The organism is Mesorhizobium sp. WSM3860 (assembly GCF_002294995.1).
GTDB lineage: Bacteria > Pseudomonadota > Alphaproteobacteria > Rhizobiales > Rhizobiaceae > Mesorhizobium.
The window spans coordinates 279,675-334,543 of sequence record NZ_NSGF01000003.1 but is presented as its reverse complement, the minus strand read 5'-3'; the positions used below and the strand labels follow the sequence as shown (position 1 = coordinate 334,543).

Annotated in this window: 58 protein-coding genes (2 of these 58 cut by a window edge); 30 read left to right on the top strand and 28 right to left on the bottom strand. The window is 63.6% G+C overall.

All coding sequences use genetic code 11. The features are described 5' to 3' along the window. The 4 genes from rpsD to CK220_RS08145 all read left to right on the top strand — a co-directional run. Positions 1 to 82, top strand: partial view of a 30S ribosomal protein S4 gene (gene rpsD, locus CK220_RS08160; RefSeq protein ID WP_095811030.1) — the 3' end only. Its footprint begins 536 nt before the window's first position; the window shows 82 of its 618 coding nt (coding positions 537-618); its start codon lies off the left edge, out of view; it ends in the stop codon at positions 80 to 82. A gap of 187 nt (positions 83 to 269) precedes the next feature. Beyond that, entirely contained in the window at positions 270 to 1,166 is an 897-nt protein-coding gene (ttcA, locus tag CK220_RS08155) for a tRNA 2-thiocytidine(32) synthetase TtcA (protein ID WP_095811174.1), read from the top strand. Continuing rightward, a complete protein-coding gene (locus tag CK220_RS08150; RefSeq protein WP_095811029.1) occupies positions 1,156 to 1,983 on the top strand; it encodes an inositol monophosphatase family protein in 828 nt (275 codons plus the stop codon). Before ttcA ends, CK220_RS08150 begins: the two co-directional genes overlap by 11 nt. Positions 1,984 to 2,059: 76 nt before the next feature. Continuing rightward, positions 2,060 to 2,470, top strand: a complete 411-nt coding sequence (locus CK220_RS08145; RefSeq protein WP_095811028.1) for a hypothetical protein — start codon at positions 2,060 to 2,062, stop codon at positions 2,468 to 2,470. A gap of 21 nt (positions 2,471 to 2,491) precedes the next feature. On the opposite strand, the gene CK220_RS08140 is transcribed toward CK220_RS08145, so the two are convergent. Both CK220_RS08140 and grxD read right to left on the bottom strand, forming a co-directional pair. Next, positions 2,492 to 3,691, bottom strand: coding sequence for a multidrug effflux MFS transporter (locus tag CK220_RS08140; RefSeq protein WP_176479029.1), 1,200 nt, complete (start codon positions 3,689 to 3,691; stop codon positions 2,492 to 2,494). Between the two features lie 192 nt (positions 3,692 to 3,883). Further along, positions 3,884 to 4,219 (bottom strand): Grx4 family monothiol glutaredoxin, encoded by a 336-nt coding sequence (grxD, locus tag CK220_RS08135; protein ID WP_095811027.1) that lies wholly within the window; start codon positions 4,217 to 4,219, stop codon positions 3,884 to 3,886. A 291-nt stretch (positions 4,220 to 4,510) separates the two neighbouring features. On the opposite strand from grxD, the gene CK220_RS08130 reads away from it, so the two are divergent. Both CK220_RS08130 and CK220_RS08125 read left to right on the top strand, forming a co-directional pair. Beyond that, positions 4,511 to 5,632 carry a multicopper oxidase domain-containing protein gene (locus CK220_RS08130; protein WP_095811026.1) on the top strand — a complete coding sequence of 374 codons (1,122 nt, stop codon included), beginning with the start codon at positions 4,511 to 4,513 and terminating at the stop codon, positions 5,630 to 5,632. Continuing rightward, positions 5,629 to 6,828, top strand: coding sequence for a ZIP family metal transporter (locus CK220_RS08125; protein WP_095811025.1), 1,200 nt, complete (start codon positions 5,629 to 5,631; stop codon positions 6,826 to 6,828). The genes CK220_RS08130 and CK220_RS08125 overlap by 4 nt, the downstream gene beginning before the upstream one ends. 19 nt (positions 6,829 to 6,847) lie before the next feature. Here the strand turns inward: CK220_RS08125 and CK220_RS08120 are convergent, their stop codons facing one another. The 4 genes from CK220_RS08120 to CK220_RS08105 form a co-directional block, all read right to left on the bottom strand. After that, a complete protein-coding gene (locus CK220_RS08120) occupies positions 6,848 to 7,081 on the bottom strand; it encodes a BolA family transcriptional regulator (RefSeq protein ID WP_023674714.1) in 234 nt (77 codons plus the stop codon). Between the two features lie 106 nt (positions 7,082 to 7,187). Beyond that, positions 7,188 to 7,712 carry a hypothetical protein gene (locus tag CK220_RS08115; protein ID WP_095811024.1) on the bottom strand — a complete coding sequence of 175 codons (525 nt, stop codon included), beginning with the start codon at positions 7,710 to 7,712 and terminating at the stop codon, positions 7,188 to 7,190. After that, on the bottom strand, positions 7,709 to 9,940 hold the full coding sequence (gene purL, locus CK220_RS08110) for a phosphoribosylformylglycinamidine synthase subunit PurL (protein ID WP_095811023.1): 2,232 nt from the start codon (positions 9,938 to 9,940) through the stop codon (positions 7,709 to 7,711). The genes CK220_RS08115 and purL overlap by 4 nt, the downstream gene beginning before the upstream one ends. A gap of 155 nt (positions 9,941 to 10,095) precedes the next feature. Continuing rightward, entirely contained in the window at positions 10,096 to 11,505 is a 1,410-nt protein-coding gene (locus tag CK220_RS08105) for a PLP-dependent aminotransferase family protein (RefSeq protein WP_095811022.1), read from the bottom strand. Between the two features lie 96 nt (positions 11,506 to 11,601). On the opposite strand from CK220_RS08105, the gene CK220_RS08100 reads away from it, so the two are divergent. Further along, positions 11,602 to 11,844 carry a DUF1127 domain-containing protein gene (locus CK220_RS08100; protein ID WP_095811021.1) on the top strand — a complete coding sequence of 81 codons (243 nt, stop codon included), beginning with the start codon at positions 11,602 to 11,604 and terminating at the stop codon, positions 11,842 to 11,844. Positions 11,845 to 12,036: 192 nt separating this feature from the next. Here the strand turns inward: CK220_RS08100 and CK220_RS08095 are convergent, their stop codons facing one another. From CK220_RS08095 to purC, 4 genes are all read right to left on the bottom strand, one after another. Continuing rightward, on the bottom strand, positions 12,037 to 12,447 hold the full coding sequence (locus tag CK220_RS08095) for a hypothetical protein (protein ID WP_095811020.1): 411 nt from the start codon (positions 12,445 to 12,447) through the stop codon (positions 12,037 to 12,039). 55 nt (positions 12,448 to 12,502) lie between these two features. Continuing rightward, complete coding sequence (purQ, locus tag CK220_RS08090; RefSeq protein ID WP_095811019.1) at positions 12,503 to 13,171, bottom strand: phosphoribosylformylglycinamidine synthase subunit PurQ; 669 nt, start codon at positions 13,169 to 13,171, stop codon at positions 12,503 to 12,505. 110 nt (positions 13,172 to 13,281) lie between these two features. Beyond that, on the bottom strand, positions 13,282 to 13,521 hold the full coding sequence (gene purS, locus CK220_RS08085) for a phosphoribosylformylglycinamidine synthase subunit PurS (protein WP_095811018.1): 240 nt from the start codon (positions 13,519 to 13,521) through the stop codon (positions 13,282 to 13,284). Between the two features lie 63 nt (positions 13,522 to 13,584). Further along, positions 13,585 to 14,379: a phosphoribosylaminoimidazolesuccinocarboxamide synthase gene (purC, locus tag CK220_RS08080; RefSeq protein ID WP_040969563.1), complete on the bottom strand. Its 795-nt coding sequence runs from the start codon at positions 14,377 to 14,379 to the stop codon at positions 13,585 to 13,587. Positions 14,380 to 14,655: 276 nt separating this feature from the next. Between purC and CK220_RS08075 the strand changes: the two genes are divergently transcribed. Then, a complete protein-coding gene (locus tag CK220_RS08075) occupies positions 14,656 to 14,976 on the top strand; it encodes a DUF1476 domain-containing protein (RefSeq protein ID WP_095811017.1) in 321 nt (106 codons plus the stop codon). Positions 14,977 to 15,077: 101 nt separating this feature from the next. Then, entirely contained in the window at positions 15,078 to 15,851 is a 774-nt protein-coding gene (locus tag CK220_RS08070) for an HpcH/HpaI aldolase/citrate lyase family protein (protein ID WP_095811016.1), read from the top strand. Positions 15,852 to 15,863: 12 nt separating this feature from the next. Here the strand turns inward: CK220_RS08070 and CK220_RS08065 are convergent, their stop codons facing one another. Next, positions 15,864 to 16,421, bottom strand: a complete 558-nt coding sequence (locus CK220_RS08065; protein ID WP_095811015.1) for an alpha/beta hydrolase — start codon at positions 16,419 to 16,421, stop codon at positions 15,864 to 15,866. Positions 16,422 to 16,618: 197 nt separating this feature from the next. Here CK220_RS08065 and CK220_RS08060 point away from each other — a divergent pair, with 197 nt between their 5' ends. Next, positions 16,619 to 17,431, top strand: coding sequence for a VOC family protein (locus tag CK220_RS08060; RefSeq protein ID WP_095811014.1), 813 nt, complete (start codon positions 16,619 to 16,621; stop codon positions 17,429 to 17,431). A 40-nt stretch (positions 17,432 to 17,471) separates the two neighbouring features. Here CK220_RS08060 and purB read toward each other — a convergent pair whose 3' ends face one another. Continuing rightward, positions 17,472 to 18,779, bottom strand: a complete 1,308-nt coding sequence (gene purB, locus CK220_RS08055; RefSeq protein WP_095811013.1) for an adenylosuccinate lyase — start codon at positions 18,777 to 18,779, stop codon at positions 17,472 to 17,474. A gap of 196 nt (positions 18,780 to 18,975) precedes the next feature. Beyond that, on the bottom strand, positions 18,976 to 19,362 hold the full coding sequence (locus CK220_RS08050) for a hypothetical protein (RefSeq protein WP_348629655.1): 387 nt from the start codon (positions 19,360 to 19,362) through the stop codon (positions 18,976 to 18,978). A gap of 184 nt (positions 19,363 to 19,546) precedes the next feature. Here CK220_RS08050 and CK220_RS08045 point away from each other — a divergent pair, with 184 nt between their 5' ends. Then, positions 19,547 to 19,804, top strand: a complete 258-nt coding sequence (locus CK220_RS08045; protein ID WP_095811012.1) for a DUF2171 domain-containing protein — start codon at positions 19,547 to 19,549, stop codon at positions 19,802 to 19,804. A 15-nt stretch (positions 19,805 to 19,819) separates the two neighbouring features. Here CK220_RS08045 and CK220_RS08040 read toward each other — a convergent pair whose 3' ends face one another. Together CK220_RS08040 and CK220_RS08035 are read right to left on the bottom strand one after the other, a co-directional pair. Continuing rightward, entirely contained in the window at positions 19,820 to 20,836 is a 1,017-nt protein-coding gene (locus tag CK220_RS08040) for a P1 family peptidase (protein ID WP_095811011.1), read from the bottom strand. Further along, positions 20,836 to 21,900: a branched-chain amino acid ABC transporter substrate-binding protein gene (locus CK220_RS08035; RefSeq protein WP_095811010.1), complete on the bottom strand. Its 1,065-nt coding sequence runs from the start codon at positions 21,898 to 21,900 to the stop codon at positions 20,836 to 20,838. The genes CK220_RS08040 and CK220_RS08035 overlap by 1 nt, the downstream gene beginning before the upstream one ends. Before the next feature lie 179 nt (positions 21,901 to 22,079). On the opposite strand from CK220_RS08035, the gene CK220_RS08030 reads away from it, so the two are divergent. The 7 genes from CK220_RS08030 (at position 22,080) to CK220_RS08000 (ending at position 28,441) form a co-directional block, all read left to right on the top strand. After that, a complete protein-coding gene (locus tag CK220_RS08030) occupies positions 22,080 to 22,574 on the top strand; it encodes a flavin reductase (protein WP_095811009.1) in 495 nt (164 codons plus the stop codon). Between the two features lie 29 nt (positions 22,575 to 22,603). Continuing rightward, positions 22,604 to 23,527: a MoxR family ATPase gene (locus CK220_RS08025; RefSeq protein ID WP_095811172.1), complete on the top strand. Its 924-nt coding sequence runs from the start codon at positions 22,604 to 22,606 to the stop codon at positions 23,525 to 23,527. A 4-nt stretch (positions 23,528 to 23,531) separates the two neighbouring features. Further along, complete coding sequence (locus tag CK220_RS08020; protein ID WP_095811008.1) at positions 23,532 to 24,782, top strand: VWA domain-containing protein; 1,251 nt, start codon at positions 23,532 to 23,534, stop codon at positions 24,780 to 24,782. Between the two features lie 70 nt (positions 24,783 to 24,852). Then, entirely contained in the window at positions 24,853 to 25,191 is a 339-nt protein-coding gene (locus tag CK220_RS08015; RefSeq protein ID WP_095811007.1) for an XdhC family protein, read from the top strand. Positions 25,192 to 25,197: 6 nt separating this feature from the next. After that, on the top strand, positions 25,198 to 25,902 hold the full coding sequence (locus CK220_RS08010; protein ID WP_095811006.1) for an XdhC family protein: 705 nt from the start codon (positions 25,198 to 25,200) through the stop codon (positions 25,900 to 25,902). Further along, positions 25,899 to 27,518, top strand: coding sequence for a molybdopterin-binding/glycosyltransferase family 2 protein (locus tag CK220_RS08005; RefSeq protein ID WP_095811005.1), 1,620 nt, complete (start codon positions 25,899 to 25,901; stop codon positions 27,516 to 27,518). Before CK220_RS08010 ends, CK220_RS08005 begins: the two co-directional genes overlap by 4 nt. A gap of 32 nt (positions 27,519 to 27,550) precedes the next feature. Beyond that, positions 27,551 to 28,441, top strand: a complete 891-nt coding sequence (locus tag CK220_RS08000; RefSeq protein ID WP_095811004.1) for an alpha/beta hydrolase — start codon at positions 27,551 to 27,553, stop codon at positions 28,439 to 28,441. Here the strand turns inward: CK220_RS08000 and CK220_RS07995 are convergent, their stop codons facing one another. Beyond that, positions 28,442 to 29,491, bottom strand: coding sequence for a DUF1176 domain-containing protein (locus CK220_RS07995; RefSeq protein ID WP_095811003.1), 1,050 nt, complete (start codon positions 29,489 to 29,491; stop codon positions 28,442 to 28,444). A 142-nt stretch (positions 29,492 to 29,633) separates the two neighbouring features. Between CK220_RS07995 and CK220_RS07990 the strand changes: the two genes are divergently transcribed. After that, entirely contained in the window at positions 29,634 to 30,137 is a 504-nt protein-coding gene (locus CK220_RS07990) for a DUF1993 family protein (RefSeq protein ID WP_095811002.1), read from the top strand. Positions 30,138 to 30,187: 50 nt separating this feature from the next. On the opposite strand, the gene CK220_RS07985 is transcribed toward CK220_RS07990, so the two are convergent. Continuing rightward, positions 30,188 to 30,352: a DUF1127 domain-containing protein gene (locus CK220_RS07985; protein ID WP_082954041.1), complete on the bottom strand. Its 165-nt coding sequence runs from the start codon at positions 30,350 to 30,352 to the stop codon at positions 30,188 to 30,190. A 393-nt stretch (positions 30,353 to 30,745) separates the two neighbouring features. Between CK220_RS07985 and CK220_RS07980 the strand changes: the two genes are divergently transcribed. The 3 genes from CK220_RS07980 (at position 30,746) to CK220_RS07970 (ending at position 33,692) form a co-directional block, all read left to right on the top strand. Beyond that, complete coding sequence (locus CK220_RS07980) at positions 30,746 to 31,204, top strand: hypothetical protein (protein WP_095811001.1); 459 nt, start codon at positions 30,746 to 30,748, stop codon at positions 31,202 to 31,204. Between the two features lie 116 nt (positions 31,205 to 31,320). Beyond that, positions 31,321 to 32,388 carry an aldo/keto reductase gene (locus CK220_RS07975; protein ID WP_095811171.1) on the top strand — a complete coding sequence of 356 codons (1,068 nt, stop codon included), beginning with the start codon at positions 31,321 to 31,323 and terminating at the stop codon, positions 32,386 to 32,388. Between the two features lie 35 nt (positions 32,389 to 32,423). Continuing rightward, on the top strand, positions 32,424 to 33,692 hold the full coding sequence (locus CK220_RS07970) for a cysteine desulfurase-like protein (RefSeq protein WP_095811000.1): 1,269 nt from the start codon (positions 32,424 to 32,426) through the stop codon (positions 33,690 to 33,692). Position 33,693: 1 nt separating this feature from the next. Here the strand turns inward: CK220_RS07970 and CK220_RS07965 are convergent, their stop codons facing one another. The 4 genes from CK220_RS07965 to CK220_RS07945 all read right to left on the bottom strand — a co-directional run bounded on the left by CK220_RS07965 (position 33,694) and on the right by CK220_RS07945 (position 38,454). Next, positions 33,694 to 34,722, bottom strand: a complete 1,029-nt coding sequence (locus CK220_RS07965; protein WP_095810999.1) for a histone deacetylase family protein — start codon at positions 34,720 to 34,722, stop codon at positions 33,694 to 33,696. After that, a complete protein-coding gene (locus CK220_RS07960) occupies positions 34,719 to 35,216 on the bottom strand; it encodes a GNAT family N-acetyltransferase (protein WP_176479022.1) in 498 nt (165 codons plus the stop codon). Before CK220_RS07960 ends, CK220_RS07965 begins: the two co-directional genes overlap by 4 nt. A 213-nt stretch (positions 35,217 to 35,429) precedes the next feature. Next, the gene (locus CK220_RS07950) at positions 35,430 to 36,812 is read right to left on the bottom strand and encodes an aspartate aminotransferase family protein (protein WP_095810996.1); all 1,383 of its coding nucleotides are present in this window, start codon (positions 36,810 to 36,812) and stop codon (positions 35,430 to 35,432) included. A gap of 1 nt (position 36,813) precedes the next feature. Beyond that, positions 36,814 to 38,454 carry a N,N-dimethylformamidase beta subunit family domain-containing protein gene (locus tag CK220_RS07945; protein ID WP_095810995.1) on the bottom strand — a complete coding sequence of 547 codons (1,641 nt, stop codon included), beginning with the start codon at positions 38,452 to 38,454 and terminating at the stop codon, positions 36,814 to 36,816. 150 nt (positions 38,455 to 38,604) lie between these two features. On the opposite strand from CK220_RS07945, the gene CK220_RS07940 reads away from it, so the two are divergent. The 3 genes from CK220_RS07940 to CK220_RS07930 all read left to right on the top strand — a co-directional run bounded on the left by CK220_RS07940 (position 38,605) and on the right by CK220_RS07930 (position 39,719). Continuing rightward, positions 38,605 to 38,853 (top strand): ParB N-terminal domain-containing protein, encoded by a 249-nt coding sequence (locus CK220_RS07940; RefSeq protein WP_095810994.1) that lies wholly within the window; start codon positions 38,605 to 38,607, stop codon positions 38,851 to 38,853. 130 nt (positions 38,854 to 38,983) lie between these two features. Next, the gene (locus CK220_RS07935; RefSeq protein ID WP_095810993.1) at positions 38,984 to 39,379 is read left to right on the top strand and encodes a GFA family protein; all 396 of its coding nucleotides are present in this window, start codon (positions 38,984 to 38,986) and stop codon (positions 39,377 to 39,379) included. Between the two features lie 127 nt (positions 39,380 to 39,506). After that, positions 39,507 to 39,719: a hypothetical protein gene (locus CK220_RS07930; protein ID WP_095810992.1), complete on the top strand. Its 213-nt coding sequence runs from the start codon at positions 39,507 to 39,509 to the stop codon at positions 39,717 to 39,719. A 24-nt stretch (positions 39,720 to 39,743) separates the two neighbouring features. Here CK220_RS07930 and CK220_RS07925 read toward each other — a convergent pair whose 3' ends face one another. Beyond that, positions 39,744 to 40,655, bottom strand: coding sequence for a hypothetical protein (locus tag CK220_RS07925; RefSeq protein WP_095810991.1), 912 nt, complete (start codon positions 40,653 to 40,655; stop codon positions 39,744 to 39,746). A gap of 187 nt (positions 40,656 to 40,842) precedes the next feature. Between CK220_RS07925 and CK220_RS07920 the strand changes: the two genes are divergently transcribed. Both CK220_RS07920 and CK220_RS07915 read left to right on the top strand, forming a co-directional pair. Further along, the gene (locus CK220_RS07920; protein WP_095810990.1) at positions 40,843 to 41,715 is read left to right on the top strand and encodes an undecaprenyl-diphosphate phosphatase; all 873 of its coding nucleotides are present in this window, start codon (positions 40,843 to 40,845) and stop codon (positions 41,713 to 41,715) included. 58 nt (positions 41,716 to 41,773) lie between these two features. After that, positions 41,774 to 42,565 carry a phosphodiester glycosidase family protein gene (locus CK220_RS07915; RefSeq protein WP_095810989.1) on the top strand — a complete coding sequence of 264 codons (792 nt, stop codon included), beginning with the start codon at positions 41,774 to 41,776 and terminating at the stop codon, positions 42,563 to 42,565. A 78-nt stretch (positions 42,566 to 42,643) separates the two neighbouring features. Here CK220_RS07915 and CK220_RS07910 read toward each other — a convergent pair whose 3' ends face one another. Continuing rightward, the gene (locus CK220_RS07910; protein WP_245429042.1) at positions 42,644 to 43,522 is read right to left on the bottom strand and encodes a TIM44-like domain-containing protein; all 879 of its coding nucleotides are present in this window, start codon (positions 43,520 to 43,522) and stop codon (positions 42,644 to 42,646) included. A gap of 389 nt (positions 43,523 to 43,911) precedes the next feature. Here CK220_RS07910 and CK220_RS07905 point away from each other — a divergent pair, with 389 nt between their 5' ends. After that, positions 43,912 to 45,051 carry a GH25 family lysozyme gene (locus tag CK220_RS07905; protein WP_095810987.1) on the top strand — a complete coding sequence of 380 codons (1,140 nt, stop codon included), beginning with the start codon at positions 43,912 to 43,914 and terminating at the stop codon, positions 45,049 to 45,051. Between the two features lie 141 nt (positions 45,052 to 45,192). After that, on the top strand, positions 45,193 to 45,675 hold the full coding sequence (locus CK220_RS07900; protein ID WP_095810986.1) for a DUF2314 domain-containing protein: 483 nt from the start codon (positions 45,193 to 45,195) through the stop codon (positions 45,673 to 45,675). A gap of 223 nt (positions 45,676 to 45,898) precedes the next feature. Here the strand turns inward: CK220_RS07900 and CK220_RS07895 are convergent, their stop codons facing one another. The 3 genes from CK220_RS07895 to CK220_RS07880 form a co-directional block, all read right to left on the bottom strand. Beyond that, positions 45,899 to 46,270 carry a VOC family protein gene (locus CK220_RS07895; protein ID WP_095810985.1) on the bottom strand — a complete coding sequence of 124 codons (372 nt, stop codon included), beginning with the start codon at positions 46,268 to 46,270 and terminating at the stop codon, positions 45,899 to 45,901. A 23-nt stretch (positions 46,271 to 46,293) separates the two neighbouring features. Next, positions 46,294 to 46,689, bottom strand: a complete 396-nt coding sequence (locus tag CK220_RS07890; RefSeq protein ID WP_141245101.1) for a hypothetical protein — start codon at positions 46,687 to 46,689, stop codon at positions 46,294 to 46,296. A gap of 331 nt (positions 46,690 to 47,020) precedes the next feature. Then, positions 47,021 to 50,812 carry a vitamin B12-dependent ribonucleotide reductase gene (locus tag CK220_RS07880; RefSeq protein WP_095810982.1) on the bottom strand — a complete coding sequence of 1,264 codons (3,792 nt, stop codon included), beginning with the start codon at positions 50,810 to 50,812 and terminating at the stop codon, positions 47,021 to 47,023. A 720-nt stretch (positions 50,813 to 51,532) separates the two neighbouring features. Between CK220_RS07880 and gltX the strand changes: the two genes are divergently transcribed. Further along, a complete protein-coding gene (gene gltX / locus CK220_RS07875; RefSeq protein WP_095810981.1) occupies positions 51,533 to 52,906 on the top strand; it encodes a glutamate--tRNA ligase in 1,374 nt (457 codons plus the stop codon). Here the strand turns inward: gltX and CK220_RS07870 are convergent. Continuing rightward, a complete protein-coding gene (locus CK220_RS07870) occupies positions 52,824 to 54,038 on the bottom strand; it encodes a DUF2865 domain-containing protein (protein ID WP_095810980.1) in 1,215 nt (404 codons plus the stop codon). The genes gltX and CK220_RS07870 overlap by 83 nt on opposite strands. 113 nt (positions 54,039 to 54,151) lie before the next feature. Beyond that, positions 54,152 to 54,869, bottom strand: the end of a protein-coding gene (locus CK220_RS07865) for an NADP-dependent malic enzyme (RefSeq protein WP_095810979.1). Its footprint extends 1,604 nt past the window's final position; only the last 718 of its 2,322 coding nucleotides appear in the window; its start codon lies beyond the right edge, outside the window; the stop codon is at positions 54,152 to 54,154.

The following is a 54,869-nucleotide window of genomic DNA, read 5'->3' as shown; positions in this document are numbered from 1 at the left end:
CAGCCGCGTTCCCGGCCTGGCGGATGTTCCGTTCGCCGTCCAGATGGAACCGAACCTGGTCGTCGAATTCTATTCGCGCTGATCCGACCAATCAGCGACAGCCATCCAAGGCCGCCTTCGAGGCGGCCTTTTCTTTGTCTGTCGCGTCGGCCAGGGCCGGAATTCCACCCTGGCCATTTTTTTAGCCGCATTTCCGCGACGCCAAGTGATTCCACTTGGCTGCAAAATGCTCTAAGCGAAGCGGCAACAGAACCGTGGGCACCTGCGCCATGAATATGCTGCCAGACGTCAAATCGCTTGAGCCGATCACCGACGAGCCGGAGGGCGGATTTCATCCGCTGTTCCGTGACGTGCCATCCTCGGTCGAGTTCAACAAGCTGCGCAAGCGGCTCTTGCGGCTTACGCGCCAGGCGATCGAAGACTTCGCCATGGTCAAGCCCGGCGAGCGCTGGCTGGTGGCGCTCTCCGGCGGCAAGGATTCTTATGGCCTGCTCGCCTTGCTGCTCGATCTCAAATGGCGCGGGCTGCTGTCCGTCGAGCTGCTTGCGTGCAATCTCGACCAAGGTCAGCCAAACTTTCCAAAGCACATCCTGCCGGACTATCTCAGCGCCAACGGCATTCCGCATCGCATCGAGTACCAGGACACCTATTCGGTGGTCACCGACAAGCTGGCCGAGGGCAGCACCTATTGCTCGCTCTGCTCGCGGCTGAGGCGCGGCCATCTCTATCGCATCGCGCGCGAGGAGGGCTGCGCCGCCCTGGTGCTCGGCCACCACCGCGAGGACATCCTCGAAACATTCTTCATGAACCTGTTCCATGGCGGGCGTCTCGCCGCCATGCCGCCGAAGCTTCTCAATGACGAGGGCGATGTCATGGTTCTGCGCCCGCTCGCCTATTGCGCCGAGGCGGATCTGGAAAGGTTCGCGAACGCCATGAAGTTCCCGATCATACCATGCGATCTCTGCGGCAGCCAGGAAGGGCTGCAGCGCAACGCCATGAAGGCGATGCTCGACGATATCGAGAAGCGCATGCCTGGTCGCAAGGACACGATGATCCGCGCGATGACCAATGTGCGGCCCTCGCATTTGCTCGACCGAAAACTGTTCGACTTCGCCGCGCTCGATGCGCGTCTTACCACGGGAAAAGACATTTCCGATGACGTTTGACATGCAAGCGATCGACTGGCTGGCCGACCTTCTAGCCGATGCAGCCAGGGCCGAAATCATGCCGCGCTTCCGCCGGCTGGGCGAGGGCGAGGTTCGCCAGAAGACGTCCGCCGCCGATCTGGTGACGGAGGCGGACGTCAACGCCGAAAGGCTGATCACTGCCAGGCTGCGCGAGCGTTACCCCTCAGCGATGATCGTCGGCGAGGAGGCCTGCTCCGACAATCCGGCCTTGCTCAAAGGGCTGGGCGATGCCGCGCTCGCCTTCGTCATCGATCCGGTCGACGGCACCTTCAACTTCGCCTCCGGCGTGCCACTGTTCGGCGTCATGCTGGGCGCCGTGGTCAATGGCGAGACGGTTGCCGGCATCATCCACGATCCGGTCGGCAAGGACTGGCTGATCGGCGCCAAGGCGGCGGGTAGCCATATCCGCCACGCACATGGCGCGCTGGAGAGGGTGCGGGTCGCCGAGCCGGTGCCGATCTCCGAGATGACCGGCGCGGTCTCGTGGCAGTATCTGAAGGAACCGGAGCGCTCGCGGCTCGCGCGCAACCAGACCAAGGCGCTGTCGCAGTTCGGCTATCGTTGCGCGGCGCACGAATACCGGCTGCTGGCGAGCGGCCATGCGCATTTCGTCGTCTACAACAAGCTGATGCCGTGGGACCATCTGGCCGGCGTGCTGATTCATCAGGAAGCCGGTGGTTATGCGGCGCGGATCGACGGCGATGCCTATCTGCCATCGCATGTCGACGGCGGGTTGTTGGTCGCGCCAGACCAGGACAGCTGGAACGAACTGCGCCGCGAGCTCTGGGCGGAATAGGATCGTTGCGTCGGCGAGCGCCAGCCGGTCGGCTGGAAGGATCGATCTACAACCTCACGCAAATCCGGAGATGTGAATGAGCACCCGGTTAGCGATGGTCGCTCTGGCTCTCGCTATCGCCGTGACGATCACCGATCCTGACGAAGCGACGGCCCGGGAGCGCGCCTGCGGCAGTCGCGATCCCGTAAACTCAATAGCGGAAATGTCGGCTGCCATTTACGCCTGCTGGCAGCCGCCGCGCGGAACTGCCGGTTTGTCCTTGACCCTGCGGTTCTCGTTTCGCCGAGACGGAACGCTCATTGGCAGGCCGCGCGCGACCTTCTCCGCACTCGGACCGGACGACGGATTGAACAGAGCCTTTGTTGCCTCCGTCCTCGAGGCTCTCGATAAGGCCCTGCCGATCCCCTTTACCGAGAGCATGGGCGAGGCGATCGCAGGGCGCATACTTTCGCCTCGCTTCACGGCCGCGCTTGAGCGAAAATCCTGAGCGCATGCGTAGGCGATGGCCTCACACCGGCGGATTGTGGGGCTGGAACAACCGCCCGCGCTCGGCGATCAGGATCATCAGCAGGGCGGCGACGGAAACGCTGCAGAAGCCGGCGGCCAATGGCGTGACCGTGCCGTTATAGGCCTGACCTATCAGCGTGCCGAGGAGACCGCCGAGAAAGGTCTGCATGAAGCCGAGGATCGAGGACGCGGTGCCGGCGAGCTCGCCGAGCGGCTCCATTGCAAGCGCGTTGAAATTTGCGCCGAGACAGCCGAATGGAACCATCGCGCCGGCAAAGAAGACGATGAACAGCCAGAGCGGCATCTGCAATTCGAGCGAGACGACGAGCCAGGCCAGGCTGATGGCGAGGAAGAGCAGCAGCGCGCTCTGCGACAGGCGGCGCATGCCGACCTTGCCGACGAGCCGCGCGTTGAGGAAGTTCGAGAAGGCGAGCACGCCCGCGACGCCGGCGAAGATCAGCGGAAACAGCTCGCCGACATGGAAGACTTCGAGATAGATCTGCTGCGCGGAATTGATGAAGCCGAACATCGCGCCGAAGATGAAGGTGCTGGCAAAGGCATAGCAAAGCGCGATGCGGTTGGTGAGCACGATGCGGAAGCCGCCGACGACGGCATTGACGGTTAAGGGCCGTCGGTATTCCGGGTGCAGCGTCTCCGGCAAACGCAACAGCGACCATGCCGACACGATCAGCGCGCCGACGGCCATGGTGACGAAGATCCAGTGCCAGGTGGCGAAAAGCATGATGAACTGGCCGATGCCGGGCGCGACGACCGGTATCGCCATGAACACCATGAAGATCAGCGACATGACCTCGGCCATGCGGCGGCCCTCGAATGTGTCGCGCACGATGGAGACGGCGATCACGCGGGTTGCCGCCGCGCCGATGCCTTGCACGACACGGCAGGTGAGCAGGATGGCAAAGGTCGGAGCAACGGCAGCGGCGGCTACCGCCGCCACATAGATGATCAGGCCGGCGACCAGCGGCGCACGGCGGCCGAAACGATCGGAAACCGGGCCAAAGAAGAGCTGACCAGTGCCGAAGCCAAGGATGTAGGCTGTGATCACATACTGGCGGTGGTTTTCATTCTCGACGCCAAGCGAGGCGCCGATCTGCTGCAGCGCCGGCAGCATGATGTCGATGGCGAGCGAATTGAGCGCCATCAGCGCGGCGCAGAGCGCAATGAATTCCCAGCGCGGAATGGGCAAGCTCTTTGCCGATTGCTGCGCTAGTGCCTGATTGTCCACGGCAAAATCCGATCAATCGAACGAACATGCGCCGGTCGAGCGGCGCATCAATTCGTCTCGTTCTCGAGTTCGAAACCCAAAGTGCCGAGGTGGCGTGGCCCCGGATGTCACAGCGCAGCCGGTGGGGCCGGCCAGCGCGAACTCAAATCAGGCGGCGCCTTCGACGCTGACGCCTTTTTCGACCAGGAAATCCTGCAGTTCGCCGGCCTGGAACATCTCGCGCACGATGTCGCAACCGCCTACGAACTCGCCCTTGACATAGAGCTGCGGGATGGTCGGCCAGTTGGAATAGTCCTTGATGCCCTGGCGCAGCTCGGCCGAGGTCAGCACGTTCACGCCTTTGTAGTCGACGCCGACATAGTCGAGGATCTGCACCACCTGGCCGGAGAACCCGCACTGCGGGAAGCCGGGGGTGCCCTTCATGAAGAGCACGACGTCGTTGCTCTTCACTTCGCTGTCGATGTAGTCGTTGATGCCACTCATGGGGAATCCTTTCACGCCTGTGGGAGTCAGGCTCGAAGCATGTCCATCAAATAAACCCATAGGTTGGCTGAAACAAGACGTTAGCCGCAACGCATCCGAAATGGCGCAAAGCTTTGGTCCGCCATTGGGCCAAATCCGCCAGCCGGAACTCTTCCGGCAAGCGGGCCGGCAGGCCGGTTCTCTTGTTCCTGTGCCAGTGCCCGGTTGCCATTCGCGCGCCACCAGAATTATAGCTATAGCTAAATCTTGAAGCATGCACTATTCTTCCCGGTGCCTTGGAGGAACGCGGATATGCGCGAAACGAAATCCTTATTGGAACAAAAGCTCGATCGAAGGCTACTTCTGGCCGGCGGCCTGGCGGCGGGCGGCACGGCGGTGATGGCGACGGCGGCGCGCGGGCAGACCGGCCACGCTGGTCACGGAACGCCAGCGGCGGCTGACCCGCAGCCGGCGCACCTGTCCGCGCATGGGGCGATGATCACCGTCGGCGAAGTCGAGGATAGCCGCAACGGTTTCGATCCAGTGAAGCTGCTCGGCGACTGGGAGACCGGGACGGTGTCGACGCTGCCGGGCGGGCGGACGCTGCGCAGCTTCGAGGTCACGGCCGAGGACAAGGAGATCGAGATCGCGCCCGGCATCCTGTTCCCGGCCTGGACCTATAATGGCCGCGTGCCGGGGCCGTCGCTGCGGGCGACAGAAGGCGATCGCTTGAAGATCGTCTTTCGCAACAACGGCTCGCATCCGCATTCCATGCATTTCCACGGCATTCACGCAGCTCGAATGGACGGCGTTCCCGGCGCCGGTCTGATCGGGCCGGGCGAGGAGTTCGTCTACGAGTTCGATGCCAGGCCGTTCGGCTGCCATCTCTATCATTGCCATGCGCTGCCGCTGAAGCGGCACATCCAGAAAGGTATGTACGGCGCCTTCATCATCGACCCCGATCCCGCCCGGCATCCGGAGCATGAGGCGGTCGCCCGCTCGCGCCTGCTCGGCACGCCCGAGAATGCCGGCTGGCAGGAATTCGTGATGGTGATGAACGCCTTCGACACCAATTTCGACAACGAGAACGAGGTCTATGCCGTCAACACCGTCGCCCATGCCTACGCGAAGAAGCCGATACGGGTGCTGAAGGACAAGCCTGTCCGGATCTACCTCGTCAACGTGGTCGAGTTCGACCCGATCAACTCCTTCCATTTGCATGCCAATTTCTTCGACTACTACAATCAGGGCACGACGCTGACGCCGACACTCAGGACCGTCGATCTGATCACCCAGTGCCAGGCCGAGCGCGGTATCCTCGAGTTCCATTTCAAGGAGCACGAGCCAGGCCTCTACATGTTCCATCCCCACCAGTCGGAGTTTACCGAACTTGGCTGGTCGGGCATGTTCGACGTGGTGGAGGCCGTGTCGTGACCGATGTCAGTCGCACCTCCCGGGATACACAGGCCGGTTGGCCGCGCTGGCTCTCTCTGCTCTGGATCGTATTGCCGCTCGCCGTGCTCGGGCTCGCGGTTGCGTGGATGGTCTCTTCCGACCCGTTGGCGAGCTTTCGCAACGGCGCGCCGCCGGTCGAGAACCTCACCTTCGAGCGGACGATTATTGGAAACGACGGCATTCGAATCCTCGTGCGGGCCGGCGGGTCGGAACCGATGACGATCGCGCAGGTCCAGGTCGACGACGCTTACTGGCAGTTCACGCAGGATCCACCGGGGCCGATCGCGCGCGGCGCAACAGCATGGATCAGCCTGCCATACCCCTGGGTGCTGGGGGAGGCGCATGCGGTCAATGTCGTGACCAGCACCGGGACAACATTCGGGCACGATATCGCCGTCGCCGTACCCACACCGACGCGCAATTCACCTAGCTTTGCCGCGCAAGCGGTGCTCGGCGGCTTTGTCGGCATCCTGCCCGTGGCGATCGGCCTGATGTTCTATCCGGCACTACGCGGGGTCGGGCGGAACGGCATGGATTTTCTCCTGTCGATGACCGTCGGTCTGCTCGCCTTCCTTTTCGTCGACACGCTCGAGGACGCGTTCGAACTGGCCGGCGAAGCAGCCGCCCTGTTCCAGGGGCCGACCATGATCGTGCTCGCAGCCACCGCCAGCTTCCTTCTGCTCATGGCGGCAGGCCGGCGCGGCGGGACACCGACCGGGCTGGCGCTTGCCACCTTCATCGCACTCGGCATCGGCCTGCACAATCTTGGCGAAGGGCTGGCGATCGGTGCCGCCTTCGTCTCGGGCGCAGCCGGGCTCGGCACGTTCCTGGTGCTTGGCTTCACCTTGCACAACATCACCGAAGGCATCGGCATCGCCGCCCCGATCCTGAAGGAGCGACCGCCGCTCAGGACCTTCGCCATGTTGACGCTGCTCGCGGGAGGTCCCGCCGTCGTCGGCCTATGGATCGGCAGCCTCGCCTATGCGCCGCAATGGTCGGCGCTGGCGCTGGCGATCGGCGCCGGAGCGATCCTGCAAGTGATCGTCGAGATGGTTTCGCTGCAGCTTCGCCAGCGCGCCGATGGCTCGCGCGCCTTGCTCGCACCGGCTGCGATGGCCGGTCTGGCAGCCGGGATCGGCTTCATGTACCTCACGGCGATGCTGGTAAAGATCTGAACAACCGCGGCGTCAAGACTCAGTCCGGAACGCTGGTCTGCAGGGCGAGCGCATGCAGCACGCCGCCCATATTGCCTTTCAGCGCGTCATAGACCATCTGGTGCTGCTGGACGCGGCTTTTGCCGCGGAAGCTTTCGGCCACCACTTCGGCCGCGTAGTGATCGCCGTCACCAGCCAGATCGCGTATCGTCACCTTGGCGTCCGGAATGCCTTCCTTGATCAGCCGTTCAATGTCGTGCGCATCCATTGCCATGGCAGAAATCCTGTTTTCGAGCGGGTGCAGCCCGTGCGATGAGAGTCGGGATAAGCGTAGAGCCTTTCCGGTCCGGATTGAAGCCGTTCCATCCATGACCGAGGGTTCACGGGATATTCCGATCCGGCCGAGCCGCGTCGCCTGCGGACACCTCCTCGCGCGTCGAGTTGGCGCGACCGAGACTGAAGGTCAGCACATAGAGCGGCACGTTTATCGCGATACCGACCATCGGCAAGTAGCTCGTCCACTGCCAGACCGGGGAGAAAAACGGCCGGCCGTAGCCATCGCATAAAAGCGAAGAACCATACGCCCAAAGCGCTCCGATGGCCGTTGCAACGGCGAAGAGCTTGGCGCAAGTGACGATATGCCTTGCCCGAGCCGGCTCCGGCAAAAGGCGCTGCCACAGGACCAGGCACAGAACAGGAACCGCGTAGACGAGGCCCTGAGCGGCCAGCAGCGGGATTGTGCCGTTGGCCGCAGCAAGGAACTCGGCCCGCGTTTCGAGCCTTGGACAGACCTCGCTCGAAGTCGTCGACAACAGCAGAAAGACGAACGGGCCGAGGAACCAGAAGAAGAACAGCGACGGCCAGAAGACGGCTGCAAGCAGCGCCCGGACCGCCAGCCTGGTCAAATGGTCTGATCCATGAAGCGCGGGAACCAGCCCTCATGGGCGGCGGTCAATTCACTCACCGGAACGGCACGCGCCTCGCCGAGTTTCAGCATGTCGCCACCGGTCGTGCCGATCCACGGCGCGAAAATGCCGAGCTTGCCCTGTTCCTCGCGGATCCTGTCCCATTCGCCGCTTTGCGGGTCGATCGACAACGTCAGCAGATAACGGCCCTGGTCCTCGCCGAACCAGACCGGGATCGGATCGGTGCCGGTGAGGCCGGGGATGGTGGCGCCGATTCCGGATGCCATCGCCATTTCGGCCAGCGCCACGGCAAGGCCGCCGTCGGAGATATCGTGCGCGGCAGTCACGATGCCGGAAGCGATCAGCGCGCGCACATGGTCGCCGACGCGCTTTTCATGTTCGAGGTCAACCGGCGGCGGCGGACCGTCGGCGCGGCCGTGGATGTCGCGCATATAGACGGACTGGCCGAGATGGCTGCCCCATGTCGGCGGCGCGCCGACCAGCACGATCATCTGGCCCTCGGCAGCAAAACCGATGCGGGCCATCTTCGACCAATCAGCAATCAGCCCGACGCCGCCGATGGTCGGCGTCGGCAGGATGCCGCGGCCATTGGTTTCGTTGTAGAGCGAGACATTGCCGGAGACGATCGGGAAGCCGAGCGCGCGGCAGGCGTCGCCGATGCCCTTAACCGCCCCGACAAACTGGCCCATGATCTCCGGCCGCTCCGGATTGCCGAAATTGAGATTGTCGGTGGCGGCAAGCGGCAGGGCGCCGGTCGCGGTCAGGTTGCGCCAGCACTCGGCGACGGCCTGCTTGCCGCCCTCATACGGGTCGGCCTCGCAATAGCGCGGCGTGACGTCGGAAGAGAAGGCGAGCGCCTTGGTCGGATGGCCCTCGACGCGCACCACGCCGGCATCGCCGCCGGGAAGCTGCAGCGAATTGCCCTGGATCAGCGTGTCGTACTGTTCCCACACCCAGCGGCGCGAGGAGAGGTCGGGCCCGCCCAGCATCTTGAGCAGCGCGTCGGCGACATCGGCCTTAGGCAAGTCCTTCTCGGCGATCGGTGCAGGCTTCTTGGCTTCGACCCAGGGACGGTCATATTCCGGCGCCTGGTCGCCCAGTTCCTTGATCGGCAGGTTGGCGACCTCGTCGCCCTGGTGGATGACACGGAAGCGCAGTTCGTCGGTGGTCTTGCCGACGATCGCGAAGTCGAGGCCCCATTTGCGGAAGATCGCCTCAGCTTGCTCTTCCTTCTCGGGGCGCAGCACCATCAGCATGCGCTCCTGGCTTTCCGAGAGCATCATCTCATAGGCGCTCATGCGCTCCTCGCGCACGGGCACCTTGTCGAGGTCGAGCTCGATGCCGAGATCGCCCTTGGCGCCCATCTCGACCGCCGAGCAGGTCAGGCCGGCGGCGCCCATGTCCTGAATGGCGATGACCGCGCCCGAGGCCATCAGCTCGAGGCAGGCCTCCAGCAGGCATTTTTCGGTGAAGGGGTCGCCGACCTGCACGGTCGGACGCTTCTCCTCTATTCTGTCATCGAACTCGGCCGAGGCCATGGTGGCGCCGCCGACGCCGTCGCGTCCGGTCTTGGCGCCGAGATAGACGACCGGCAGGCCGACGCCCTTGGCCTGCGACAGGAAGATGGCATTGGACTTGGCGAGGCCGGCCGCGAACGCGTTGACCAGGATATTGCCGTTGTACCGCGGGTCGAAATTGACCTCGCCGCCGACGGTCGGCACGCCGAAGGAATTGCCGTAGCCGCCGATGCCTGAAACCACTCCCGCGACCAGGTGCCGGGTCTTGGGATGGTCAGGTTCGCCGAAGCGAAGCGCGTTCATCGCCGCTACCGGCCGCGCGCCCATGGTGAAGACATCGCGCAGGATGCCGCCCACGCCGGTCGCGGCTCCCTGATAGGGCTCGATATAGGAGGGGTGGTTGTGGCTCTCCATCTTGAAGACGACGCAGTCGCCGTCGCCGATGTCGACCACGCCGGCATTCTCACCCGGCCCCTGTATAACCTGCGGGCCGCTGGTGGGCAGCGTGCGCAGCCATTTCTTGGAAGACTTGTAGGAGCAGTGCTCGTTCCACATCGCCGAGAAGATGCCGAGCTCGGTGAAGCTCGGCTCGCGGCCGACCAGATCGAGGATGCGCTGGTATTCGTCGGGCTTGAGCCCATGCGCGGCGACGAGCTCGGGGGTGATCGGCACGGAATTGGAAATGGTCATGAGCGGCGATTGGTATCCGTGGGAGAGGGGGCTTTCTTGAGTCTCCTCTTATCGCAAGCTTTCGCCCGATACACCCCCAAAGGATGACGAAAAACGCCGGAAAACCACTGCGCGGGCACCGGCCGGTAGCGCGATGCGGATTAAGAAAGGACAGGTCAGGAAAAACTGTCGTAGCCGGCGCGGCCTTCGTCGAGCAGGCGGCGGATGACCGCGACACCACCGGCGACTTCCTTGCTTTGCCGAGGTTGCGAAACACCGAAACGGACGCTGTGGAAGACCTGCTCGGAACGACCGGCCTTGAACTCGTCCTCGTCGTCAATGAGCACGCCCTGCGCCAGGCAGGCATTCTTGAAGGTGCCCGAGAGCCAAGGATCCGGCAAGGTGAGCCAGACGAAGGGCACATTGTCCCGTGCCTTGAAGTCAAAGCCAGCCAGCGTCTCGCGCACGACATGGAGACGAGCTTGGATCTCGGCAATGCAACGCTTGCGGATATCGCTGGCCTGGCCGGACATCACCAGCCTTGTTCCGACCTCCGCCAGCAGAAAGGGCAGCCCGCCGGTCATCATCTTGTGCGCCACGCGGATGCGGTGGCGGTAGGCGGGCGGGCAGGACAGCCAGCCGCCGCGCACGCCGGCCGCGACCGACTTCGACAGGCCGCCGGCGACGATCGTGCGCTCCGGGGCATATTCTGCGAGCAATGGCGTCGGATCGTCGGTCAATTCGCCATAGAGATCATCCTCGATCAGGACGACATTGTACTCGCGCGCTATGCGCGCGATCGCCTGGCGCCGCTCCGCCGACAGCGTCACCAGCGTCGGGTTCTTCGCCGTCGGCATCACGAACATCACCTTCGGATGTTTCTGCGCGCAGACCCGCTCGAAATCGTCGGGATCGAGACCTTCATCGTCCGCCGACACCAGCGCGGTGCGGCGCCCGATCAGGCCGGCGCTACGCGAGATCTGCGAATAGGTGAGATGCTCGAAGACGATCGTGTCGCCAGGCGTCGTTAGCGCGGCGATCGCGGCGATCACCGCCGCATGGGTGCCAAGCGTCGGCACGATCGAATCGGGTGAGGGGTGAAACGAATTGCGCTTGAGCCAGCGGCTGCCAGCCTCGAACCAGCGTTCCGGGAAATCCCTCGTATAGCTCGAAATGTCGTGAGGGTGCTCCTCCGCCGTCCGCGCCAGAACTTCGGCAATGATTGCGCCCTGGCCGACATCGGGGGCGGCGGTGCTGTCGAAGCGCAGCTTGCCGCTCGGCGCGTCGATGAGCCGCGTACCCAGCGCGGCGGACTCCAGCTCGGGCTTGGGGCTTTCAGCGCGTTGCGCGAGCACATAGGTGCCGCGCCCGACCTCCCCGCTCACCAGGCCGCGCTCGCGCAGCAATTGATAGGCCCGGCCGACCGTGCCGACCGTAGTGCCGATGTCGTATGCGAGATCACGCTGCGGCGGCAGTTTTGCACCGGCATCGATGACGCCCTTGTCGATATCTGACTCAATGCTGTCAGCAAGGCGCTGATAGAAAGGGCCGGAACCGGAAGCGAGGTTTGGGAGCCAATTTGTCATGGTGACAATTTTCTATATTGCACCGTACGATGAGTCAATCGATATGGAGGTGCGAATGGCAGCTAGGTACAATCGATAGAATTGGTTGATCGAGAGATGAATACAATTGATATATTGCGTTATGGCAGTGCGGAATTGCATGGCCGCCCGTCGGGGCGCCGCGGGTTTATCAACCGCGTCGTGTCCGTGCTCCGTTCCATCGCCAGGCAAATCGACCGGATGCTGGAACGCCGTCGCGGACGCCTTGCGCTCCTGGAGATGACCGACGAGCAGCTCAAGGACATCGGCATTTCACGCTGCGATGCCAATCGCGAGGGCATCAGGCCGCTCTGGGACTAAGCGCGTCGCGACGCGCTCAAAATCTCGTTTCGTGCATGTCATTCTCCCAAAACGCTGCGCAAGTTTTGGGCATACATTATCGCTGGCGGGTGAGACAGGCTGGTCTCGCCCGTATCTTGATTGCGAGTTGCAGGACGAGCGCGAAAGCCTAACGTCAATCCTGCAATTTGCAGGAATTGGCCTAGGGCCGAGTCACGCGGCATCGGCGCAGGATGGATTGCCGGCCTGCCAGCGCGCGATATCGGAGCCTATGCGCGCGCCGAGCGGTTCGGCCATCAACGGCCCGAACACGTCCACTTTGCGGGAATTGCCCTGTGCCTGCACGACCAGCAGCGGCTTGCCGCCGTAATGCTTGGCGGGCACGAGCAGGAAGCGCGGCGTTCCGCTGTAGGAGTTGAGCTCGTTGGCCATCTGGTAGGGCTTGAAGGCCGGGTCCTTGCTGGCGATCCAGCATTTGTGCGCGGCGATCGCGACCTGCTCCATGGCAAGCAGGGAGGCGCTCTTGCCTGAGGGGGTCGGCGTGGTCTTCGAGCCGGACTGGCAAGAGGCGAGCGCAAATCCGGCGGCGGCCAGGAGAGCAAGGCGAGCAATCGTCAGTCTCATGGTCAGGCCGCCCCGTTGGTCTGAAAGAATGGTCTGAAGGAATCGTCTGAAAGGATCAAGCGGCGATGCCAAGCGCGCCTTCGAACAGGGCCCGGCCGTCGCTGCCGCCGTGTGCCGCCTCGATCAGGTTCTCCGGGTGCGGCATCAGGCCGAGCACATTGCCCTTTTCGCTGACGATGCCGGCGATGTCGTTGATCGAGCCGTTGGGATTGGTGCCTTCGGCATAGCGGAACACCACCTGGCCTTCGCCTTCGAGGCGCGCCAGCGTTTCGGCGTCGGCGAAGTAGTTGCCGTCGTGATGTGCGACCGGTGAGCGGATGATCTGGCCGGGCTGATAGCGGCGAGTGAACATCGTGTTGGCGTTGGCGATCTCGAGTTTCACGTGCCGGCAGACGAATTTCAGGGAGGCGTTGCGCATAAGGGCGCCGGGCAGCAGCCCCGCCTCGAGCAGGATCTGGAAGCCATTGCAGACGCCGATCACCATGACGCCCTTGGCCGCCTTTTCGGCCACCGCCCGCATCACCGGCATGCGCGCGGCAATCGCCCCGCAGCGCAGATAGTCGCCGAAGGAGAAGCCGCCGGGAATGGCGATCAGGTCGACGTCCGGGATTTCGGTGTCGGTCTGCCAGACGGTCGCCGGCACCTGACCGGAGATCTTGGTCAGGGCCGCGATCATATCGCGGTCGCGGTTGAGCCCAGGGAGAAGGACGACGGCTGATTTCATTTTGGGTCGTAGGGCCTCTGGTTTCGGCGAGTTCGCTCGTGCTGCACGCGCTTCAGGAGCCCGTACATCAAATCGCTGGTGGCTTCAGCCATAACCTCTGCGCTGCAAACTCAGGTTATGGCCACATTATAGTTCTCAATCACCGTGTTCGCCAGAAGCTTGTCGCACATCGCCTTGAGGTCGGCTTCGGCCTTGGCCTTGTCGGTTCCGGTGAGTTCGATGTCAAAGACCTTGCCCTGCCGCACCTGGCCGACGCCGTCGAAGCCCAGCCCTGAGAGCGCGTGCTCGATCGCCTTGCCCTGCGGGTCGAGAACTCCGTTCTTGAGGGTGACGGTAACGCGGGCTTTCATCGATACTCCTGAGTGATCGGTAGTGTGGAGGACGGGCACGCCGTTTCCGGCAGGCCCGCGCTGTCAGTGCTTCGTGCTCTTCGAGGGCTCGGAAGAGGCAACGAGCACCGGGCCTGTCGGGCGCGGCGGCTCGTTCTCGTTCATGATGCCGAGGCGGCGAGCCACTTCCTGGTAGGCCTCGACCAGTCCGCCCATGTCGCGACGGAAGCGATCCTTGTCGAGCTTGTCCTGGGTGGCGACGTCCCACAGACGGCACGAATCCGGCGAGATCTCGTCGGCGACGACGATGCGCATCATGTCGCCCTCGAACAGGCGCCCGCACTCGATCTTGAAGTCGACAAGCTGGATGCCGACGCCCAGGAACAGGCCGGAGAGGAAGTCATTGACGCGGATAGCCAGCGCCATGATGTCGTCGATCTCCTGCGGGCTCGCCCAGCCGAAGGCGGTGATGTGCTCTTCCGATACCATCGGGTCGTCCAGCGCATCGGCCTTGTAGTAGAATTCGATGATCGAGCGCGGCAGAACCGTGCCTTCCTCGATGCCCAGGCGCTTCGCCAGCGAGCCGGCGGCGACGTTGCGCACGACCACCTCGAGCGGAATGATTTCGACTTCCTTTATCAGCTGCTCGCGCATATTGAGCCGGCGGATGAAATGGGTCGGGATGCCCATGCGATTGAGGTGATTGAAAATGTGCTCGGAAATGCGGTTGTTGAGCACGCCCTTGCCGTCGACCACCTCATGTTTCTTCTTGTTGAAGGCGGTGGCGTCATCCTTGAAGAACTGGATCAGCGTTCCGGGCTCAGGTCCTTCATAGAGGATCTTGGCCTTGCCTTCGTAAATGCGGCGGCGATTTTTCATCTGATTTTTTCTCTGGATTGGCGGGCAGGCGGCAAGCGACCATTTCCTGTCCGTCTGCCTAAATTAGTTGTGGCGACGGTGCGTTCAATGCCGGTGTCTATATCAATCGTAATGTTTGCTCAATCGGCAAATCCAGCCGATCAACCGGTTTCGGGACCGAAATGCCGCAGCGCAGCATGCGACGTAGCATATTGACCGGCCCGCGGCCTTTTGGTTTCTGCTGGGTAAAGCACACATATTCATCGCCAATGGAATCGATCTGACCGGAGGGACGTCATGAGCAGCATGAAAGACCGCGAAGAGGGCTTCGAGCGCAAATTCGTCTTCGACGAGGAGCTCCGCTTCAAGGCCTCGGCGCGCCGCAACAGAGCGCTCGGCCTCTGGGCCGCCGAAAAGCTCGGCAAGAGCGGAGCCGATGCCGAGGCCTATGCCAAAGAGGTAGTCGTCTCCGACATCGAGGAGGCCGGCGACCATGACGTCTTCCGCAAGATCCGCAAAGATTTCGACGCTGCGGGAGTCCACCAGTCGGACCATCAGATCCGCCGCACCATGGACGAGCTGATGGCTGAGGCGATCGAGCAGATCAAGAACACGTAAAAATCGTTGGACCAATCGACCGCCCGGCTCAGCCGGGCGGTTTTCTTTGCCTTGCCGCCGTTTCCGGCTGAGACTGCGGATCGTTAACAAGGAAAGTTCCGATGTCGCTTAAATCCCGCCTGGCCGCCGACGAAACGCTGTTCACCGCCTGGTCCGGCGTGCCGGACGCGCTGACGGTCGAAATCATCGCCAAGCAGGGTTTTGATGCCGTTACCCTCGACATGCAGCATGGCGGCCACCACGAGGACAGCGTGCTGCGCGGCCTGGTGCCGGTGCTTGCCGCCAACAAGCCGGCGCTGGTGCGCATCCCGGTGGGGCGCTTCGACATGGCGAGCCGGGCGCTCGATTTCGGCGCCGAGGCGGTGATCGCGCCGATGGTCAATTCCGTGAACGACGCCAGGCAGTTCGCCGCAGCAATGAAATATCCGCCGATGGGCGAGCGTTCCTGGGGCCCGACCTATGCCTTTCCGCGCCATGGCAAGGGCGACCATGCCGAGTGGCTGCGCGACTCGAACCAGCGCACCATGGCCTTTGCCATGGTCGAGACGCGTGCGGCGTTCGAGGCGCTGGATGGCATCCTCGAGACGCCCGGCATCGATGGCATCTTCGTCGGGCCGTCGGATTTCTCGATCGCCTGGTCGAACGGCACCACCGTGAATTCGACGCTGGAAAGCATGATGGAGACGGTCGCCTCGATCGCCGAGCGGACGCGCAAGGCCGGCAAGCACGCCGCGATCTACGTCATCGAGCCGGCCGTTGCCGGTCGCGTCGTGTCGATGGGCTACCGCCTGCTCGCCATGGGTTCTGACCACACACTGATCTCGCTCGGCGCCAAGACGCTGCTGAAGAGCATGCGGGATTCGATCGGCGCCTGAGGCGCCGGCGTCTCAAGGCTCCTTCAGTTCCGTGAGGAACTTGGCGAAAGTCATCGATCCCTCCGGCCATGGGCCGAAGCCCGAGTCTTGGTTGAGATGGCCGGCGTCGCCGGCGTCGATGAACAGCGAACCCCAGGCGGCGGCGATGTCCTCGGCAACCTCAAAGGCGCAGAACGGGTCGTTGCGGCTGGCGATCACGATCGACGGAAAGGGCAGGGGCTCGCGCGAATAGGGCCCAAAGGTCATCAGGTGCCTCGGCCTGATCTCCGGATTGGCGACATCAGGCGGCGCCACGAAGAAGGCCCCCGCGACCGGCTTCTGAAATTGCGGGATGGCCTGCACCGCCGCCGCGACACCCAGCGAATGGGCGACGATGACCACCGGCCGCTCGGCCTGGTTGACAGCTTTCGCTACGCTTGCCGTCCAGTCCTCGCGCACGGGCTTCGTCCACTCGGTCTGCTCGACCCTGCGTGCCGTCGACAGTTTCGATTGCCACCGGGTCTGCCAGTGCTCGGGGCCGGAATTGGTATAGCCCGGTATGATGAGAATATCTGCGTCCTTGACTTTCATGGCGCCGATGTAGCGAGCGGCCTTGTCTGATGCAACCGGGCGGTGGAACGCAGCTGAGTCACAAATGTGAACAACGTGTTCGATTCTTTCCACCTTGTGTGAACGATCGCGATGAACGATCTGAACGGAAACAGCAATGACTAATAAACGCCGGCGCGACTGGCCTTGGTGAGATCGGCGCCCGAACGGAGAGTGTGATGAGCGAACTGCCTTTTGCCGCGACCACCCCGGTCAGCGTCGCGCGTGTCGGCCTCAAGGCGCGCGATGCCGAAAACCTTGCCGCCTATTATCGCGCCGCCGTCGGCCTGCAGGAGCTGAGCCGCGCCGATGGCGCGATCACGCTCGGCGCCGCGGGCCGTCCGCTGCTTGTGCTGGAGCAGGATGCTTCGGCCAAGCCTGACGACCCGCGCAGCGCCGGCCTGTTCCACACCGCCTTCCTGCTGCCGTCGCGCGCCGATCTCGGCCGGTGGATCAGCCATGCCGCCGCCAACCGGATCGGCATCGAAGGCGCGTCGGACCATCTGGTCAGCGAGGCGCTCTACCTGACTGACCCTGAAGGCAACGGCATCGAGATCTACGCCGATCGCCGTCCGCAGGATTGGAAATGGAACGGCGACAAGATCGCAATGTCGACCGAGCGGCTGAACCTGCCCGCGGTCGTCGCCAGCGTGCCGGCCGGTGACGCCGGCTGGCAGGGAGCGCCGGAAAACACCATTGTCGGCCATGTGCATCTGCGCGTCGGGCGTCCGGAAGACGCCGAAGCGTGGTGGCATGACGAATTCGGCTTCGACACGGTCGCCAAATATGGCGGCCAGGCGGTGTTCCTGTCCTCCGGGCACTACCATCACCATATCGGCGCCAATGCCTGGCGCAGCGCCGGCGCCGGCCGCCGCGATCCGTCCCGCTCGGGCCTCGTATGGGTCGAAATGCGCTCGGACAACGTGAAGGCCGAGACGACGCGTGAAGATCCCTGGGGCACGGTGATCAGGACGGTGCCCGGCAAGGCTTGATTGGGGCTGCGCCACGCGAGCGGGGCGCCTTCACTCGGACTCAAGCCCCTCCAAACACCCGCTTGAAGATCGTGTCGACATGCTTGGTGTGATAGCCAAGGTCGAACTTCTCGCGGATCTCGGCCTCGGGCAGCGCCGCTGTCACGTCCTTGTCGGCGATCAGTTCCTCAAGGAAATCAGCGCCTTGCTCCCATACCTTCATGGCGTTGCGCTGCACCAGGCGATAGGCGTCCTCGCGTGAGACGCCAGCCTGCGTCAACGCCAGCAGCACGCGCTGCGAATGCACAAGGCCGCGGAACTTGTTGAGGTTCCTCTCCATGTTCTCGGGATAGACCAGCAGCTTGTCGACAACGCCGGTCAGGCGTGCCAATGCGAAGTCGAGCGTCACCGTCGCGTCCGGCCCGATCATGCGCTCCACCGAGGAGTGGGAGATATCGCGCTCGTGCCACAGCGCCACATCCTCCATTGCCGGCATGGCGTAGGAGCGGACCATGCGGGCAAGGCCGGTAAGATTCTCGGTCAGCACCGGGTTGCGCTTGTGCGGCATCGCCGACGAGCCCTTCTGTCCCGGCGAAAAATATTCTTCCGCCTCCAGCACCTCGGTGCGCTGCAGATGCCGGATCTCGACGGCCAGGCGCTCGACCGACGAGGCGATCACCCCGAGCGTCGCGAAAAACATCGCATGGCGGTCGCGCGGTATGACCTGCGTCGAGACCGGTTCCGGCTTCAGGCCGAGTTTCTTTGCCACATGTTCTTCGACATAGGGATCGATGTTGGCGAAGGTGCCGACCGCGCCCGAGATGGCGCAGGTGGCGATGTCGTCGCGCGCGTGCAGCAGCCGCTCGCGGCAACGCGAGAATTCGGCATAGGCCAGCGCCAGCTTGACGCCGAAGGTGGTCGGCTCGGCATGGATGCCGTGGCTGCGGCCAATGGTGATGGTATCCTTGTGCTCGAAGGCGCGGCGCTTCAGGGCCACGAGCAGCGCATTTATGTCGGCAAGCAGGATGTCGGCGGCGCGGGTCAATTGCACCGCAAGGCAGGTGTCGAGAACGTCCGACGAGGTCATGCCCTGGTGAATGAAGCGGGCGTCCGGTCCGACGAATTCGGCGAGATGGGTCAGGAAAGCGATCACATCGTGCTTGGTGACGCGCTCGATCTCGTCAATCTTGTCGACGTCGAACTTGGCCGCACCGCCCTTTTCCCAGATGGTCTTCGCGGCTTCCTTCGGGATGACGCCGAGCTCGGCCAGCGCATCGCAGGCATAAGCCTCGATCTCGAACCAGATGCGGAACCGGGTTTCGGGCGACCAGACGGCGACCATTTCCGGCCGGGAATAGCGAGGGATCATGGTTTCGGGTCCTGCTAGGAGAAGCGTTGGCCGCGTCCTAACAGAGGCCGGCTCAATGCTCAACGCCGCCGGCGTGCAAACCAGATGCTGGTGGCGGCAAGTGCAGCAAAGCCGAATGGAAAATAGAGGCGCACACCCAGGACAACGAACTGGTAGAGCGCAGTGAGGGTCGTGAACACGAACTCAAACGCCCAGGTCAGTGTGAGGGCCGGAGCGTGCCACTCGGCGTAGTAGGAACGGTATTGCAGAGCAAACAACCCGCCGGTGAAAGCGAGCGTCGCGCCGAGCAGGCATACGAAAGCTGCGGCGAGCGCGATTTCCAGTGGCGGCCGCGCGACACCAGCGTGGCGAATGTCAGTCCGACCGGAAAAGCAGGCGCACCGCCGAGCGCATAAAGCAGCGCGACAAAGCGGGCGCTGTCCGGCGTTTCCCAATAATTCAGATTAAGGAAAGCGCTCGCCGCCATCGTAAGCCCCCACAGGAAGGCGCCGACAATGGCCGTGCCTGCCGAGGGCAGAGCGTCGCGGAGGCGGTTTCCAAGGCGCAGCCGGAACGGGGTTTGCTGCAGCGGCGTCACGGTCACTGGGCCACGTTCCGCGGCCACCAGCGGTTCAACTCGTGTGGTGTTGGCAATGCTTCCAGTCTCATCTGCGTCATGCCTATCACGCCATGGTGAATGAGATGTGCTGCTCGATGCATCCAATCCGGCGGCCGTTTGTTATTGTGGGCGTCCGATAGGGGCGCGCGGCCACCCGGCGGAGGACAGCATGACCACCGATCTCAGCAAGATACGCGAGCATATGGAAGTGATCGGCGCCGACGGCGTTCATGTCGGTACCGTCGACAAAGTCGAGGGACAGCGCATCAAGCTGACCAAGGCCGACAGCGGCATGGGCTCGCACAAAGGCCATCACCATTACGTTCCGCTGGCTCTGGTCGCGGAGGTCGAGGGAAAGAAAGTCTGGCTGTCGGCGAATTCGGACGTCGCGGTGACGTTCGAGGAAGAGCAGTCCGACCCGACCTAACCGGCCGCGAGAACTCTAGCGGGACGACCAGGCCGGAAACAGATCGCCGTCGGCGGGCGTCGCCGCGTGGACGCCGCGGCTGATCGCGCGGGCCATCGTAGCACCCGCTGCGGCATAGAGGTCGATCGCTGCATCGGTGCTGAGTTCGATGCCACTGGTGCCGGTCGCGAGAGCAAAGACGAGATCGCCGTCGGCCGGCGTGTGCGTCGGCCAGATGGCGCGGGCAAACCCGTCATGCGCCGAAATCGCCAGGCGCTTGGCGGCCGCCTTGGTCAGAACAGCGTCAGTGGCGATGACGGCAATCGTCGTGCTGGCGCCCTCTGGCGGTTCCCCGGCCCGCCTGTCGCGGTACTTCAAGAGTATTTTCCTGGCGTCTTCCGGTATCGGGTCGGGATAACCCAGGCCACCGAATTCATCGCCGATCTCGAAGGGAGCGGCCCAGAAATGGCGGCTGCGTCCGACCGTTACCGATCCGGTCGGGTTGACGGCGGCGAGCGCGCCGATGGTGACGCCGCTGTCGAGCATCGTCGAGGCTGAACCCAGCCCGCCTTTCAGACCGGAGGTCAGCGCGCCGGTACCGGCGCCAACCGTGCCGACCGGGAAGTCGGTCGTTGCGGCCTGAGCCGCCTCGTAGCCAAGCTCGCGATAGGGCGGATAGCGGCCCCAATCCTTGTCGCCGCCATTGCGCAGGTCGAAGAGGATCGCCGCCGGCACGATCGGAACGCGAAAACCCCCCACCTCGACGCCGATGTTTTTCTCCCGCAGCGCCGCCTGGGCGCCGGAAGCGGCATCGAGGCCGAAGGCCGAGCCGCCGGACAGCACGACTGCGTGAATGGCCGCGATCGAGTTTTGCGGCTCGAGCAGGTCGGTCTCACGCGTGCCCGGTGCGCCACCCAGCACCTGGACTCCGGCCACCGCCGGCTCCTCGCAAAGCACTACCGTGACGCCGGATTTCAGCCTGGCGTCGGCGGCATTGCCGACGGTGAGTCCGGCGACGTCGGTGATCAGGTTGCGTGGACCGGTGCGGAACATCAGTTTTCCTCCAGCGGCACGAAATGGGTGCCGTCGAAGCGGAAGGCGCGGAATGGGTTTTGGCTGAGATCGCCCTTTTCGTCGAAGCGGACGGTGCCGATAGCGGTCGCGAAATCGTGGTCGGTCAGCGTCTTGGCGAGCGGCTTGCCGGAGCTTTCTGCGTCGACCGCTGCCGCCTTGGCGACCTCCACCGCGGCATAAGCCGGTAGCGTGTAGCCGTCTGTCACGATCTTCCTTTCGCCGAAGGCCTGCATGACCTTGGGGTCCGCGACTTCTGCCCACTCCGGCGGCGCGATCATCAGTGTGCCGGCCGCATAGGGCACATCGCCGGGTGGCGTGCGCAGCGTCTCGCCGCCGGCGAAGGTGATGCCGGCATTGAGCGAGGCAGCGTCGCGCCCCATGATGGCGATGTCGTCGCCGTCGCCGCCGGCAAACACTTTCGTGGCTCCCGCTTTCTTCAGGCGGCCGATGAGCCCGATCTGGTTGTCGAGCTGCGGCCGGAACGTGTCGACGAAGACCGGTTTCAGCGCCGCCTGCTCGGCGGCCGCGCGGAAAGTCTCTGCGATCTCTCGGCCATAGATGGTGCCGTCATCGATAATGGCGAACAATTCGTTCTGCCAGAGCCGAGTGAGGATCGTAGCCACCGCATTGCGTTCGTCGTCGCCGCGCGGCCCAAGCCGATAAACCGGCCAGCCGGTCTTGGCGCGGCGGTCGGTCAGGCTCTCGGTGCGGACGCCTACCGTGATGACCGGAATGTTGGCGTCCTTCAGGATCGGCAGTGCCGCCTCGATCGCTTCGGTGCACAGAAAACCGACAACGATATTGACCTTGGCATCCACGAACTGCCTGGCAGCCGCTGCACCGCCGTCGGCCGTGCAGGCGTCGTCAACAGTTTGGACCGCGACGCCTTCGGCCTCCGCCGCCAGCCCGGTCCCCGCCTCGATCTGCTTGCCGAGGATCGCCGATGGCCCGGACAGCGGTGCGGCGACGCCAACCAGCGTCTCGGCATGGACGCTCGCGGCCAGCCAAAGCAGCGCGGCTAAAGTCGTCGTGAGAAGGCGCATTCGGGCGAAGAGGTCCTCCGTGCCGGGAGTATTGTTCCGGCACTATTCCAGCAAAGACCTAAAGGCTGCCTAATCCCGGTGCAACACGCGAATTCAGGATTGCGCTCAAGCACTTCGCTTGTGTCATACAATATGCGGCCATATATAACGAACTTCGTTTTGACAGGTGGGATCGTCGGGTGCTGAAGATCAATGACATCGGGCCGCAAGCCTATCGCGATGCGATGGCGCATTTTGCCGGCCATGTGCATGTGGTGACCACGGACGGCCCCGCCGGGAGACGAGGCGCAACGGTGATTGCCGCCTGCTCGGTCTCGGATACGCCGCCCGCCGTGCTTGTCTGCCTCAACCGCGAAAATCCCAAGAACGAGGCCTTCATCCGGAACGGCAATTTCGCGCTGAACACGCTCGCCTCGGACCAGGAGGCGCTGTCGGTCGGCTTTTCCGGCATCACCGGCCTGCCGTCCGAGGAGCGCTTCGAGCTCGGCGAATGGGACGTGATCTCGACCGGCGCGCCGACGCTGAAAGGCGCGCTCGCCGTCTTCGATTGTCAGATCATCGACACCAAGGATTTGGCCACCCACCGTGTGCTTTTTGGCAAGGTGACAGGCCTGCGCATTGGCGATAATTTGCGGCCGCTGATCTATCACAACCGCGACTACCACGTTCTGTGAAACGGGTGCGCGGCATCCACGGAGACAAGATGACCGCGCCGCGGCCCGCGCCGAAGTCGATCGACGAGACGCTCGATCTCTTGACCGGCGCGGACTATGTCGCCGACCGCTCGCTGGCGACGGTGCTGTTTTTGTCGCTGCGCATGAAACGGCCGCTGTTCCTCGAAGGCGAGGCCGGTGTCGGCAAGACCGAGATCGCCAAGGTGCTCGCCGATGCGCTCGGCCGCCGGCTGATCCGCCTGCAATGCTACGAAGGGCTGGACGTCTCCTCCGCCGTCTACGAGTGGAATTACGCGGCACAGATGATCGAGATCCGCATGGAGGAGGCGGCGGGCAAAGTCGTGCGCTCCGACATGGAGCGCAACGTCTTTTCCGAAAAATACCTGATCCGCCGTCCGGTGCTGGATGCGCTGACCGGCAAGGCAGGGGCGGCGCCGGTTTTCCTGATCGACGAACTCGACCGCACCGACGAGGCCTTCGAGGCCTTCCTGCTCGAGATACTTTCGGACTTCCAGGTGACGGTTCCGGAACTCGGCACGATCAAAGCCGAAGAGCCGCCGATAGTCATCATCACCACCAACCGCACGCGCGAGATCCATGACGCGCTGAAGCGGCGCTGCCTCTATCACTGGGTCGACTATCCGAACGCCGAGCGCGAATTGGAGATCGTGCGGCGCAAGGTGCCGCAGGCGAACAGCCGGCTGTCGGCCGAGGTCGTGTCCTTCATCCAGAAGTTGCGCCAGATCGAGCTGTTCAAGGCCCCGGGCGTCGCCGAAACCATCGACTGGGCCGGCGCGCTGACCGAACTCGACAAGGTCGCGCTCGACCCGGAGACGGTGTCCGATACGATCGGCGTGCTTTTGAAATATCAGGACGACATCGCCCGCATCGGTGAGGGCGAAGGCCGGCGCATCCTCAACGAGGTGAAGGCCGAGCTTTCGGCCGCGGAGTAGCGCCATGCGACCGCTGCGCCCGGAGCCAAAAGAGGCGAGTGCGGAAGGGCGCATTGCCGACAATATCGTCTATTTCGCGCGGGCGCTGCGCAAGGCCGGCATGCGCGTCGGCCCGGCTTCGGTCAAGGACGCCATCGAAGCGGTTCTTGCCGCCGGCATCGGCTCGCGCGACGATTTTTACTGGACGCTGCACGCGGTGCTGGTCTCGCGGCACGAGGATCATCCGGTCTTCGACGAAGCCTTCCGCCTGTTCTGGAAATCGCGCGAGCTGATCGAGAAGCTGCTCGCGATGTTTTCTCCGGTCGCGCCGGACCATCGCGAAAAGCAAAAGCCGCGCGCGGCCGAGAACCGCGTCAGCCAGGCGATGTTCGAAGGCCACCACAAGAACCAGCCGGTGCGGGAAGTGCCCGAGATCGAGGTCGATGCGCGTTTCACTTTCTCGGGCAATGAGGTGCTGCGCGGCAGGGATTTTGCGCAAATGGATGCGGCCGAGGTGGCGGAGGCCAAAAAGGCGATCGCGGCGTTGCGCCTGCCCTTCGATATGGTGCGCACGCGTCGCTTCAAGCCAGATGCGCAACGGGGCCGCATCGATCCGCGCGCCATGATGCGTCTGGCCGCGCGGACCGGCGGCGCGCTCATCCTGCCGAAATTCCGATCGCCGCGCGAGATGCATCTGCCGCTGGTGGTGCTTGCCGACATTTCCGGCTCGATGAGCCAGTACACGCGCATCTTCCTCCACTTTCTGCACGCGCTGACGGAAAAGCGGCGACGCGTGCACGCATTCGTCTTCGGCACGCGGCTGACGAACCTCACCCGCCAGATGCGACATCGCGATCCCGACGAGGCATTGGCCGAATGCTCGACGGCCGTGAAGGACTGGTCCGGCGGCACCCGCATCGGCGATGCGCTCGCCGAGTTCAATCGGCTGTGGTCGCGGCGCGTGCTGGGGCAGGGCGCCGTGGTGCTTTTGATCACCGATGGGCTGGAGCGCGACGACGTCACCGGCCTGTCGGAGGAGATGGAGCGGTTGCACAAATCCTGCCGGAGGCTGATCTGGCTCAATCCGCTCTTGCGTTTCGACGGGTTCGAGGCGCGCGCCCGCGGAGTGAAGGCAATGCTGCCGCATGTCGACGAGTTCCGCGCCGTGCACAATCTCGACGCGCTGGCCGATCTTTGCGCCTCGCTCGACCAGCGGCCGGCCGCAGCGGTCGACCCGCGGCGCTGGCTGCGAACTGGCGACAGGCGGGCCGCGTAGCCATATGTTTCGCAGCGATATATTCCTCTGGGACGTTCCCCGGGAAAAACAGACTTTGCGAGAAGCGACGATGGACGAGAGCATCTATCTCGACGAGGCCCGCGATCCCCTGATCATCGCGGAAGGCTGGATGAAGGACGGCAAGGATGTCGCCATCGCAACCGTCGTCGAAACCTGGGGTTCGGCGCCGCGCCCGGTCGGCAGCCATCTGGTCATCGACGCCGGAGGGAATTTCCACGGTTCGGTTTCCGGCGGCTGTGTCGAGGGCGCGGTGGTGGCCGAAGCGATCGATGTCATCGGCTCGGGCAGGGCTAGGATGCTGGAGTTCGGCGTCGCCGACGAAACCGCCTGGCAGGTCGGCCTGTCTTGCGGCGGCCGCATCAAGGTCTATGTCGAGCGGCTAGGTTGACTGCGGATGGATCCGTATGTTCTCAAAACATTGAACGAAGAGCGCCGCGCCCGGCGCGCCGCGGTGCTGGTCACCGATCTCGGCGACGGCCGCGACCGCATCGTGCGTGAAGGCGACCGCGTCGCGGGCGAACTCGGCGCGGCGATCGCCAGTGCGTTCCGCACCGGCAATTCTGGATCGGTAGAAGCGGAAGGGCGAACTTTCTTTCTCAATGCGCATCTGCCGCGCCCGCGCCTGGTGGTGATCGGCGCGGTGCATATCAGCCAGGCGCTGGCGCCGATGGCCAGGATCGCCGGCTATCCGGTCGAGATCATCGATCCGCGTTCCGCCTTCGCCACGCCGGAGCGCTTTCACGGTGTAGCGCTGCATGCCGAATGGCCCGAAGATGTGCTGAAGCGCGAACCACTCGACAGCTATACAGCGCTTGCCGCCGTCACCCACGATCCGAAGATCGACGATTTCGCACTGAAGGCGGCGCTCGACGCCAGGTGCTTCTATGTCGGGGCGCTCGGCAGCAGGAAGACTCATGCCAAGCGGGTCGAGCGTCTGCTGGCGCTCGGCGCCAGCGCCGACCAGATCGCCCGCATCCATGCGCCGATCGGGCTGGACATCGGCGCGGCGAGCCCGGCCGAGATCGCCGTCGCGGTGCTGGCACAGACCATCCACGCCTTCCGCTCGCGCGGCTTGGAAAGCAAAGGCGCGGTGGCGTGAAGTTCGGTCCGGTTGCGATCGAGCTGGCCGAAGGCGCGGTGCTGGCGCATGCGACCACTGCCGGCGAGCGGCGATTCCGCAAGGCGCATCGGCTGAACGGCGAGGACGTTGCTGCGCTGAGGGCGGCCGGCATCAGCGAAGTCGTCGTGGCCGTTCTCTCTCCCGATGACCTCGGCGAGGATGCCGCGGCCGAAAAGATCGCGTTGAGCATGTCCCATCGCAACGTCGAGACGAAGCCCGCTGCAACCGGACGCGTGAACCTGCATGCCGAAACTGCGGGCGTCTTCACCGTCGACGCCAAGATGATCGACGCCATCAATGCCATCGACCCGGCGATTACCATCGCCACCCTGGCGCTGCACGCGCCTGTCGAGGCCGGCCAGATGGTGGCGACGGTGAAGATCATTCCCTTTGCCGTCGCTGCGAGCTTGGTCGATGCGGTGGCCAAGATTTGTGCCGGCGGCGAAATCTTTGCCGTAAACGCCTATCGCCCGGTCAATGTCGGCGTCATTCAGACGACGCTGCCCGGCTTGAAGCCGAGCGTCCTCGACAAGACGCTGCGCGTCACCGAGGCGCGGCTGGCGCGCTCCGGCGGCCGGCTGACGGCGGAGCGGCGCCCGCCGCATGACGTGACGCCCGTCGCGGAAGCGGCAAGGGCGCTGGCGCGCGACAACGACATGGTGGTTATCTTCGGCGCCTCGGCGCTGGCCGATTTCGCCGATGTCATCCCTGCCGCGATCGAGAAGGCGGGCGGCAAAGTCATCCGAGCCGGCATGCCGGTCGATCCCGGCAATCTGCTGGTGCTCGGAACGCTCGACGGCAAGCGCGTCATCGGCGCGCCCGGCTGTGCTCGCAGCCCGAAGGAAAACGGTTTCGACTGGGTGCTGGACCGGCTGATCGCTGGGCTCGACGTGACGGCGGGCGACATTGCCGGCATGGGCGTCGGGGGCCTGTTGATGGAAATCCCGTCAAGGCCGCAGCCGCGCGAGCCGCTGCCGTCGCAGCCGGCAAAAGCGGAGCCGAGGGTCGACATCGTGCTTCTCGCCGCCGGGCGCTCCAGCCGCATGGGCGGGCCGAACAAACTGCTGGCGCTGTTCGACGGCAAGCCGCTGGTGCGGCGCACCGCCGAGCGGGCGCTGAGATCGAAGGCGGCCAGCGCCATCGTCGTCACCGGCCATCAGCGCGAGCGGGTGCGCTCGGCGCTCTCAGGTCTCGATATCACGCTTGCCCACAATCCGGACTTCGCCGACGGGCTGGCTTCGTCGCTTAAGGCGGGCATCGCGCGGGTCGCGCCCGACGCGGCCGGCGCCATGATCGTGCTCGGCGACATGCCTGGCATCTCGTCGAAGGATCTCGATAGTCTGATCGATGCATTCCGCCGATCCGGCGGCCGCGCCGTGGTGCGCGCGGCGCATCAGGGCAAGCGCGGCAACCCGGTGCTGCTGCCGCGGTCGCTGTTTTCAGCCGTCGCGCACCTCGAAGGCGACACCGGTGCCCGCCATCTCGTCGAGGCCGAAGGGCTCGACGTCATCGATGTCGAGATCGGACAGGCCGCCTCGATCGACGTCGATACGCGCGAGGCGCTGGAAGGCGCTGGCGGCGTGCTGCAGGATTGACAAACCGAAGCTGAATTTCGCATGGCTTCGGAATGTTTTTGCGCTTGCGATTTTTCCCCGCACTGCTGGCCGCGTCAGCTTTCTTCCTCTCGGCAACCGAGGGCCAGACGTTGTCGCTGAAACCATTCAAGGACGAGCTTTTCGCTTATCCGGCGACGCTGTCGACCAGCGACAACGGTGCCTATACAGTGCTCGACTATCGCGAGATGCGCGACATCAACCAGCGCGACGAGGTGCCGGAAAGGCGCGTGCATGCCCAATATACCGACCCCGGCGTGCGCAAGATGCAGCAGGACCTGATGCTGAGGACCGATGCAGGCGATGTCCGGCATGTCGCGGTGGGCAAGACGCAAGGTGCCGCCATCATCGTGCTTTACCTGCACGGGCAGGGGGGCAGCCGCAAGCAGGGCGTCGACGACTTCACCTTCGGCGGCAATTTCAACCGCCTCAAGAATCTGATGGCCGAAAATGGCGGCCTTTATCTTTCGCCGGACTTTACCGATTTCGGCGACAAGGGCGCCGCCCAAGTCGCGGCGCTGATCGATCACTATGCAGAGACATCGCCCGGCGCCAAAATCTTCGTCGCCTGCGGCTCGATGGGCGGCATCCTCTGCTGGAAACTGGCCGATCGCAAGGATACGGGCGCCCGCGTCAATGGGCTGCTGCTGCTCGGCTCGCTCTGGGACGAAAGCTTTTTTACCAGCCCGGCCTTCAAGCGCCGCGTGCCGGTGTTCTTCGGCCAGGGCAGCCATGACGTGGTTTTCCAGGTTGAGAAACAGGAAGCCTTCTTCCGCTCGATCCTCGCCAAGTCGAAGACCTATCCGACCCGCTTCGTGCGGTTCGAGACCGGCACGCACGGGACGCCGATCCGCATGGTCGATTGGCGCGGCACGCTCAACTGGATGCTGACGAAAGCGCCCTGATCAAGGCGGCGTGTTGTAGTCCAGGACGGTCTCGGGATTGATCTCGCCGTCATAGGACGCGTCGACATCATACTGCACCAGCGAGAAATTGCCGTTGCGGAACAGATAGGTGCCGGTCGATGAAGCGTCGCCGACGCCGCGCCATTTGTTCATCGAGGTGATCGACTTGGTCTTGTCGTCGTATTCGGAATTGACCAGCTGGTCGTCGGTCTGGAAGCCGATGATGTGGATGCCCTCGAGCTTGCCCTCGCTGTTGTTGTTCTCGTAACGGATGTCGAGTTCCGGCGCGGCGAACTGCAGCTGCCGGACGCCGGACACATCGTCATAAATGTAATAGACCGCGCTTTCATTGTAGGCGGCCATCGAGCAGAAGAAGCGGAAGAGCCGCGTCTCGCGCTCCGGCTCGTCGGCTCCGGCGTCCTTATCCTTGTAATGGATGGAATAGGCCTCCGGCTCGCCGACCGGCTTGCCTTCCGGGTTCTCCTTGTCGCAGTGCTCGCCATAGGCGGCGAGGAACGCCTTTCTGGCCTGTTCGAGCGCTTCATCCTTCTTGGGCGGGGGCGGGCCATCGCCGCAGCTTGCCGGCACGGCATCCTGGAAATCCGAAGTCGACGGCTTCAAGGCGCCCTTGTCGATAAAGATCGGCTGGAATGGCGGTTCCTGGATCTGCGCGTTGACCTGGCGAAGCGTGTAGCAGCCGGCAAAGATCTTGGCCTCGCTCCTCTTGTCGGTGGCCTGGATGGCGACAGGGACGCTGTAGTAGATGCTGCCGGCAGCACCCTCGTCCGATACCGCGCCGGTCTTGACCTCGACGGTGTCGGTATTGTCGTAGCCCTTGACGAAGGCGTCGAAATCTTTTGCCGGCTTGGTATCGCCGAAATAACTCCAGGCGCGGGCGAATTCATGCCGGTTGATCGCGCTGTACAGCGAGTGGACGACAGCCTCGGCGCTGGACCGGTCGTCGATATAGGCGGCTTCGGCTGCAAGCGCCGACTGGCCGACGGAGGCAAGGGAGAACAAGGCAGTCGCTGCGATAAGGGCAGGTCTCATCGGGAATCTCCGCTCGATAACGAAAATACTACCACGACGATTGCGGCGTCGCGGTGACGCCGCGGCAGGGCTGCTTGAAGAATCGGGTCGGGAGGCGCTAGCTCACGGCCCGCGGCGCTGAGGCCGCCTGGGAGAGTGTTCCGTGACCATTTCCATGTACGACATATCCGTGGCCGTCTTTTCGGCCAGGTTGAATTCACTGTCCAAAGTGCTGTCGCTGGCGGAACAGAACGCAGCCGACCGCAAGATCGACCCGCAGGTGTTCCTGACCGCGAGGCTGGCGCCGGACATGTTCGCCCTGACCCGGCAAGTGCAGATCGCAACCGACCACGCCAAGGGCGCGCCGTCGCGGCTCGCCGGCCGTGAAGTGCCGAAATACGAGGACAACGAATCGAGCTTCGCAGAACTGCACGCTCGAATTGCCAAGACGCTCGATCATCTGGCGACGTTCTCGGCCGCCGACCTGGACGGGTCGGAGGAGCGGACGATCGAACTCAGGCTTGCCGGGCGCGACGTGTCGATGAGCGGGCTGCAATATTTGCTCAGCGCAGCCATGCCGAATTTCTACTTCCACGTCACGACGGCCTACGACATCCTGCGGCACAATGGCGTGCCGCTGGGCAAGGCGACGTTCCTCGGACGCTGAAGACGGAGACGTTTCCCGGGCCGCGGCGAAACCTCTTTTTCAACGTTGAATCAGCGTATCGACATCTCGCGGGCGATACGCGGAAAGTCGGCCGGCTTGATGCCGATATCGGCGCGGTCGGCGTTGCTCATCGCGTTCAGTAGCGCGAGCGCCGATCGGTAGCGCTGCTGTTCCTGCGGGCGCGGCCGCGCGAACATTTCGGTGAAGAACCCCATATCCCAGCCCCTAGTTTGTCCTCCACACGCCGAGCATATAGGTGATTTGTTACAATTGTGCAGTGCAGCAATTGCATGGCAGCCATGCCTGGCAAATTTTTTTCCGTCACAATCGCTTCTTCTGAAACTTTTCCGGAAGTTCGACCGTACGCCACGGTGCTGGCCCACGGCCGGCTTTTTCCTCGCCGCAACTGGCGAACCCTGCCGGGCTGTATGAAATGCAGCCCGGCTTTTTGTTTCCGGCCGACGTTTGAAGCTGCAATACCCGCAATTGTCTAAGGTCCTCGGCATTCATTTTTAACGACAGCGATCTAAGGTCGGCGGCGACAGTGAATACCGTGGCGACAGAAGGAGGCTGAGATCGGCACCGGAAACAAGCTCGATTTCGCTTCGTTGCTCGACGACCTCATCATCGCTTCCGAGAGGGGCGAAGACGGGGGCGCCCGGCCCTCCATTCCGTTCGACTATCTGTCGGTTGCGGACGAGCTTCACTCCGGCCGCATCAAGGTCGCCGGCGAAAGCGTCGCCGCCGAGTACCGCGAAGCGGGCGCCGACCTTGCCGCCGAGTTCGCCGCGCTTCTCGACCAGGCCAAGCTCACTCTCGGTGAGGAAGAGCATCGCCCGGAGGAAAAACTGCCGCCGATCGACCCCGAATCGATTGCCGGCGAGCTCAGCCTCGATCGCCCTGCAAAGAATGCCGATTTCGGCCGCATCCGCCGCAACTTCGCCTTCGCCAACCATCCGGACCGTGTCGCCCCGCATCTGCGTCAGCGCGCCATGATCCGCATGCAAGTGGCCAACATGCTGATCGACGAAGCCAAGCGGCGCGCACTGGCCGCGGCACGACGCTAACCGTCTCCGAATTCACGCAAAAGTCGCCAGGACCGGCTTGGAGAAAATCCGGCCTATGCCTTATGCTTGAATTTCCTTCCCGCGCAGCCGCGCGCCACCTCCCGCCGGAGACATTCATGCAAAAACGCCGCCTCGGTCGGACAGACCTCCTTGTTTCGCAAATCTGCCTCGGTTCGATGACCTGGGGCCAGCAGAACACCGAAGCCGAAGGCCATGCGCAGATGGATCTGGCTTTCTCGCGCGGCGTGAACTTCATCGACACCGCCGAGCTTTACCCGATTCCGCCCAAAGCCGAGACGCAAGGGTGGACCGAGAGGATCATCGGCAGTTGGATGAAGACCAAGGGTAATCGCGACAAAGTCATCATCGCTTCGAAAGTGGTCGGCCGCACGGCCAACGCCTGGTTCCGCGGCGACCGGCCATCGAAGCTTGTGCGCGCCGACGTTTTCGATGCGGTCGAGAAGTCGCTCGCCAAGCTCCGTACCGATTATATCGATCTCTACCAGATCCATTGGCCGGACCGTGATATTCCGTGGGGTTCGAACCCGACGCGGGTCGGGGCGGTAGCGCGGCGGGCCGATGCTGTCGGCGCGCCTGCCGGCGAGACGCCGATCGCCGAGACGCTCGCCGTCTTCGAGGAACTGGTGAAAGCGGGAAAAATCCGCCATTTCGGCCTGTCGAACGAAAGCTCATGGGGCGTCATGCGTTTCCTGGCCGAGTCCGACAAGGGCGTCGGCCCGCGCGTCGCCTCGCTGCAGAACGCCTACAATCTCGTCAACCGCACCTTCGAGGTGAACCTGGCTGAGGTCTGCCAACGCGAAGAGATCGCGTTTCTGCCTTACTCTCCGCTGGCGCAGGGCTACCTCACCGGCAAATATGATCACGGCGCGCGGCCGCAAGGCTCGCGCTCGCAGCTCTTCAATCGCGGCCAGCGCTACGAGACGCCGAATGCGGCGGAAGTGCTGCTCCAATACAATGAGCTGGCGCGCTCCTTCGGCATGGAGCCGGCGCTCTTCGCCAACGCCTATGTGACGAGCAGGCCTTTTGTGACCGCGAACATCGTCGGCGCCACCAGCGTCGCGCAGCTCGACATGGCGCTGTCTTCGGTCGAGGTCCGCTGGACGGAGGAGATGCAGAAGGCAGTCGATGCCATCCACCAGCGCGTCGGCAACCCTTGCCCGTGAAGGGAATCATTGAGAAAAACAAAGGGATGGAGAGGATGGCAGATTTTCCGATCGAGCTCGTGCGCGGACGATTTCCGGCACTTTCGCTGACCGACAAGGGCCGCCGTCGCATCTATCTCGACAATCCCGCCGGAACCCAGGTGCCGCAGGCGGTGGCAGATGCGGTCTCGCGCTGCCTGCTGACCACAAATGCCAACCTCGGCGGCTTCTTCGAAACGACCGTCGCGGCGCAGCAGGTGGTCGATGATGCGCATGCGGCGATGGCGGATTTTCTCGGTGCGGCGAGCGTCGAGGAAATCATCATCGGCGCCAATATGACGACGCTGACCTACCACATGTCACGCACACTCGGCCGCGCGATGAAGCCGGGCGACGAGATCATCCTCACGCGCATGGACCATGAGGGCAATATTTCCCCCTGGCTGCAGCTTGCAGAGGATCTCGGCCTCGTCGTGCGTTTGCTGCCGTTCGACGAGAAGAGCTGGCAGGTCGAGGAAGCGGGGCTGAGGGCGCTGCTTTCGGAAAGGACCCGGCTTGTGGCGCTGAACTATGCCTCGAACCTCACCGGCTCGATTAACCGCGTGAGGGAGCTGACGGCGATCGCCAAGCAGGTCGGGGCGCTGGTTTATGTCGATGCCGTGCAATTCGCCCCGCACGGGGCGATCGACGTTCAGGCGCTGGGCTGCGATTTCCTGGTCTGCTCTGCCTATAAATTCTTCGGGCCGCATATGGGCATTTTGTGGGGCCGCCGCGACGTGATTGACGGGCTAAAACCCTATAAATGCCGCTGCTCGTCCAACGGCCTGCCGGAACGGTTCGAGCTCGGCACGCCGCAGATCGAGCTGATGGCTGGGTTGACCGCAGCGATCGACTACTTCGCCGATCTCGGCGCCGCAGCCGGCGAGGGCGGTTCGCGGCGGCAGCGGATAGCGAGGGCCTTCGAAATGTCGATCGCTTACGAGAACGCGCTCGCCCGGCAGTTGATCGAAGGCCTGTCGGACATCGAGGGATTGACGATCCGCGGCATCATCGACCCGGAACGCTTCGGCGATCGCGTGCCGACAATTTCCTTCACGGTAGAGGGCATCGCGCCGGAAACGATCGTGCGGCAGATGAATGCCGAAAACATCTTCCTGTGGTCCGGCCACAACTATGCATGGGAGATCGTCCACCAGCTCGGCATTCCGCCGGCGCAGGGCGTCGTGCGCATCGGCATCGCGCATTACAACACGGCCGCAGAGATCGACGAGACGCTGGAAAGCGTACATCGCATCATTGCGATGCTGAGGCAGCAGCGCGCCTGAGCTATCCCTTCTTCCGGCCAAAGCCGGTCAGGAAAGCGGTGAGGTTGTCGCCGAGCGCATCGCAGAGATAGCCGCCCTCCTGGACGATGACGGTCGGCAGGCCGAGGCCGGCGATCGCCTCGCCGATGCGCGCGAAGCCGGGCGTCGTCACCGAAAGGCCTCCGAACGGATCGCCTTCGAATGCGTCGAGCCCGAGCGCGACAACCAGCGCTTCCGGCGCGAAGGCGCGGATGCGCCGCAAGGCTGTTGCCAACCCTTCCAGAAATGCCGCGTCGCCGGATTTGCGCGGCAGCGGCAGGTTGAGGTTGTAGCCGAGGCCTGCCCCTTCGCCGCGCTCGTCGGCATGGCCCCAGAAGAAGGGATAGAAGCGCACCGGATCGGCATGCAACGAGACGGTCAGAACATCAGGCCGGGCGTAAAAGATCCCTTGCGTGCCGTTGCCGTGATGCAGGTCGACATCGAGTATGGCGACGCGCGCCGCGTTCTTTCTCAGCACCCGCGCAGCCACCGCCGAATTGTTGATGAAGCAGAAGCCGCCCGCCACATCGGCAAAGGCATGATGGCCGGGCGGGCGGCAGAGCGCGTAGGCCGACGGCGCGCCGGCCATCACCGTCTCGGCGGCTTCCACCGCGCTCCAGGCGCTCCAGAGCGCGCTGTTCCAGGTCTCGGCAGAGATCGGGCATGCGGTGTCGGCCATATGATAGCCGGCCTGGCCGACCGCCGAGGCCGGGTAGGAGCCGTCGCGGACGATCGGGTGGATGTTCGGAATGACCTCAGGTGAGGCGCCTTCGATGCGTTGCCAGCGCGCGAAGATGTGCTCGAGAAAGTCGAGATACTCGGGCGTATGCACAGCGGCGATCGGCCCGAGGCCATGGTCCTTCGGCCTCTCGATCGTCAACCCGGCCGATCTTGCGCCAGCTAGCAATCTCTCGACCCGTTCCGGCTTTTCGGGATTGGGCTGCGGTGCGCCGCTGGAAAGGAAGGCCTTCGGGTCATGGCGCTTCTGTTCCTCCGCATAGAAGGCTTTCATCGTTCCTCCTCCGGCGCGTCGGCAAAGGCAAAGAAAGCCTCGCCGACAATCTTCTGCACCTGCTCGTAGCTCGACCAGCCGATGCCGAGCTTTTCATAGAAGGTCTTGGCGGTTTCGTTATCGGAATCGACGGAGAGCCTGAGATAGACGCCGCCTGCAGCGCGGCACTCCTTGGCTACGCGCCGCAATAGCTTCTCACCGATGCGCCGGCCGCGAAAGCGGTCCTCGACATAGAGGTCCTGCACAAAGACGCCGGGCCGGCCCATCCAGGTCGAGAAGATCGGGAAGTGCAGGCAGAGCCCGGCGAACTCGCCGTCGACCTCGGCGATCAAGGTCGAAAAGGCGGGGTTTGCGCCGAAGCCGTAGCGGCGGAGGTCCTCGGGGGTGGAGGTGATTTCCTGATGCGCGCCGATGTGGGTGCCGAGGCGCAGCAAGGCGGCATGGATGGTCTCGACATCCTCGATCCGGCCGCGGCGGAGGATAATTGTGCTCACGACAACCACGGCGCCCAGGCACCCCCCTCTGTCCTGCTGGACATCTCCCCCGCAAGGGAGGAGATCAGCAGTTCTACCGACGGCGCTATTCCTGCAACGTCAAAGGTCGGCGAAAGCGCCAGCGACATCCGATCTCTTCCCTTGCGGGGGAGATGGCCGGCAGGCCAGAGGGGAGTGCGAAGGATCGCGACCATCTCAGGATGTCTCACACGCTCAGCCTTCCAACGGCAGGTCGAGCTCGGCTGCCAGCGCATCCAGCGAGTCGCCTATGATGGCGATTATCTCGCCGATCTGCTCGCGCGTGATGATCATCGGCGGCGCCACCATGAAATTGTCGCCATGGACGCCGCCCTTGACCTTGCGGCCGTAGATGATCAGGCCGCGCGCATAGGCATGGTCGAGCAGGCGCTGCGTCGCCTTGCGGGCCGGGTCGATGGGCTTCAGCGTCTCCGGATCGGCCACCATCTCGGCGCCAAGGAGCAGACCCTTGCCGCGCACGTCGGCGATGAACGGGAAGCGCCTTTGCAGCGCCTTCAACTCGCCGATCAGCACATCCCCCATGGCGGCTGCGTTGGCGACGAGATCGAGCCGGTCCATTTCGCTCAGCACCGCAAGGCCGGCCGCGCAGGCGAGCGGATTGCCGGCATAGGTGTGGCCGTGCTGGAAGCCGCCGGAGGCGAGCAGAGGCTCGACGAGCCGCATGGGAGCTGCCAGCGCGCCGAGCGGCGCATAGCCCGAGCCCAGCCCTTTCGATAGCGCGACGATGTCCGGCTTGCAGTTCCAATGGTCGCCGCCCAAAAATTTACCTGTGCGGCCGGCACCGCTCATCACCTCGTCATGGATGAGCAGGATGCCGTAGCGGTCGCAGATCTCGCGGATGCGCGGATAGTAGCTGTCGGGCGCGACAAGGGCTGCCGTTGCCGCGCCGCCGACGGGTTCCATGATGAAGGCGAGCACGCTTTCCGGGCCTTCGGCCTGTATCTTTTCTTCGAGCATGTCGGCATAACGGATGCCGCGCTGCTCCATCGAGAGATTGTCGCGATCGCGCCAGGCGGTCGGCGCCGGCACCGTCGGCATCACCCGCATCAACGGCGCAAAAGTCTCGGCAAGCGCGTCGTCGCCGGTGATGGCGAGCGAGCCCAGCGTGCCGCCGTGATAGGACGGGAAGCGGGTGATCACCTTCCAGCGCTTCGGCTGCCCGGTGGCGACCGCCCATTGCCGGGCGAGTTTGATGCAGGATTCGGTCGCTTCCGAGCCGCCCGAGACGAAGAAGATGCGGTCCATGCCTTCGGGCAGCTTGTGAGCCAGTGCCCGCGCCAGTTCTTCCGCCGGTTCGTTCTCGAAATGCAGCCGATAGGCGAAGGTGGTCTTGTCCATCTGCCGCTTCATGGCGTCGAGCACGTTGCGGTTGGAATGGCCGATATTGGCGACCATCGGTCCGCTCGAACCATCGATGAAGCGGCGGCCGTCCTTGGTCCAGAAATAGATGCCCTCGGCGCGGTCGACGAGTGGCCGGCGCAGGCTGGAGAGGTAGAACAAATGCGACGGCGGCCGCACTTCGGCTTCAGGCGAGGGCTGCACTTCCGGTTTCGGCATGTCAGGACTTTCCGAGATAGCGGTCGAGAACATTTCTTGTCACGCGTTCGACCATCGCGTCCTGCCTTAGCAGGCCGGCGACCCATTCGCAGCTTCCGGCGTGGAAGACCTCGCCCTTGCCGCGCGGGAAATTGACGATCATGCCGTTGCCGCGCTTGACCTTGTCGAGATTGGCGTCGCTCGCCTCGCCGAACAAAGTCTCGGCGGTGAAGCGGCCGTCCTCGTCGCTGAGGAACTGGTCTTCGATCGGAATGTCGGCGCTTTCCTCGACCTGGCTCGCCATGCCGACGGCCAGCACCTGCAAGCCGTCCGGCGCGCCGCTCTCCGCAGTCGGGTAGGGCAGGCCGCCGCGTATCTCGAAATCGAGCCCGTCGACCTCGTAGCCATAGACATGGCTGTCGCTGCCAAGCAGGTCGCCATAATAGATACCGGTGCCGGCGAAGGCCCAGTGCTCGGGGCGGTAAACCGGGAAGCCGCGCACGCCGCGCGGCGCGCAGCCGCCCCAGCCGGCATAGACACCCCTGGTCGCGTTAAGGCCGAAGGTTGCGCTCCCCGGACGGGCGATCTCCGGCGCTTCCCAGGAATTGGTGGCGCGGGTGATGTCACCGCCGCGATAGGCCGGGTCTTCGGCCCGCGCCCGGTACTTGTAGCAAACCTGGCGCCGGCCCTCGTCCTCCAGCCTGGTCTGCCACATGAAATTGCCGGCGAAGCGCGCCGCATGGCCGCCGCGCTCGACATAGGCGTCGACCGTGTCGCGCATCTCCCAGGTCCAGTATTCGTCGTGGCCGACGAAGACGATGCAGTCATAGCCGTCGAGGATTTCCGGCGAGAAGTGCAACTCGTGCTGGCTGGCGAGGTCGACCTGATATCCGGCGCGTTCGGCGAAGCGGAAGAAATGGCTGTCGTAGCTGGCCCAGCCGGAAGAAGCGTATTTCTTCGAATGTCCCGTGGCGAAGGCCCATTCCATATGCGGATAGCGCGGCACGGTCTTCGGCGGCATCGCGACTTCCAGCGGCACGCGCGGCGCGTCCTTCGGCAGCACGACGAAGCCGCGGCACCAGGGGCGCTGCGTCGAAACCATCGTGGCGTACTGGTCGCGCTTCGGGCCGGTGATGCCCTGATAGTGATTGGAGCCGCCCCAGGTGTTGTAGGCGAGCCAAGTGCCGGTCGCGGCGATCTGCAGCAGGCGGCCAGGCTTGCGGCCGGGCAGGGGCGCGACGATGAAGAGGTGGTGGCTTTCGATAGGCCTGCCGTCCGGCCCTTCAGCCGAAAGCGTGACACGGTAAGCTCCCGACGGCCAGTCATCGCCGATGCGGAATTCGATCGAAGCCTCCCAGCCGCAGCCTTCGACCGAACATTGGTCGGGCGTTTCCTGCCAGCGTGCCGACAGGCCTGCCGCCTCGAAGACTTTGGTTTCATCGGCGCCGTCGCGGACGATGACAATCCTGAATTGCGGGGCCGTCGAGCTGACGAAAAGCGTCACAGTCTCGCCCGGACGATAGGAAAAGCGGTCGCTGTAGCACCAGATCTCGCCGCTCGAGCCATCCATTCCCGGCCACTCGTAATAATGCCCGCGCACCGCCTCGCGGCGCTGCTCGGGCGTCAGCCCGAAATCGGGAAAGTCGGCGAGCAGTTGCGTCATGGAAAAACCGAAACCAAGAGGTCGCCATTGAGACCGTTGGGTGGCCAAGCGTCAAATGGAAACGATCGGGCCAGCAGGCGCAGACGCTTGGCGATATCCGGCAAACGGATTATTTGATCTTCGGGAGATGTTTGAACGCCGGGAGCCAAGATGCTGCGCGTGCAAAGGGTCAAGGTCGACGACATCTATGTGCCGATGGCGCGGCGCAAGACGCTGCATCCCGAGACGGTGCGTCATCTCGCCGAGGATATCCTCGAGAACGGCATGAAGACGCCGATCCAGGTGCGCCACGACGGCAAACGTCATGTCCTGATCGAAGGGCTGCATCGGCTTGAAGCCGCCAAATGGCTCGGCGAAACCGAGATAGACGCCTATTTAGTCCATGCGCGGCGCCACTGACGCCATCCTATCTGTTGCCGTGTCGGCCCGGCATCACCGTGAGCGATCGCGTCCTATCAATGCTTTTTAATTGACGCTGCGATGTTCGCGGCTACCGTGCCCGCGTTTCTAATCAATCGGGTACTTGGAAATGGCGAAATACCACGGCGGATGCCTGTGTGGCACGGTGCGCTATCGCGCCGAGGCCGAACCGATCAACGAGCGCGTCTGCCATTGCCGGCTTTGCCAGAAGGCGATCGGCGCCGCCTTCAACGCGCGGCTCCTGTTCCGCATCGATGATGTCTCGATCGAGGGGCCGGTAGCGACGATCAATTCCTCGCCGGACCTCAAGCGCGGCTTCTGTCCGGCCTGCGGCACGACGATGTTTTCACGACGTGACTCCAGGGGTATCCTCGGCGTCACGTCGGGCTCATTGGACGATCCTTCGGTGTTCAACCCTGACATGCATTTCTGGACCGCTTCGAAACAGCCCTGGGTGCGGCTCGACGACGGCCTGCCGCAATATGAGGGCGCGCCTCCGGCCTGAGTCATTGCGACGCAGGCCTGCACAAAAATTTCATCTTCGATTCACGAGATAGCCGACAAAGCGTCATTGGCGGGCCATCATTGGCTGCCTATCTAACGCCTGCGGGCCGGCATCGAGGAGGCGACGGATGAGCGAGCGCATCAACACCCTGGACGAGCTTTTGAACGACCCGATGATTCAACTCGTGATGGAACGCGACCATGTGCGCCCGGCGGAGCTTCGCATGCTGCTGGAGCAGGTGCGCGACAGGGCGGAAACGCACAGGCGTATCGATCATCCGGTCGTGCCTCCGGCGCATGTCGTGGCCAAGACCTGCCTCATGCAATGGCTGCATCGCTAGGCCGTCAAATGGCCGGCGCGTCCGTCAGCCAGAATGCGCCGGCAAATAGCTGTAATGGTCGCGGGTATAGGCGAGCTTGAAGCCGAGCCGGGCGTAGTTGCGGTAGGCCGGACCGTTGCGTTCGGGGCGCGGCGCCTCGATATCGGCGACGAACAGTGTTGCGCCGGCGGCTATGCCGTCGCGGACCAGCCTTTCGCAAAGCATGGCGTCGAGGTCGAAGCTCGGCGCCATGATGCCAGGCACCGGGGCCTCGATCCCGCTCCAGGCGGCGCCATCCGAGATGAACAGTGAGCGCACGGCAGCCACCGCGCCATCACGTTTCAGCGTGTAGTGACGCCAGCCCTCGCGGCCGACCAGAGCCAAGAGCCAGGGCGAGGTGGGCAGCCTGTATTTCGCATCGATGAAAGAAGCCCATTCGGGAGCGCTCTTAGGCGTAATCTCTTCGACCGACAGATCGTCTGCCGAGAACAGCGGTTCGGCCGGCAGCGGCGTTGCGTCGCGAAAAATTCGCTCCCAGCCGCTCTGATGCTGCAGCCCGCGCGCTTCCAGCCAGCAGCGCAGCCGGGAAGGCTCGGTGTGCGGGCTTGTGTAGAACCACGGCCGCAAGATGCCGGCCGCGCGGTAATGCGCCAGCAGCGAATCGAGCTGATCTTCGGTGGCCGGGCCGTCGACGCCGATGTTCTTCACGCAGTTGAAATGGATGAACGGGATCGTCGTGCAGGTGGTCCAGACGAGGTCGCCGTCGCGGGCGAGCGACAAGCCGTGCCGCGCGGTGAATTCCGTGGGCGCGGCATCGTAGAGATCGAGCCAGGCATTGACCTCGGCGCGCTCGATGGCGCGGCTCAGATCACGCGAGACCTCCTCGATCCCGATTTCCGGATGGTGCGATACCGGCGGGACGACCGGCTGCAGTTCCGAGAGGGCGGCAGTCGACATGCTTGTCCTCCTCCGATCGATCTTACAGTGTAAGATTAGGGAATGGTAATATGGAGGCGCCTGCTGTCAAGCAGGATTAGCGGCACCTTACAAATCCGTGAATTGGATTCCCCGGATCGTGAGGCTAAGCCTGTCCTTGAGGGGCTTTGCGCATCACAATTCATTCTTCGCCGGGGAAAGGACAGGGATGACCGACGTCTGCATGCAGGGATTGGATACCGGCTTTGTCGGCCTGGGCTACGCCAAGGTGGCATTTCTCGGCATCGTGCAAGGCATCACCGAATTGCTGCCGATCTCTTCGACGGCGCATATGCGCGTCGTGCCCGCCGTGCTTGGCTGGCAGGACCCGGGCTCGGCCTTTTCTGCCGCCATGCAACTCGCGGCCCTTGCCGCGGTGATCAGCTATTTCTGGAGCGATGTCAGGGAAGTCGCGGTGGGGTCGCTGGCGGCGCTGGCCCGTCGCGACTATGCCAACCGCTATTTCCGCCTGGCGATCGGCATAGTGCTTGCCACCGTTCCGATCGTCATCGCCGGCCTTGCCCTATCCAGCGTGCTCAATGCTTGCAACTCGCCGCTGCGCGGCCTGGCCGTGATCGGCTGGGCCTGCATCGCCATGGCCGTGCTGCTTGCGCTGTCGGAAATCTATGCCCGCCACAGGCTGACCCTGGACAAGGTCTCGGTGCTCGATGCGTTACTCGTCGGCGTTGCCCAGGTTGGCGCGCTCATTCCCGGCGTGTCGCGCTCGGGATCGACGCTGACGGCGGCGCTGGGCCTTGGCTACGCCCGCCCGGAGGCGGCGCGGCTTTCCTTCCTGCTTGGCCTGCCGGCAATCGCGTTGGCCGGTCTGAAGGAGCTTTGGGAACTGCACAAGATCCACCTCGGCGCTCATGGCTGGTCGGTCCTAGCCGTCGGCCTCGTCGTCGCCTCGATCTCGGCCTTCTTCGCCATATGGGGACTGATGCGCGTGCTCGAGCACTTTTCCGCCTGGCCCTTCGTCATCTATCGCGGCCTGCTCGGCGTCGTGCTGTTGATCGGCGTCGCCGCCGGCTGGTTGAGCTAGAGGCTTTCACCGAATCCGCTATACCGGCACCTGAACCTGCTTCGCTTCGGGTGCGCCTATGGATATCGCAACGCTGCTGCAATCGCTGCCTTTGCTGGCAGCGCTGGTGAAATCGGCGGTGCCGGCAGTGGTTGGTGCGGGCCTGGGGCTTAGCCAATGGCTCGCAGCGCTGCCGCCATGCCGCAATCACACCTTCGAGACCGCGACCTATCTCGTCTGCGAGACGGACCCGAAGCATTACTCGATCGAGCTGTTCTGGAAGGATCCCGACGGCAAGCCCTACCAGTCGCTGCACAATCTTCGAAGTGCCCAGCAGGCCGCCGGACGCACCATGCTCTTCGGCATCAATGCCGGCATGTACCATCCCAATCTCGCGCCGGTCGGTCTCTATGTCGAGCGCGGGCAGCAGATCGCGTCGGCGAAGACAGGGGCCGGCTCCGGCAATTTCTCGATGCAGCCCAACGGCATCTTCTATCTTAGCGACGGCAAGGCCGGCGTTCGCGCGACGAAGGACTATTTGAAGCGTGTCCCGAAGGTGGACTATGCCACCCAGTCCGGGCCGATGCTGGTCATCGACGGCAAGCTGCATCCGAAATTCCAGGCCGGCAGCCCTTCGCGAAAAATCCGCGACGGCGTCGGCGTGCGTGGCGACGGAGTCGTCGTCTTCGCCATCTCGAACGACGTGGTGACGTTCCACGAATTCGCGCGGCTGTTCCGTGACGAGCTCGGCTGTCCCAACGCGCTGTTCCTCGACGGCTCGATCTCCAGCCTCTATGCGCCGGCCATCGGCCGCAACGACGACTTCTGGAATCTCGGGCCGATGATCGGCGTGTTCAGGAAAGATGGATAGGCACTAGCTGCCGATCAGGCTGCGAAAGCACCGCGACACGAAAGCGCAGCGGTGCCCTTGCGCGCGATGCTCTTGCGTTTAGCTGGATGCATCCTGGATCGCGGACAGCAGCCACGGCCCGCCACGTTCGCGGGTGAAGGTCCACAGTTCGGTCGCTTCGACCGGATTGTCGGGATCGCCCTTTTCGACGGCGCCGGTCTGGCGGTTGCGCATGACATCGATGGCCGACCAGCGCATTGCCGCCGTGGCGTAGTCGCGGGTGCCCTCCCGCCACGCCTCCGCAATATCGGCTTCCAGCAATTCAATATTGGTCACGTCGTTCTTGAGGCCATGGGTGGCGTTGTCCGCCAACTCCTCAGAAAGATAGGAAACCATTTCGGGCGTCGTCAGCCGCCGCAATCCCTGATGGTCTTCACGACTGAACGCAGCCTGCACGTCGCCGAGGATATTTTCGAACGCATTCCGATCCGCGTCCGTGATGCCGATTTCGTCAGCGCCGGGTGCGCCGGCCGCGCCCAAACCCGTGGCGCGGGATGGGTAGCCGGGCTGCGCGCCTCCCCAGTCTTGCCGGCCGAAGGGAATGGCGGAGCTTCTCATATTGGCCGGCGCGGCGTTGTCGCGGCTGAAAAATCGCATCGCCAGCATGGTGAGGCCGCCGATCAGCAGCAGCTGGAAGATGAAGCTGAAGCCACCGCCGATGCCGCCGAAGCCATGGCCGAGCATCATGCCGAACAGGCCGTTGAAGAGCAGTCCGCCGACCAGGCCGCCGACAAAGCCTCCACCGAACCCGTTCCAGAATCCCGGGCGCGGCTGGCCTGGAAACGACTGCGCCGGCGGGATCGATTGGGTGGTGTTGGGAGTCATCGAGCGCGTCACGGGCGCGGTATAGGGCGCTGTCTTCGTCGGAGCAGGGGCCTGGAAGGTCCTGCTGCCGCGGCTGCCGAAACTGCCGCCCATACGCGCCTCCGCGGTGCCGATGGACACGCTTCCAAGCGCCATCAGCAGGATCAGGAGGATCGACGCAACTTTGATCGTCCGTGATTTCGACATTGGTGACAATCCTTGGGTCGGAGCGTTTCAAACGCATCTGGCGAGCCCCCTATATGGGTACGAATTGGGGCAGGGTTACACCCCATTCCCCAAGACGTCGGTTGTGGCGGAGTCCGCAACGTTCCGATCAGGTCCGCGGCTTCCCGGATTCACGTTGGCGCGGCCGGTCGCGAATCGCTTCCCCGGACCAAAAGTAAATTTTGATTCAAACTTTGTTGGTAATTTCTCATTAGGAATGGCGCTTCCGGTGGCGCTGTTCCTGCCCTCGGTCTGTTTTGTTTTGCGTACAGGTCAAGATGCGGATTTTTGGCGTCGTCAGTTTCGTGCTCGCAGCGCTTTGCCTTGCCGGCTGCTCGTCCACCTCGGGCGTCGATGCCTTGCAGATGCCGTCGAACGAGACGACCAGTTCGGTCGTGCGGCCAAGCGCGCCGGTAACGAAGGCAGTGAAGACCGCCGACGCTGCGACGACGGTGGAGACCGTTTCCATGGCGGGCGCCGCGCGCATCAGGCCGCCGGCGTCGCTGCCTGGCGACCAGAATGCTCGCGTTGACGAGGACAACGCGAGTCCCGACGACGGGAACTCGCGTCCCTTCGGCCTCGCCGAGGAAGAGACGGTGGCATTCCCGGCGCCGAACCTGCCGGAGACGGTCGAGCCGCCGGTCGAGGCCGCAGCACTCGTCTCCCCGCCGAAGCGGCTGTCGCGCGCAGCGCCCGCGATGCTTGCCGGGCCTGTCACCCGCTATGCTTTCCGCGATGCCAAGCCGATCAATTTCGGCCGCGCCTCGCCCAGGCACCTTGCCGTCCATGGCGTCGACGTGTCGCGCTGGCAGGGCAACATCAACTGGCAAAAGCTGCGCGCCCAGGGCGCCAACTTCGCCTACATCAAGGCGACCGACGGCGGCGACCATCTCGATCCGATGTTCATGAAAAACTGGCGCGGCGCCGATGCCGCCGGGCTGAAGCGCGGCGCCTATCATTTCTTCTACTGGTGCCGCACCGCCGGCGAGCAGGCCGACTGGTTCATCCGCAACGTGCCGCGGGTCCAAGGTGCGCTGCCGCCGGTCATCGACGTCGAGTGGAACGGCGAGTCCTCCTGCAAGCGCCGGCCTTCGCGCCAGAAGGTGCTGGAGAAGATGCAGGTATTCATGGACAAGCTGGAGCGCCATTACGGCCAGCGGCCCATCATCTACACGTCGCCGGATTTTTATCGCGACAATCTGCGCGGCGCATTCCTCGACTATCCGTTCTGGCTGCGCGCGGTGGCCGCCCATCCGTCAAAGGTCTACCCGGGCCGCAAATGGCTGTTCTGGCAATATTCGGGCTCCGGCCTCTCGCATGGCGTGAGCGGTCGCATCGACCTCAATGTCTTCCATGGCGACGAGCGGCAGTGGCGCAGGTGGCTGGGCGGCGGCCAGATGGTGGCCGACGCGGATTGAGGCCTTCTGCTTCACCGCCGGCGCCAGGCCGGCAATCGACGGCAATTTCGGCATTTTCCTAACCATCAACTCACTGTGTCCCTTAGCGGTGCGGCAACGCCCTTTCGGTAACGTGTTCGTGATCGCGTCTTGGAGGGGTCTATGCGCAAACTGATTGTTACTGCCGCTGTGGTGGCCGCCGCCGGCTACGGATTTTTCAATTCGCACCTGCGCAGCAGTACGCCCTCCGACAATGTGGTCGCCTATTCCACCACCGATGAGGCGATGCAGGGCGCCAAGGCCAAGGGCCATTCGACGCTGCCGCGCTTCCATGAGTTGATGGCCGCCCGCACGCCCGGCACCTACACGGTGAAATTCCCGCTGACCCAGAACGGCGCCACCGAGCACATCTGGATGCAGCTTGTTGGCTTCAGCGACGGCCACTTCGTCGGCCTGCTGGCCGACAAGCCGGTCAACGGCAACCAGTACAAGATGGGCGACCGCATGACGGTGGCCGAAGCCGATGTCGAGGACTGGATGATCCGCAACGGCGGCGACGTCTATGGCGGCTACACGGTGCGCCAGGCGCTCGCCGACATGCCCAAGGAACAGGCGGCGAAATACGGGATCACGTTCAAGGATTGAGAGGCCTTTTCTCCCGCAGCGAAGAGGATGATCGCCGCGCGCCATCGTCATCCTCGAGCTTGACTCGAGGATCCATGCCGTGACTTCGACGACGAGTGCAAACGGAGCAGAATTCTCCATCGCGGCAACGCTTCAAGGTCACGGAATGGATTCCAGGGTCTGCGCGCGTCGCTTCGCTCCTTGCTCCGCCCTGGAATGACGAAGCGGAGGGGGCGCTGCCGCACTACGCCCCGTTTACCATTGCCTCGATGTTGTAGCCATCCGGATCGAGCACGAAACAGGCATAGTAGTTCTCCGCATAGTCCGTACGCGGCCCGGGCGCGCCATTGTCCTTCGCGCCCGCCTCGAGCGCCGCCCGATAGAACGCATCGACCTCCGCCTTGCTCTTCACGCGGAAAGCGACATGCAGATGGGTGAGCGGCGGTTTCTCGCCGGAGCGCTGGATCTCGAACAGACAGCCATTGCCGACATCGAAGGCCCAGAACACGCCTTCCTTGCCGAAGGAGAGGCTGTAGCCCAAGGGCGCGAAAGCCTTCTCGTAGAAGAGCTTGCTCATCTTGAGGTTGCTTACTTCGATGGTGATGTGGTCGATCATAGAGACTTTTCGCTGAGCATCAGCTACCGAGCAGCCCGGATTCTGGTCACCAGTTCCGTCATCATCTTCTTCAAATCCAATGGCCATTCGTCCGATTTTATAGAGACGGCTTTCCGCGCAAAATCTGCCTTATTCACCTTTTCTGGATTCAAGATTTGCTCGCGCTTGTCTTCTTGAATGGTCACCCCAGCAACATCTGAAGCGACTGATTCAATTACTTGACGCGGAAGGTAGTTCTCAATTTCTCTGCCTTCGGTTATCCAACAGAATCCGCCCTCCCGCTCAACCTCGAGTTTCACGCGGGACTTTGTGGCATTCAAGTTAGGGCGGTCTGGCTTTCGATCACTGTCGATGACCACTGCAAAAGACCGCGAGACGGTAACCGCCTTAGTCGTCAAACGATAAATATCTGCTGGCATTGACCAGTCCAGATAGTTTTTCCCGGATGTATTTTTCGTCTACAGTAACGGATAGCGAGATGGCTTTATCATTATTCGGAAAGTCATAAGTGTCACTTAGGGATGCTTCGGCGCGATTAAATAGTACCGCAAGAAAACGAAGTACGTTCGATTTTCCAACGTTGTTAGGCCCTACTACGAAGCTAATTTTCTTAGAAAAGGGAATTTCAATCGCAGCAGCGATCGATCTGAAGTTCGACAACGTGATCGGGTACGGAAATATCATGTTTACAAACGAATAGGGCATCCTCGATGCCCTATTCGCCTATGCCTATCAGTCTGGTTGACGCCCTCAGCTGCACCCGCTCGTCGAGCCGCAGGTGTCACACTTCTCGCAGGTGCCGTTCCGCACCATGGTGAAGTTGTGGCATTCCGAACATTCGTTGCCGGTGTAGCCTTGCAGCAGCGACTGCTGGCGTCTGGTCGCGGCGAGCTTCTTCGCCTCAGCCGCTTCGTTGGCGGCGGCGTCGGTGAAGAGGGCCTCGGCCCCGCCGGCGGCCTCGGCTTCCTCTTCCACCATCTCCTCGGCCAGTTCCCGGGCGCGCTCCTCATAGTCGCGCTTGTAGGCGATCGCCTCGTCGCTTGCCGGCTTCAGCGCCAGCACGTTGGAGCCGGCGAAGGCGGTGGGCGCCGAGCGGGCAGGGGCCGTCGTCGGGGCTGAGCCGCCAAAACCCTTCGGGTCTGAACCAGCAGCCGACACCAGCTTCACCGGCGAGGCGCCGCGATAGAGGCCTTTGGAGAAGGGCGTCGCCTTGCCTTCGGTGATGCCTCGGCCGAGCGCGGTCTTGTCGAAGTCCGACTGGTCGACATGGGCGAGGTCGTGGCGGCCGAGATAGGAGACGGCAAGTTCGCGGAACACGTAGTCGAGGATCGACGTGGCGTTCTTGATCGCGTCGTTGCCCTGCACCATGCCGGCCGGCTCGAACTTGGTGAAGGTGAAGGCCTCGACATATTCGTCGAGCGGCACGCCATATTGCAGGCCGAGCGAGATGGCGATGGCGAAGTTGTTCATCATGGCGCGGAAGGCAGCACCTTCCTTGTGCATGTCGATGAAGATCTCGCCGAGGCGGCCGTCGTCGAACTCGCCGGTCCTGAGATACACCTTGTGGCCGCCGACGACTGCCTTCTGCGTGTAGCCCTTGCGGCGGTTCGGCAGTTTTTCGCGGTCGCGGTAGAGACGCTCGATGACGCGCTCGACGATCTTTTCGGTCACCTGCACGGCGCGCTGCGCGGCGGGCGCCGCAATCAGCTGCTCGACCGCCTCATCCTCGTCCTCCTCGCCATCGGCTAGCAGCGAGGCATTGAGCGGCTGCGACAGCTTCGAGCCGTCGCGATAGAGGGCGTTCGCCTTCAGCGCCAGCTTCCAGGACAGCATGTAGGCGTTCTTGGCGTCCTCGACCGTCGCCTCGTTCGGCATGTTGATGGTCTTGGAGATGGCGCCCGAGATGAAGGGCTGCGCCGCCGCCATCATCAGGATGTGGCTGTTGATCGAGAGCGAGCGCTTGCCGATCTTGCCGCACGGGCTGGCGCAGTCGAACACGGCGAGGTGCTCGGCCTTCAGGAACGGCGCGCCTTCCAGCGTCATCGCACCGCAGACATGGATGTTGGCGGCCTCGATGTCCTTCCTGGAGAAGCCCAGCGCCGGCAGCATCTCGAACGAGAAATCGCCGAGCTGCTCATCGGTGAAGCCGAGCGTCTCCTTCACCCAGTCGGCGCCCAGCGTCCACTGGTTGAAGACGAACTTGATGTCGAAGGCCGACCTAAGCGCCGCGTTCAGCGCCGCGATCTTGTCGTCGGAAAAACCCTTGGCCTTCAGCGAGCCGGGATTGATGTCGGGCGCCTGGTTGAGGTTGCCGTGGCCGACCGCATAGGCCTCGATCTCGGCGATCTGGCTTTCGGAGTAGCCCAGCGTGCGCAGCGCCTCCGGCACGGCGCGGTTGATGATCTTGAAGTAGCCGCCGCCGGCGAGCTTCTTGAACTTGACCAGCGCGAAGTCGGGCTCGATGCCGGTGGTGTCGCAATCCATGACCAGGCCGATCGTGCCGGTCGGCGCGATCACGGTTGCCTGCGCATTGCGGTAGCCATGCTCCTCGCCGAGCTCGATGGCGCGGTCCCAGGCGGCGCGGGCGTGCTCTGCGAGCGCCTGCTGCTTCAGATCGGACGCGACCAGCGGCACCGGGTTGACGGCGAGCTTCTCGTAGCCGTCCTTGTCGCCATAGGCGGCGCGGCGGTGGTTGCGCATGACGCGCAACATGTTCTGGGCGTTGCGGTCATAGTCCGGGAAGGCGCCGAGCTCGGCCGCCATCTCGGCCGAAGTGGCGTAGGCCGTGCCGGTCATGATCGCGGTGAGCGCGGCGCAGATTGCGCGGCCCTCGTCGGAATCGTAGGGGATGCCGGAGGTCATCAGCAGGCCGCCGATATTGGCGTAGCCGAGGCCGAGCGTGCGGTATTCGTAGGAGAGCTTGGCGATCTCCTTCGACGGGAACTGCGCCATCATCACCGAGATCTCGAGCACGATGGTCCACAGCCGCACCGTGTGCTCGTAAGTGGCGATGTCGATCGTGCCGTCGGCATTGCGGTAGGGCAGGAGGTTGATCGAAGCGAGGTTGCAGGCCGTGTCGTCGAGGAACATATATTCCGAGCACGGATTGGAGGCCCGGATCGCACCGGCCGAAGCGCAGGTGTGCCAGTCGTTCATCGTCGTGTTGAAGTGCAGGCCGGGATCGGCCGACGCCCAGGCGGCGTAGCCGATCTTTTCCCACAGGTCGCGCGCCTTCAGCGTCTTCAGCGCCTTGCCGTCCTTGCGGGCGGTCAGCTGCCAGTCGCCATCGGCCTCGACCGCGCGCAGGAAATTGTCCTTCAGCGACACCGAATTGTTGGAGTTCTGACCGGAGACGGTCAGGTAGGCATCCGAATCCCAGTCGGTGTCGTAGGTCTTGAACGACATCGAAGTGTAGCCCTGGCGGGCGAACTGGATGACCCGGTAGATGTAGTTCTCCGGCACGGCGTCCTTCTTGGCCGCCTTGATCTCGCGCTTCAGCGCGGTGTTGATCGCCGGGTCGAAGCAGTCGTCGTCATGGCCTTCGCAATTGACGCAGGCCTTCATGATCGCTTCGAGGTGCTTCTTGACGATCTTGGAGCCGGTCACCAGCGAGGCGACCTTCTGCTCTTCATTGACCTTCCAGTCGATGAACTCCTCGATATCGGGATGGTCGACGTCGACAATGACCATCTTGGCGGCGCGGCGCGTCGTGCCGCCCGACTTGATGGCGCCTGCCGCGCGGTCGCCGATCTTGAGGAAGCTCATCAGGCCGGACGAGCGGCCGCCGCCGGACAGCTTTTCGCCTTCGCCGCGCAGCAGCGAGAAGTTGGAGCCGGTGCCGGAGCCATACTTGAACAGGCGCGCCTCGCGCACCCACAGGTCCATGATGCCGCCCTCGTTGACGAGGTCGTCCTGCACGCCCTGGATGAAGCAGGCATGCGGCTGCGGGTGCTCGTAGGAAGACTTCGACTTGGTCAGCTTGCCGGTGAAGGGGTCGACATAGAAGTGACCCTGGCTCGGCCCGTCGATGCCATAGGCCCAGTGCAGGCCGGTGTTGAACCATTGCGGCGAGTTCGGCGCCACGCGCTGAGTGGCGAGCATATAGGCAAGCTCGTCGCGGAAGGCGCGGGCATCTTCTTCCGACTTGAAGTAGCCGCCCTTCCAGCCCCAATAGGTCCAGGTGCCGGACAGCCGGTCGAAGACCTGGCGGGCATCGGTTTCCGAACCATAGCGCTCGGCCTCGGGGAGCTTGGCGAGTTCGGTCTCGTCGGCAACCGAACGCCACAGGAAGGAGGGGACGTCGTTCTCCTCGACCTTCTTCAGGCGGGCCGGCACGCCGGCCTTGCGGAAATATTTTTGGGCCAGGATGTCGGCCGCGACCTGGCTGAACTGCGCCGGGACATCGATGTTGTCGAGGCGGAACACCACGGAGCCGTCGGGATTCTTGATCTCCGACAGGGCCTTGCGGAATTCGATCTCCGCATAGGCTGCCCCTTCTTGACCTGCTTGTCCTGGCTTGGTGAAGCGACGCTCGATGCGCATTGGTCCGGTCCCTTTTGTCTACATATAGCGCTTTTCCCCGGGATTGCTGCCCCGCCAGGCGAAAAGCACGGTCCGCCGTTTGCCGGCGTCGCAGGTGACGCCGGCATTCTCCTCGTCGCGGGCAGCACCATGCCGACAAGCAAACGCCCTTCCAGGCGCTCACCAGGCTGCAGGCCGACCCGCGGGTCCCTCAAAACTGAAACTTTTTCGATTCCCTCGGAAGAGGGGAGGTTCACACTATCTAGGGTCGAGCCTGCCTGCAAACGCTAAATATAGTGTTAACAGATCATTTTTTCCAGCCCGACAATTCTCCCTTTCGCCCACCCAAGCCCCACCATTCCCAACGCTTCCGCCGGCCTCGCGAACGGGCGGAAATGTGGGCAAAACGCACAAAATCCGGGAAAAAAGACCGGCCTCTGAACTCTCCGGCCACGCCCGCAACAGGAGCGCATGGCCTATAAAAAGCGACTCGTTCTGACCCGTCAAGGATTCGTTTTTGTAGGTTTTGTGACCCCAATATGTTGTGTGTCACATATGTGGATAACGGGGACAGAAAGGCGCCTCGAAAAGCTTGGATTTGACGGTTATTGCGATCAGTTCGCCGGGTTGCCCGGAGCCGAGCCCGACGAGCGGCTTTTCATTTTAGCTGGCTTGCACTATCTGTTGCCCTGCGCGGGGGCGTGTCTTGTCAAGCCTAGAAGCATTCGCTACGCCCCGCTCATGACAGTTACCGTTCGTTTCGCCCCGTCGCCGACCGGCCGCATCCACATCGGCAATGCCCGCACCGCGCTGTTCAACTGGCTTTTCGCCATGAACAACAAGGGCCGCTACATCCAGCGCTTCGACGATACCGACGTTCTCCGTTCGACGCAGGAATTCGCCGATTCAATTCTCTACGACCTGCATTGGCTCGGCATTTTTCCCGACGTTACCGAGTACCAGTCGCGTCGCTTTGAAGTCTATGACGCCGCGGTGGAGCGGCTGAAAGCCGCGCGCGTGCTTTATGCCTGCTACGAAACGCCGGAGGAGCTCGACCTGCGCCGCAAGGTGCGCCGCACGCGCGGCCTGCCGCCGGTCTATGGCCGCGAGGCATTGACGCTGACGCCGGAGCAGGTGGCCGAATACGAATCCGACGGGCGCCGGCCGCACTGGCGCTTTCTTTTGCCCAACTTCGCCGGCGACCCGCTGCAGCCGGAACGGACCGAGGTGCACTGGAACGACCTTGTGCGCGGCGAGGAGACCGTCGATCTCGCCTCACTGTCGGACCCGGTCCTGGTGCGTGAGGACGGTACTTATCTCTACACGCTGCCTTCGGTGGTCGACGACATCGAGATGGGCGTCACCCATGTCATCCGCGGCGACGACCACGTCACCAACACCGGCGTGCAGATCGCCTTGTTCCAGGCGCTGGGCGCTGAGCCGCCGGTGTTCGGGCACCACAATCTCTTGACCACCGTGTCGGGCGAGGGGCTGTCGAAGCGCACCGGCGCGCTGTCGATCGAAAGCCTGCGCGAGGACGGCATCGAGCCGATGGCTGTCGCATCGCTTGCCGTGCTCGTTGGCACATCGGAAAATGTCACGGCAGCGCACGATCTCAATGAACTCGCCAGCCATTTCGACCCGGCCGCGACATCCAAGTCTGCCGCCAAGTTCGATCCCGACGAGCTTTTCGTGCTCAACCGCACGCTGATGCACAAAATGCCGTTCGAGGAGGCGCGCGACCGGCTGATTGTGCTCGGCATTTCCGGCGACAGGGCCGAGCCCTTCTGGCTCGCCGTGCGAGGCAATATCGACCGTTTGTCCGACGCCGTCGCCTGGTGGCGAATCCTGAGCGACGGGCCGCAGGAGCCGGCGGAATTTTCCGGCGAGGACCGTGACTTCCTCCACCAGGCGTTCGATCTGTTGCCGGAGGAGCCTTGGAACGGCACCGTCTGGAAGGATTGGACCGGCAAGATCAAGGAAGCGACGGGCCGCAAGGGCAAGCCGCTGTTCATGCCGCTGCGGCTTGCCCTTACTGGGCGGTCTTCCGGGCCGGAGCTTGCAGATCTATTGCCGCTGATGGGTCGGGAAGGAACGCTGGCCCGACGACCCTGACCTTGCGCTGTTCCGGCGGCAGGGCCGAGACCGGTGACACGGGCACCTTGGCGGTCAACTGCTTGATGGCCGCGCGGTCGAGCCCGCCTGCAGCATTGGCGAGCGTTTCGGGATCGGCGCCAGGATCGGGCTTGGCAGCGGGCGCCGGCACGAGGGTCGTCGCCCCGCTGTCCGGCTGCGACTGCTCCGGATTGGGCGGATTGCCGCCTATGATCGAGAAGTTTTCGCCTTGGGCGTTGCAGCCGCATTGCGGCGGCCGCGAGTAGTTGGCCTGCTTGTAGAGATAGGCCGTCGGCAGTTCGCCGTAGGGACGGCCGGTCGCCGAGGATGTCATGTTGCCGGCGTCATCGTCCATGCCGCGCGTGTAGAAGACCTGCATCTCGGTGCCGGGGCAGCTCGATTCGCAATTCTTCTGATCGCGCTCGAAATCGCCAACAGAGGCGGCGTTCGACATCGGGAAGAAATAGCCGTCGCAGGTGCGCACGCAGACGGTGAGGAACTCGCCGTTCATCCTCGGCAGGTCCATGCCGTCGGGTTGGTTGATGACCCGCCGGATGTTGCGCACGCTGGGATCGTCCGGCGGAGCCTCGGGCGCCCCAGGCGTGTCGAGCGTCTCGATCTCCTGGTCACCACGGCCGAAAAGCTGCTCGAACAGATTGCCGTCGCCATTGTCGGGGACGGCCTCCTGGATCGGCGCGCGATGCGGCTCGACTTCGTCATCGCGGCAACCATTGGCGTCGAGCGCCGCGAGAATGCGGCTGCGGTCGCGCCGCGCGCCGCCGCCGGCCAGCCGCTCGCGCCTCGCCTGCAAGGTGTCGAGATTGGCCTTCATGCGCTCTATCGAGGCATTGATCGCCGCGCATTGGCCGGCATTGCGCGAAAACAGCGTGAAGCCGCAATTGGCATCACCGGCGCGGCTGCGCGCCTTGGCCAGCTGCTCGCGCTGGCGGGCGATCGCATCGTTATATTTACGGATCAGGCCCGGACCACCGCCACCGCCGCGCGTGGCTGCAAGCTCCGCTGCGAGTTGGCGGCACGTGCGAGAAGCCGCCTGCGGCTCAGTCACGGCGACAGCCGACGCCGCCAACGCTGCAAGCAGCGCAGCAAAGTGCGTCAGCTTCAACCCCTGCATCCGCCTGGAATCCCGATTGCCTGTGGAAGGCTACCGCGTGCGTGGTTAACTCTTCGCTAGCTTACTACCCCAACACAATTCGGCCTTGGCGCCGGCTCGCCAGCCAACTCAACTTAGATCGGGGCGAGCGCCTGCGCCTTGTGCGCCGCCTCGACCACCGCCAGCGCCGTCATATTGACGACGCCGCGCGAGGTCACCGAAGGCGTCAGGATGTGCGCGGGCTTGTCGGTGCCGAGCAGGATCGGCCCGACATGCAGCGCGTCCATCATGGCACGCAGCGCCGTCAGTGTGATGTTGGCCGAATCGAGGTTCGGGAACACCAGCAGATTGGCTTCCCCTTTCAGCCGCGAATGCGGGTAGACGCGCTGGCGCAGATGCTCGGAAAGAGCCGAGTCGGCATGCATCTCGCCGTCGCACTGCAGTTCCGGCGCGATGCGGGCGAGGATGGCAGCGGCTTGGCGCATCTTGAGTGCGCCGGGTGAATCGCGTGAGCCGAAATCCGAATGCGACAGCAGCGCTGCCTTCGGCTCGATGCCGAAGCGCTGGATTTCTTCCGCCGCCAACACGGTCATCTCGGCGATCTCCTCCGCCGTCGGATCGACCGAGACATGGGTGTCGGTGAGGAAGATGATGCCGCGCTGCGAGATCAGCATCGACAGCGTCGAGAGATCGCGGTCCTTGATGCCGGGACGCGGTCCGATGATCAGCGTGACATTGCGTAGGTGGCGCTCAAAGCGGCCCTCGAGGCCGCAAATCATCGCATCCGCATCGCCGCGCTTCAACGCAAGCGCGGCGATCACCGTATTGTTGGTGCGCACCATGGTGCGGGCG

Coding starts and splice junctions, on each gene's coding strand:
- ttcA (WP_095811174.1), top strand. CDS start 270: ATGAATATGCTGCCAGACGTCAAATCGCTTGAGCCGATCACCGACGAG.
- CK220_RS08150 (WP_095811029.1), top strand. CDS start 1,156: ATGACGTTTGACATGCAAGCGATCGACTGGCTGGCCGACCTTCTAGCC.
- CK220_RS08145 (WP_095811028.1), top strand. CDS start 2,060: ATGAGCACCCGGTTAGCGATGGTCGCTCTGGCTCTCGCTATCGCCGTG.
- grxD (WP_095811027.1), bottom strand. CDS start 4,219: ATGAGTGGCATCAACGACTACATCGACAGCGAAGTGAAGAGCAACGAC.
- CK220_RS08130 (WP_095811026.1), top strand. CDS start 4,511: ATGCGCGAAACGAAATCCTTATTGGAACAAAAGCTCGATCGAAGGCTA.
- CK220_RS08120 (WP_023674714.1), bottom strand. CDS start 7,081: ATGGCAATGGATGCGCACGACATTGAACGGCTGATCAAGGAAGGCATT.
- purL (WP_095811023.1), bottom strand. CDS start 9,940: ATGACCATTTCCAATTCCGTGCCGATCACCCCCGAGCTCGTCGCCGCG.
- CK220_RS08105 (WP_095811022.1), bottom strand. CDS start 11,505: ATGACAAATTGGCTCCCAAACCTCGCTTCCGGTTCCGGCCCTTTCTAT.
- CK220_RS08100 (WP_095811021.1), top strand. CDS start 11,602: ATGAATACAATTGATATATTGCGTTATGGCAGTGCGGAATTGCATGGC.
- CK220_RS08095 (WP_095811020.1), bottom strand. CDS start 12,447: ATGAGACTGACGATTGCTCGCCTTGCTCTCCTGGCCGCCGCCGGATTT.
- purQ (WP_095811019.1), bottom strand. CDS start 13,171: ATGAAATCAGCCGTCGTCCTTCTCCCTGGGCTCAACCGCGACCGCGAT.
- purS (WP_095811018.1), bottom strand. CDS start 13,521: ATGAAAGCCCGCGTTACCGTCACCCTCAAGAACGGAGTTCTCGACCCG.
- purC (WP_040969563.1), bottom strand. CDS start 14,379: ATGAAAAATCGCCGCCGCATTTACGAAGGCAAGGCCAAGATCCTCTAT.
- CK220_RS08075 (WP_095811017.1), top strand. CDS start 14,656: ATGAGCAGCATGAAAGACCGCGAAGAGGGCTTCGAGCGCAAATTCGTC.
- CK220_RS08070 (WP_095811016.1), top strand. CDS start 15,078: ATGTCGCTTAAATCCCGCCTGGCCGCCGACGAAACGCTGTTCACCGCC.
- CK220_RS08065 (WP_095811015.1), bottom strand. CDS start 16,421: ATGAAAGTCAAGGACGCAGATATTCTCATCATACCGGGCTATACCAAT.
- CK220_RS08060 (WP_095811014.1), top strand. CDS start 16,619: ATGAGCGAACTGCCTTTTGCCGCGACCACCCCGGTCAGCGTCGCGCGT.
- purB (WP_095811013.1), bottom strand. CDS start 18,779: ATGATCCCTCGCTATTCCCGGCCGGAAATGGTCGCCGTCTGGTCGCCC.
- CK220_RS08045 (WP_095811012.1), top strand. CDS start 19,547: ATGACCACCGATCTCAGCAAGATACGCGAGCATATGGAAGTGATCGGC.
- CK220_RS08040 (WP_095811011.1), bottom strand. CDS start 20,836: ATGTTCCGCACCGGTCCACGCAACCTGATCACCGACGTCGCCGGACTC.
- CK220_RS08035 (WP_095811010.1), bottom strand. CDS start 21,900: ATGCGCCTTCTCACGACGACTTTAGCCGCGCTGCTTTGGCTGGCCGCG.
- CK220_RS08025 (WP_095811172.1), top strand. CDS start 22,604: ATGACCGCGCCGCGGCCCGCGCCGAAGTCGATCGACGAGACGCTCGAT.
- CK220_RS08020 (WP_095811008.1), top strand. CDS start 23,532: ATGCGACCGCTGCGCCCGGAGCCAAAAGAGGCGAGTGCGGAAGGGCGC.
- CK220_RS08015 (WP_095811007.1), top strand. CDS start 24,853: ATGGACGAGAGCATCTATCTCGACGAGGCCCGCGATCCCCTGATCATC.
- CK220_RS08010 (WP_095811006.1), top strand. CDS start 25,198: ATGGATCCGTATGTTCTCAAAACATTGAACGAAGAGCGCCGCGCCCGG.
- CK220_RS08000 (WP_095811004.1), top strand. CDS start 27,551: ATGTTTTTGCGCTTGCGATTTTTCCCCGCACTGCTGGCCGCGTCAGCT.
- CK220_RS07995 (WP_095811003.1), bottom strand. CDS start 29,491: ATGAGACCTGCCCTTATCGCAGCGACTGCCTTGTTCTCCCTTGCCTCC.
- CK220_RS07985 (WP_082954041.1), bottom strand. CDS start 30,352: ATGGGGTTCTTCACCGAAATGTTCGCGCGGCCGCGCCCGCAGGAACAG.
- CK220_RS07975 (WP_095811171.1), top strand. CDS start 31,321: ATGCAAAAACGCCGCCTCGGTCGGACAGACCTCCTTGTTTCGCAAATC.
- CK220_RS07970 (WP_095811000.1), top strand. CDS start 32,424: ATGGCAGATTTTCCGATCGAGCTCGTGCGCGGACGATTTCCGGCACTT.
- CK220_RS07965 (WP_095810999.1), bottom strand. CDS start 34,722: ATGAAAGCCTTCTATGCGGAGGAACAGAAGCGCCATGACCCGAAGGCC.
- CK220_RS07950 (WP_095810996.1), bottom strand. CDS start 36,812: ATGCCGAAACCGGAAGTGCAGCCCTCGCCTGAAGCCGAAGTGCGGCCG.
- CK220_RS07945 (WP_095810995.1), bottom strand. CDS start 38,454: ATGACGCAACTGCTCGCCGACTTTCCCGATTTCGGGCTGACGCCCGAG.
- CK220_RS07940 (WP_095810994.1), top strand. CDS start 38,605: ATGCTGCGCGTGCAAAGGGTCAAGGTCGACGACATCTATGTGCCGATG.
- CK220_RS07935 (WP_095810993.1), top strand. CDS start 38,984: ATGGCGAAATACCACGGCGGATGCCTGTGTGGCACGGTGCGCTATCGC.
- CK220_RS07930 (WP_095810992.1), top strand. CDS start 39,507: ATGAGCGAGCGCATCAACACCCTGGACGAGCTTTTGAACGACCCGATG.
- CK220_RS07925 (WP_095810991.1), bottom strand. CDS start 40,655: ATGTCGACTGCCGCCCTCTCGGAACTGCAGCCGGTCGTCCCGCCGGTA.
- CK220_RS07920 (WP_095810990.1), top strand. CDS start 40,843: ATGACCGACGTCTGCATGCAGGGATTGGATACCGGCTTTGTCGGCCTG.
- CK220_RS07915 (WP_095810989.1), top strand. CDS start 41,774: ATGGATATCGCAACGCTGCTGCAATCGCTGCCTTTGCTGGCAGCGCTG.
- CK220_RS07910 (WP_245429042.1), bottom strand. CDS start 43,522: ATGGGCGGCAGTTTCGGCAGCCGCGGCAGCAGGACCTTCCAGGCCCCT.
- CK220_RS07905 (WP_095810987.1), top strand. CDS start 43,912: ATGCGGATTTTTGGCGTCGTCAGTTTCGTGCTCGCAGCGCTTTGCCTT.
- CK220_RS07900 (WP_095810986.1), top strand. CDS start 45,193: ATGCGCAAACTGATTGTTACTGCCGCTGTGGTGGCCGCCGCCGGCTAC.
- CK220_RS07895 (WP_095810985.1), bottom strand. CDS start 46,270: ATGATCGACCACATCACCATCGAAGTAAGCAACCTCAAGATGAGCAAG.
- CK220_RS07890 (WP_141245101.1), bottom strand. CDS start 46,689: ATGCCAGCAGATATTTATCGTTTGACGACTAAGGCGGTTACCGTCTCG.
- CK220_RS07880 (WP_095810982.1), bottom strand. CDS start 50,812: ATGCGCATCGAGCGTCGCTTCACCAAGCCAGGACAAGCAGGTCAAGAA.
- gltX (WP_095810981.1), top strand. CDS start 51,533: ATGACAGTTACCGTTCGTTTCGCCCCGTCGCCGACCGGCCGCATCCAC.
- CK220_RS07870 (WP_095810980.1), bottom strand. CDS start 54,038: ATGCAGGGGTTGAAGCTGACGCACTTTGCTGCGCTGCTTGCAGCGTTG.